The 57671-nt window shown below is 65.4% G+C and carries 48 protein-coding genes and 1 pseudogene (1 of these 49 only partly in view); 20 read left to right on the top strand and 29 right to left on the bottom strand.

Annotation, left to right across the window (positions count from 1 at the left end; all coding sequences use genetic code 11):
- On the bottom strand, positions 1–339 hold the 5' portion of the coding sequence (locus tag ACSBQT_RS06345) for an OsmC family protein (RefSeq protein WP_370034924.1). Its footprint begins 165 nt before the window's first position; only the first 339 of its 504 coding nucleotides appear in the window; it begins with the start codon at positions 337–339; its stop codon lies off the left edge, out of view.
- Positions 340–447: 108 nt separating this feature from the next.
- On the opposite strand from ACSBQT_RS06345, the gene ACSBQT_RS06340 reads away from it, so the two are divergent.
- The 8 genes from ACSBQT_RS06340 to ACSBQT_RS06305 all read left to right on the top strand — a co-directional run bounded on the left by ACSBQT_RS06340 (position 448) and on the right by ACSBQT_RS06305 (position 10316).
- On the top strand, positions 448–2055 hold the full coding sequence (locus tag ACSBQT_RS06340; RefSeq protein WP_410709186.1) for a molybdopterin-dependent oxidoreductase: 1608 nt from the start codon (positions 448–450) through the stop codon (positions 2053–2055).
- 158 nt (positions 2056–2213) lie between these two features.
- The gene (locus ACSBQT_RS06335; protein ID WP_410709187.1) at positions 2214–2906 is read left to right on the top strand and encodes a fasciclin domain-containing protein; all 693 of its coding nucleotides are present in this window, start codon (positions 2214–2216) and stop codon (positions 2904–2906) included.
- Between the two features lie 130 nt (positions 2907–3036).
- The gene (locus tag ACSBQT_RS06330; protein ID WP_410709188.1) at positions 3037–3699 is read left to right on the top strand and encodes a sigma-70 family RNA polymerase sigma factor; all 663 of its coding nucleotides are present in this window, start codon (positions 3037–3039) and stop codon (positions 3697–3699) included.
- Positions 3696–4583 (top strand): anti-sigma factor domain-containing protein, encoded by an 888-nt coding sequence (locus ACSBQT_RS06325; RefSeq protein WP_410709190.1) that lies wholly within the window; start codon positions 3696–3698, stop codon positions 4581–4583. Before ACSBQT_RS06330 ends, ACSBQT_RS06325 begins: the two co-directional genes overlap by 4 nt.
- A 43-nt stretch (positions 4584–4626) precedes the next feature.
- On the top strand, positions 4627–5217 hold the full coding sequence (locus tag ACSBQT_RS06320; RefSeq protein WP_410709191.1) for a class I SAM-dependent methyltransferase: 591 nt from the start codon (positions 4627–4629) through the stop codon (positions 5215–5217).
- Positions 5218–5360: 143 nt separating this feature from the next.
- On the top strand, positions 5361–6794 hold the full coding sequence (locus ACSBQT_RS06315; protein ID WP_435001138.1) for a sensor histidine kinase: 1434 nt from the start codon (positions 5361–5363) through the stop codon (positions 6792–6794).
- A complete protein-coding gene (locus ACSBQT_RS06310) occupies positions 6791–7447 on the top strand; it encodes a response regulator (RefSeq protein ID WP_410709193.1) in 657 nt (218 codons plus the stop codon). The genes ACSBQT_RS06315 and ACSBQT_RS06310 overlap by 4 nt, the downstream gene beginning before the upstream one ends.
- A 190-nt stretch (positions 7448–7637) precedes the next feature.
- The gene (locus tag ACSBQT_RS06305; RefSeq protein ID WP_410709194.1) at positions 7638–10316 is read left to right on the top strand and encodes a helix-turn-helix transcriptional regulator; all 2679 of its coding nucleotides are present in this window, start codon (positions 7638–7640) and stop codon (positions 10314–10316) included.
- Here the strand turns inward: ACSBQT_RS06305 and ACSBQT_RS06300 are convergent.
- The 4 genes and pseudogenes from ACSBQT_RS06300 to ACSBQT_RS06285 form a co-directional block, all read right to left on the bottom strand.
- Positions 10288–11307 (bottom strand): class C sortase, encoded by a 1020-nt coding sequence (locus ACSBQT_RS06300; protein ID WP_410709195.1) that lies wholly within the window; start codon positions 11305–11307, stop codon positions 10288–10290. The two genes, ACSBQT_RS06305 and ACSBQT_RS06300, sit on opposite strands and share 29 nt — an antisense overlap.
- Complete coding sequence (locus ACSBQT_RS06295; protein ID WP_410709196.1) at positions 11304–12686, bottom strand: SpaH/EbpB family LPXTG-anchored major pilin; 1383 nt, start codon at positions 12684–12686, stop codon at positions 11304–11306. The genes ACSBQT_RS06300 and ACSBQT_RS06295 overlap by 4 nt, the downstream gene beginning before the upstream one ends.
- Before the next feature lie 10 nt (positions 12687–12696).
- Positions 12697–13863 (bottom strand): SpaA isopeptide-forming pilin-related protein, encoded by a 1167-nt coding sequence (locus tag ACSBQT_RS06290; protein ID WP_435001176.1) that lies wholly within the window; start codon positions 13861–13863, stop codon positions 12697–12699.
- Positions 13864–14280 (bottom strand): annotated as a pseudogene (locus ACSBQT_RS06285) (hypothetical protein); the annotation flags it as partial.
- Between the two features lie 1170 nt (positions 14281–15450).
- Here ACSBQT_RS06285 and ACSBQT_RS06280 point away from each other — a divergent pair.
- On the top strand, positions 15451–16338 hold the full coding sequence (locus tag ACSBQT_RS06280; protein WP_410709199.1) for an ABC transporter ATP-binding protein: 888 nt from the start codon (positions 15451–15453) through the stop codon (positions 16336–16338).
- The gene (locus tag ACSBQT_RS06275) at positions 16335–17477 is read left to right on the top strand and encodes an ABC transporter permease (protein WP_435001136.1); all 1143 of its coding nucleotides are present in this window, start codon (positions 16335–16337) and stop codon (positions 17475–17477) included. Before ACSBQT_RS06280 ends, ACSBQT_RS06275 begins: the two co-directional genes overlap by 4 nt.
- A gap of 28 nt (positions 17478–17505) precedes the next feature.
- On the opposite strand, the gene ACSBQT_RS06270 is transcribed toward ACSBQT_RS06275, so the two are convergent.
- From ACSBQT_RS06270 to ACSBQT_RS06255, 4 genes are all read right to left on the bottom strand, one after another.
- On the bottom strand, positions 17506–18111 hold the full coding sequence (locus ACSBQT_RS06270) for a response regulator transcription factor (protein ID WP_410709203.1): 606 nt from the start codon (positions 18109–18111) through the stop codon (positions 17506–17508).
- A complete protein-coding gene (locus tag ACSBQT_RS06265; protein ID WP_410709205.1) occupies positions 18089–19399 on the bottom strand; it encodes a sensor histidine kinase in 1311 nt (436 codons plus the stop codon). Before ACSBQT_RS06265 ends, ACSBQT_RS06270 begins: the two co-directional genes overlap by 23 nt.
- A 108-nt stretch (positions 19400–19507) precedes the next feature.
- Complete coding sequence (locus ACSBQT_RS06260; RefSeq protein ID WP_410709206.1) at positions 19508–20353, bottom strand: ABC transporter permease; 846 nt, start codon at positions 20351–20353, stop codon at positions 19508–19510.
- Between the two features lies 1 nt (position 20354).
- A complete protein-coding gene (locus ACSBQT_RS06255; RefSeq protein ID WP_435001135.1) occupies positions 20355–21323 on the bottom strand; it encodes an ABC transporter ATP-binding protein in 969 nt (322 codons plus the stop codon).
- Positions 21324–21495: 172 nt separating this feature from the next.
- Here ACSBQT_RS06255 and ACSBQT_RS06250 point away from each other — a divergent pair, with 172 nt between their 5' ends.
- The 8 genes from ACSBQT_RS06250 to ACSBQT_RS06215 all read left to right on the top strand — a co-directional run bounded on the left by ACSBQT_RS06250 (position 21496) and on the right by ACSBQT_RS06215 (position 29736).
- Positions 21496–22152, top strand: a complete 657-nt coding sequence (locus ACSBQT_RS06250) for a signal peptidase I (protein ID WP_410709209.1) — start codon at positions 21496–21498, stop codon at positions 22150–22152.
- Between the two features lie 179 nt (positions 22153–22331).
- Entirely contained in the window at positions 22332–22922 is a 591-nt protein-coding gene (locus ACSBQT_RS06245; RefSeq protein WP_410709210.1) for an alternate-type signal peptide domain-containing protein, read from the top strand.
- 88 nt (positions 22923–23010) lie between these two features.
- Positions 23011–23655, top strand: a complete 645-nt coding sequence (locus ACSBQT_RS06240; protein WP_410709211.1) for a SipW-dependent-type signal peptide-containing protein — start codon at positions 23011–23013, stop codon at positions 23653–23655.
- Between the two features lie 38 nt (positions 23656–23693).
- Positions 23694–24545: a hypothetical protein gene (locus tag ACSBQT_RS06235; protein WP_410709212.1), complete on the top strand. Its 852-nt coding sequence runs from the start codon at positions 23694–23696 to the stop codon at positions 24543–24545.
- The gene (locus tag ACSBQT_RS06230; protein WP_410709213.1) at positions 24542–25435 is read left to right on the top strand and encodes an LPXTG cell wall anchor domain-containing protein; all 894 of its coding nucleotides are present in this window, start codon (positions 24542–24544) and stop codon (positions 25433–25435) included. The genes ACSBQT_RS06235 and ACSBQT_RS06230 overlap by 4 nt, the downstream gene beginning before the upstream one ends.
- A 173-nt stretch (positions 25436–25608) precedes the next feature.
- Positions 25609–27402: an alkaline phosphatase gene (phoA, locus tag ACSBQT_RS06225; RefSeq protein WP_410709214.1), complete on the top strand. Its 1794-nt coding sequence runs from the start codon at positions 25609–25611 to the stop codon at positions 27400–27402.
- 104 nt (positions 27403–27506) lie between these two features.
- The gene (locus ACSBQT_RS06220) at positions 27507–28082 is read left to right on the top strand and encodes a GNAT family N-acetyltransferase (protein ID WP_410709215.1); all 576 of its coding nucleotides are present in this window, start codon (positions 27507–27509) and stop codon (positions 28080–28082) included.
- 181 nt (positions 28083–28263) lie between these two features.
- Entirely contained in the window at positions 28264–29736 is a 1473-nt protein-coding gene (locus ACSBQT_RS06215; RefSeq protein WP_410709216.1) for an amino acid permease, read from the top strand.
- Positions 29737–29822: 86 nt separating this feature from the next.
- Here ACSBQT_RS06215 and ACSBQT_RS06210 read toward each other — a convergent pair whose 3' ends face one another.
- The 9 genes from ACSBQT_RS06210 to ACSBQT_RS06170 all read right to left on the bottom strand — a co-directional run bounded on the left by ACSBQT_RS06210 (position 29823) and on the right by ACSBQT_RS06170 (position 40766).
- Positions 29823–30014 (bottom strand): hypothetical protein, encoded by a 192-nt coding sequence (locus ACSBQT_RS06210; protein WP_410709218.1) that lies wholly within the window; start codon positions 30012–30014, stop codon positions 29823–29825.
- Positions 30011–31237, bottom strand: coding sequence for an MFS transporter (locus ACSBQT_RS06205; RefSeq protein ID WP_435001132.1), 1227 nt, complete (start codon positions 31235–31237; stop codon positions 30011–30013). Before ACSBQT_RS06205 ends, ACSBQT_RS06210 begins: the two co-directional genes overlap by 4 nt.
- A gap of 70 nt (positions 31238–31307) precedes the next feature.
- Positions 31308–32714, bottom strand: a complete 1407-nt coding sequence (locus ACSBQT_RS06200) for an amidase (RefSeq protein ID WP_410709220.1) — start codon at positions 32712–32714, stop codon at positions 31308–31310.
- Positions 32711–33421: an SRPBCC family protein gene (locus tag ACSBQT_RS06195; protein WP_410709221.1), complete on the bottom strand. Its 711-nt coding sequence runs from the start codon at positions 33419–33421 to the stop codon at positions 32711–32713. The genes ACSBQT_RS06200 and ACSBQT_RS06195 overlap by 4 nt, the downstream gene beginning before the upstream one ends.
- Before the next feature lie 24 nt (positions 33422–33445).
- Entirely contained in the window at positions 33446–35836 is a 2391-nt protein-coding gene (gene cutA, locus ACSBQT_RS06190) for an aerobic carbon-monoxide dehydrogenase large subunit (RefSeq protein ID WP_410709222.1), read from the bottom strand.
- A complete protein-coding gene (locus tag ACSBQT_RS06185; RefSeq protein ID WP_370034890.1) occupies positions 35833–36342 on the bottom strand; it encodes a (2Fe-2S)-binding protein in 510 nt (169 codons plus the stop codon). Before ACSBQT_RS06185 ends, cutA begins: the two co-directional genes overlap by 4 nt.
- The gene (locus ACSBQT_RS06180) at positions 36339–37310 is read right to left on the bottom strand and encodes an FAD binding domain-containing protein (protein WP_410709223.1); all 972 of its coding nucleotides are present in this window, start codon (positions 37308–37310) and stop codon (positions 36339–36341) included. The genes ACSBQT_RS06185 and ACSBQT_RS06180 overlap by 4 nt, the downstream gene beginning before the upstream one ends.
- Before the next feature lie 4 nt (positions 37311–37314).
- Positions 37315–38790 carry a uracil-xanthine permease family protein gene (locus ACSBQT_RS06175; RefSeq protein ID WP_435001128.1) on the bottom strand — a complete coding sequence of 492 codons (1476 nt, stop codon included), beginning with the start codon at positions 38788–38790 and terminating at the stop codon, positions 37315–37317.
- A 206-nt stretch (positions 38791–38996) separates the two neighbouring features.
- Positions 38997–40766 (bottom strand): PucR family transcriptional regulator, encoded by a 1770-nt coding sequence (locus ACSBQT_RS06170; RefSeq protein ID WP_435001126.1) that lies wholly within the window; start codon positions 40764–40766, stop codon positions 38997–38999.
- Between the two features lie 35 nt (positions 40767–40801).
- Between ACSBQT_RS06170 and ACSBQT_RS06165 the strand changes: the two genes are divergently transcribed.
- Both ACSBQT_RS06165 and ACSBQT_RS06160 read left to right on the top strand, forming a co-directional pair.
- On the top strand, positions 40802–42007 hold the full coding sequence (locus tag ACSBQT_RS06165; protein ID WP_410709225.1) for an oxamate carbamoyltransferase subunit AllH family protein: 1206 nt from the start codon (positions 40802–40804) through the stop codon (positions 42005–42007).
- Complete coding sequence (locus tag ACSBQT_RS06160; protein ID WP_410709226.1) at positions 41992–44955, top strand: DUF1116 domain-containing protein; 2964 nt, start codon at positions 41992–41994, stop codon at positions 44953–44955. Before ACSBQT_RS06165 ends, ACSBQT_RS06160 begins: the two co-directional genes overlap by 16 nt.
- Positions 44956–44984: 29 nt before the next feature.
- Here ACSBQT_RS06160 and ACSBQT_RS06155 read toward each other — a convergent pair whose 3' ends face one another.
- The 11 genes from ACSBQT_RS06155 to ACSBQT_RS06105 form a co-directional block, all read right to left on the bottom strand.
- On the bottom strand, positions 44985–46118 hold the full coding sequence (locus ACSBQT_RS06155) for an XdhC family protein (RefSeq protein ID WP_410709227.1): 1134 nt from the start codon (positions 46116–46118) through the stop codon (positions 44985–44987).
- A complete protein-coding gene (locus ACSBQT_RS06150) occupies positions 46115–47314 on the bottom strand; it encodes a VWA domain-containing protein (protein WP_410709228.1) in 1200 nt (399 codons plus the stop codon). The genes ACSBQT_RS06155 and ACSBQT_RS06150 overlap by 4 nt, the downstream gene beginning before the upstream one ends.
- The gene (locus ACSBQT_RS06145) at positions 47311–48228 is read right to left on the bottom strand and encodes an AAA family ATPase (protein ID WP_265418595.1); all 918 of its coding nucleotides are present in this window, start codon (positions 48226–48228) and stop codon (positions 47311–47313) included. The genes ACSBQT_RS06150 and ACSBQT_RS06145 overlap by 4 nt, the downstream gene beginning before the upstream one ends.
- Before the next feature lie 28 nt (positions 48229–48256).
- Positions 48257–49249: a carbamate kinase gene (locus ACSBQT_RS06140; RefSeq protein ID WP_265418596.1), complete on the bottom strand. Its 993-nt coding sequence runs from the start codon at positions 49247–49249 to the stop codon at positions 48257–48259.
- Positions 49246–51303, bottom strand: coding sequence for a hydantoinase B/oxoprolinase family protein (locus tag ACSBQT_RS06135; protein ID WP_410709230.1), 2058 nt, complete (start codon positions 51301–51303; stop codon positions 49246–49248). The genes ACSBQT_RS06140 and ACSBQT_RS06135 overlap by 4 nt, the downstream gene beginning before the upstream one ends.
- On the bottom strand, positions 51300–53429 hold the full coding sequence (locus ACSBQT_RS06130; protein WP_435001121.1) for a hydantoinase/oxoprolinase family protein: 2130 nt from the start codon (positions 53427–53429) through the stop codon (positions 51300–51302). The genes ACSBQT_RS06135 and ACSBQT_RS06130 overlap by 4 nt, the downstream gene beginning before the upstream one ends.
- A gap of 105 nt (positions 53430–53534) precedes the next feature.
- A complete protein-coding gene (locus tag ACSBQT_RS06125; protein ID WP_265418599.1) occupies positions 53535–54389 on the bottom strand; it encodes an SDR family oxidoreductase in 855 nt (284 codons plus the stop codon).
- A complete protein-coding gene (locus ACSBQT_RS06120; RefSeq protein ID WP_435001119.1) occupies positions 54386–55036 on the bottom strand; it encodes a nucleotidyltransferase family protein in 651 nt (216 codons plus the stop codon). The genes ACSBQT_RS06125 and ACSBQT_RS06120 overlap by 4 nt, the downstream gene beginning before the upstream one ends.
- A gap of 227 nt (positions 55037–55263) precedes the next feature.
- The gene (locus ACSBQT_RS06115) at positions 55264–55998 is read right to left on the bottom strand and encodes an ABC transporter permease (protein WP_435001117.1); all 735 of its coding nucleotides are present in this window, start codon (positions 55996–55998) and stop codon (positions 55264–55266) included.
- The gene (locus ACSBQT_RS06110; protein ID WP_435001116.1) at positions 55995–56834 is read right to left on the bottom strand and encodes an ABC transporter ATP-binding protein; all 840 of its coding nucleotides are present in this window, start codon (positions 56832–56834) and stop codon (positions 55995–55997) included. The genes ACSBQT_RS06115 and ACSBQT_RS06110 overlap by 4 nt, the downstream gene beginning before the upstream one ends.
- A 111-nt stretch (positions 56835–56945) precedes the next feature.
- Positions 56946–57581 carry a TetR family transcriptional regulator gene (locus ACSBQT_RS06105; protein WP_435001115.1) on the bottom strand — a complete coding sequence of 212 codons (636 nt, stop codon included), beginning with the start codon at positions 57579–57581 and terminating at the stop codon, positions 56946–56948.
- Positions 57582–57671 lie beyond the last annotated feature (90 nt).

The following is a 57671-nucleotide window of genomic DNA, read 5'->3' as shown; positions in this document are numbered from 1 at the left end:
GGCGAAGTAGAAGCCGTTGCCGGAGGGTTCGTTGTGCAGTTCGACCTCGACGCGCACGCGTGAGAGCGCTTCGATCTCATTGACAGCGAGGACGACCTTGAGCGTTTCACCGAGACAGGTCGACCAGGCCATGGCGAGGAACTGTTCCGGGTTGTTGCCTTCTTCGACCCGTGAGGTCGGGGCAGTGGGCAGGGTCTGGCCGTCTTCGACGCGCACCTCACCCGAGGTGCCGCCGAGGTTCTCGACCTTCGCGGTGTAGATCGGCGCACTCGGGCTCTTCGGCTCATCCGCGTCTCCGGTCGGAGCCTGCGGCTGGGCGTATCCGGGTTTCTCAGTCATTGCACCATGCTACGACAGGCACGCAACAAGGTCACTGGCGTTTCAGTGAATGGTCAGTGACAAAACCCGCAGACCCATCCGCCGCCCCGGCGGCTCCGAATCATCACTATGAATCGGAAAACCCGTGCAGCCCACCGTTTCCGCGGCACGTCGGCAGGCGTCGTCGCCGCAGTCATGATGTTCGGTCTCGCCGACCTCATCGCGCGTGCCTTCACCCCGAGTGCGGCACCGCTGCTCACCCTCGGTCAGGCGATCATCCCACTGGCCCCCCCGGCGGCGATCAAACCCGTCATCGCCCTCTTCGGCGACAACGACAAGCTCGTCCTCGTCGTCTCCACCGGGCTCGGGGCGCTCGTTCTCGCCGGGCTCATCGGAGCCCTGGCCGCCTCCCGCCGGCGTCTGGCCACGACGCTGCTGCTCATCGCCGGGCTCGTCCCCCTCATCGTCATCGTCCTGCGCCCCGAGGCGGGCGCCCTCGACATCATTCCCACGCTCATCGGCATCGCGGGGGGTGTCGCGGTCTTCGTCGTGCTGCTGCGCCTCGGTGTACCTGAAACTCCCGCCGAGGCGGCCGACCGTGCCGATGCCGCGCGCCGCATCGCGCCCGGTTCACGGACGTCGGAACCTTCACGAACTTCGGATCCGCTCAGCCGCCGCCGTTTCTTCGGCCTCGCCGGAGCCGTCGGCGCCATCGGAGCCGTCACCATCGCCGCTGGTCAGACCGTTGTCTCGCTGACTCAGGACGCCGGTGCCGCGATCGCCAAACTGGTTCTGCCTACCCCCGCGAAGAAGGCGGCAGCGATCCCGGCGGCCGCGAGCACCGACGTCGACGGCACAGTCCCCTTCGTCACCGAGGCGAAGGACTTCTACCGCATCGACACGGTGCTCTCACCGCCGGTCATCGACCCTGAACAGTGGTCTCTGCGCATCCACGGCATGGTCGAGAACGAGGTCACCCTGACGATGGACGACCTCCTCGACCTGCCTCTGGAAGAACACCACATCACGCTCACCTGCGTATCCAATCCCGTCGGCGGGGATCTCGTCGGCAATGCGACCTGGCTCGGTTATCCCGTGCGCGAACTCCTCGCCCGAGCCCGCCCGAGCTCGCAAGCCGATATGGTCCTCTCCCATTCCTTCGACGGATTCACCGCCTCGACACCGATCGGTGCACTGACCGATGACCGTGCCGCCCTGTTGGCGGTGGGCATGAACGGCGAACCGCTCACCCCGATCCACGGTTTTCCCGCCCGCCTCGTCGTTCCCGGACTCTACGGTTTCGTCTCCGCGACGAAGTGGGTGACCGAACTCGAGGTCACCCGCTTCGATGAGAAGACCGCCTACTGGACCGACCGGGGGTGGGACGAGAAGGCCCCCATCCTCGTCGCTTCCCGCATCGAGGTCCCCAAGCCGTTGGCCAAGGTCGCTGCCGGGGACCTCCGGGTCGGCGGCACCGCTTGGGCGCAGCGCTCAGGGATCGAGCGCGTCGAGGTCAAACTCGACGACGGCGAATGGACGCGGGCGGATCTGGCCGAGGAGGTCACGATCGACACCTGGCGGCAGTGGCGGGCCGAATTCGCCGAGGTGGCCGCGGGCTCCCATACCCTCACCGTGCGCGCCACGGACAAGGACGGCACGGTACAGACGGGGAAACGAAGGGATTCGATTCCGAACTCGGCCACCGGGCACCATCACATCCAATTCCGCGTCGAATGACGGTCCCCGGGGCCGCCTCGGCGAAGGAATTCTTAAGATTTCTTCCCCATCCACCCATCCGAATCCGACACCACACCGAATACCCAGTACACAGCGAGCAATGGAGACCACTTCACAGCTGTGGGATCATCCGCATCACTGTTTTAAGGAGAAGAACAATGAAGACTCTGCTTCGCACACGCACCGCCACCATCCTCTCGGCCGGAGCCATCGGCCTCCTGGCACTGAGCGGCTGCGGCATGGATTCCGGCTCCGGCGGGGAGGAATCCGGCTCGGATTCGGGCAGCTCCGAATCGCAGCCGGCTGACTCGGCCGAATCCGAGATGCCCGACGAATCCGGTGACTCATCCATGGCCGATACCGATCTCGTCGGCAAGGGTTGCTCGGCTTACGCCGAGGCGAACCCCGACGGGGCTGGATCTGTCGAGGGCATGGGTCAGGATCCTGTCGCCACCGCCGCCTCGAACAACCCGATGCTCACGACCCTGACCAAGGCGGTCTCGGGTGAGCTCAATCCCGATGTCGACCTCGTCGACACTCTCAACGGCGACGAATTCACCGTCATCGCCCCGATCGACGATGCGTTCGCCGATGTGCCGAAGGACGACCTCGACGCCCTGGCCAAGGATTCGGATCAGTTGACGAAGGTGCTGACCTACCACGTCATCCCCGGTCAGCTCTCCCCCGATGAGATCGCCGGTGAGCACGAGACCGTCGAAGGCTCGAAGGTGAAGATCTCCGGTGAGGGCGAGGACATGAAGTTCGACGATGCCGGACTGGTCTGCGGCGGGGTCAAGACCGCCAACGCCACGGTCTACATGGTCGACGCTGTGATGATGCCCGGGAAGTGACGACGACACACCGAATGGTGGTAGCCGGGGAACGATCAATGCAGTCGCGATCGGGCCCCGGCCGCCGTCGTCTTCCCCTGCCCCCTGGACTCGGCACGACGCGCAGTCCGAGGGATGACATGATTGGTCAATGAGTTCAGACGATCCGACGGCGTTTCGGCACGGACCCCCGGGGTCCGATCGGCAGGAGAACCACCCACCGGCCGTTGCCGACGCCGGAATCGCCTCGGCGGTAGCGGCCACCGCATCGGATCCCAGCGGTGAGCTGCTGCTGCGGATCGCTGCAGGCGATCGGTCCGCGTTCGACGAACTCTTCACCACCCAATCGCGCATCCTCATGGCCGTGATCCTCCGGATCGTCAAGAGCCGATCACTCGCCGAGGAGGTCCTGCAGGAATGCTTCACCGAGGTGTGGACGCGGTGTTCGGGCTTCGACCCGGCCCGGGGAACGGGCAGGGCATGGCTGGTCACCCTGTGTCGCAGACGGGCCATCGACTGTGTGCGCAGCGTTCAGTCCCAGCAGGACCGTGACTTCGCCGACGGGCTGCGCACCTCCGCCGAGGCGGCTGAGGGAGTCGAGCAGACCGTGATCGATCGGGCGGAGTCGGACCGCACGGTCTCCGCGTTGAAGATCCTCCCCGAGGAACAGAGCACGCCGATCGTCATGGCCTTCTATCAGGGTCTGACCCACGCTCAGATCTCGGAGGATCTCAAGGTGCCGCTGGGTACCATCAAGTCACGGATCAGAGACGGAATGAAGAAGCTGCGAGACGAGTTGGAGGCGAGTCGATGAGCACCGATCGTGATTATCTGGCCGCCGGCCTGGCCTTGGGCGGGCTGAGCGACTCCGAGCTCGCCGAGGCTCAGGCACTTGCCGAGTCCGATGCCGACTTCCGCGCTGAGGTCGCTTCCTATTCCGACGTCATGGCCGAAGCAGCCGAGTCCGATGAACCAGTCGAGGTCAGCTCCTCGACTCGTGAGACGATTCTGTCGATCCCCGAGAACCACGCCCAGGAGCCGGCACAGGAACCGACTCCGGAGACGTCGTCAGCCGCCGAGGCGAAGGCCCCACCGGCCGGTGAGACCTCGGCTCCGCCCATCGCCGCTGATGCCTCCAACGATCCTCAGCCGGCACCGACGTCGCTGAGCGACCATCGAGAGGCACGCAGGCCCGACCCCCGCGCTGAAGGCGCAGGAGATCCACAGCCTCGCCGCATCTCCTGGTTGCCGTGGGTCGCGGCCGCGGCCGCGATCGTTGTCGCCGCCGGTCTCGGCGGGACCCTCTGGCAGCAGCAACAGCGGCAGAACGCCCTGGAAGAGGAGCTGGCCGCGACTCAGCAGCAGTTGGATGATTCTGCCCGTCTCATGGAGGCCAGTGATCTGCGTACGCACACCGAGAAGCTGCCCGAGGGCGGCTCTGTCACTGTTCTCTCTTCCAAGAGCGAGCAGCTCATCCGCCTCAGCCCCAAAGACATCGGACAGCCACCGGCCGGAAAGTCGATGCAGATGTGGGTCATCGGTGCCGACGGCCCGGAAAACGCCGGCCTGATGGCGGATGAGCCGGTGACCATCACCGGCGAAAAGTTCACCGACGGCAGCGTCTTCGGTATCACCGTCGAACCCGAGGGCGGTTCGAAGCAGCCGACCACGGATCCGATCGTCGCCATCGACCTGTAGGGCCGCGAGGAGTAGGCTTCGTCGCACCGGCGAAGGAGCTGACATGTCCGATTTCGAGTGGGATCCGGAGACCTACCTGGCGCTCATGGCCGAGGAGATCCCCGATTACCCGCGCCTGCAGACCGAGGTGGCAGCTGCGGCGGCCACCGGGGCACCGAGGTCAATCCTCGATCTGGGCGTCGGCAGCGGACTGACAGCACAGCGCGTCCTCGAGGCACTCCCGGAGGCCGAGCTGCTCGGCATCGACGCGAGTTCCGAGATGCTCTCCGCTGCCGAGTCGACCCTTGACCCGGAACGCACCCGGTTGCAGCTGGGCCGCCTCGAAGAATCATTGCCGAAGGGGCCGTTCGACCTGGTCATGTCCACGCTCTCCGTCCATCATCTCGACGGCCCCGGCAAGGCCGACCTCTTCGCCCGCATCGCGGCGGTGCTCGATTCCGGCGGGAGGTTCGTCCTCGGTGACCTCATCGTGCCCGCCGATCCGGCGGACGTCGTCACACCGATCGATTGGGTCGACGACACGCCCAGCTCCCTCGAGGAGCAGCTGACCTGGTTCGCCGAGGCGGAGCTGACCACCCGCGTGCACTGGCAGCACCGGGACCTGGCCGTCGTCGTCGCTGAAAAGCGGGACTGAGAACGTCGGTTCATCTGTTCCACCACCCGTGGGAGTAACGCGTCGCGAAATCCCCACTGCGGCGGATACCGGCAGCACACGGCACTGTCTAAGCTGGAAGGATGACGGAGGAACAGGCGGGAAACCCTCGAACGGCAAGCTCAATGGCAGGTTCGTCGGCCGAGAACCGCAACCCAACGCGGGCCGATCTCTGGATCGTCGCGGCGCTCGCGGCGGGATCGATGATCTTCTCATGCCTCTACTACGCCACCGGGCAATGGCCGTTCAAGGCTCCCCTGTGGGCGGCGTGTTTGGCATCGGCGGCAGTAGCGGTACCTCTGATCTACCGTCGTCGATTCCCCAGCCAGGTCGCATGGATCCAAGCAGCCATCTACGTCGCAGCGCAGGTCCTCAGTGCTTTGGAACCGGCCGTTTCCCAAATCGCACTGTTTATGGGCCTCTATTCGATCGGCGCATGGCAGGCCGATCGCCGCAAGGCCTTCATTTCGCGACTGCTGCTGTGCATTTCGATTTTTGTGTATGCCGTGCTGTCGATGTCCTTCCAGTTCCAGGCGGTCGAGAACATGTCAGTACTCCAGATCGCCGCTGCTGTCGGGGTGAACCTTCTGACGAACGTCGCCTATTTCGGAGGAGGATGGATCTTCGGCAATCGCGCGTGGAGACAACGACGTCTCATGGCTGACCTTCGCGCGGCCAACGCGGAGGTGCGTGAGCAGGAGCAGCAACTGACCCGGCAGGCTCTCGACCTCGAACGCGTACGCATCGCAAGGGAACTCCACGATGGAGTCGCCCACCATATCGCCGGGGTCGGAATCCACGCCGCTGCCGCACGTCGCAGCCTTGAGAAGAACCCCGCCAAAGCCAAGGAATCGCTCCAGGTCATCGAATCCTCGACCCGCGAGACCGTCGACGAACTCCGCGCCCTCGTCTACACACTGCGTGATACGGACTCGGCGACCGACGACACGGCGGCCACGGACAACGCGACCGCTCCGGGAGGCCAGGCGGCGGACCTTCCCGCCGACAATGGGACGGCGGCATCAACGAAGGGCAACCCCAGCCTCGGCGATCTCCCGGAACTCATCGAATCGGCCCGACGATTCGACCAAACGGTCGAGTACGCGACGATCGGGGAGCCTCGCCCACTCACTCCGATCACCGAGATGTCGATCTATCGCGTCATTCAGGAATCCCTGACCAACTGTTCTCGCTACGCGGGCGCCGGTGCCGAGGTGGACGTACGGCTGCGCTACGGTCGCACCGACCTCGAGGTCGAGGTCAGTGATTCTCGCCCGACAGGCGGTGCGGCCACGTCTGTTTCCGCTGGTGCCCGGCCCCAAGCCGAGGGACGAACTCAGAGCGAAGGACTGGGATTGGGCATCGTCGGTATGCGGGAGAGGATGAGCGCCCTCGGCGGCAGCCTCGAAGCCGGCCCGAAGTCACGCGGCGGTTGGCTCGTCCGTGCTCGCATCCCTTACCCGCGCAGCACTGTCTGCCCGGACGACACGGCTTCTTCTGACGATCCAGCTCCGGAGACCCACAACCGCCCCGACAATTCAGCGAAGGCATCCACATGATCCGAGTCCTCCTCGTCGACGACCAATCGATGGTCCGCACTGGCTTCCGTACAATCCTCGAATCCGAAGACGGCATCAAGGTCGTCGGTGAGGCCGAGAACGGGCAGATCGCCATCGACAGGGCACTCGAATTATCTCCCGATGTCATCTGCATGGACGTGCAGATGCCTGTCATGGATGGGCTCGAGGCGACAGAGGAGATCGTTCGCCGCGGTGCTGCCGGAGCCGTCCTCATGCTCACGACCTTCGACCGCGACGACTTTCTGTTTCGGGCTCTGGCCGCTGGTGCCAGCGGGTTCCTTCTCAAAACCGCCGAGGCCGAGCAGCTCATCGACGCAGTGACCGCCTTGGCCGCCGGAGACGGCCTGCTCTCCCCCGAGGTCACGCGCCGGGTCATCGAAAGGTCAGTGTCGACCCCGGAACCGGCGGCACCCAGCGCCCCGGAACTCGAGCACCTCACCGACCGCGAGCTCGAGGTGCTGAGGCTGGTGGCAACGGGGGCCAGCAATTCCGAGATCGCCGGAAATCTCTTCGTCGGTGAGGCGACCGTGAAGACCCACGTGTCGAACCTGCTGTCGAAGCTCGGCATCCGCGATCGCATCCACGCCGTGATCTGGGCCTACGAGCATGGAATCGCGAAGGTCGGGGGCTGAGACCGTAATCCCGGCGTCCCAACAGGCAAGACCATGACAACAACGGGAGTATTATATGGGTCATCGGACAGCCATCCGGTCGTCCGTCACTCCCCCACCTGACCCCACCACTGCGTTCACGGTCGAACCGACGCATCACAGCTAGTCCCCCTTGGCTGTGTCACTGCGACGACCGGAAAGGTAGCATCCGATGCACAGCTCGGACGATTTCGTCCCCGTCGACCCCGCCTACGACCGTCTTGTGCATTTGGCGCCGACGCGCAGCCGAGAATCGAATCAGATCCTCGATCTGCTCCGCTCCGGCCGCTCTGTCATCGTGGTTTGTCTGACCGGCGACGGCGCCCTGGATTTCGGACGATCGCTGGCCGTTGCTCTTGGTCGTACCGATGAGTCCCTGCTGCGGATCAGTGCCCACACCACCGCCGAGGAGGTCGCGGAGTTCGTCGACGCCAGCAGGCTCAGCGGTGGACCGAGGATCATGAGCGGGGCCCACCTGCTCACGGACGACACCGCGTCCGTGATCGACCAGGCTATACACGTCTCTCGAGTACCGGTGGCCTACCTCGTCGATGGTGATCTTCTGCGCACGGTCCATCAGGGCGGCAACAGTGTGCTCAAGCAGATCGCCATGAGCTGGAGCGCCGGTGAAGTCGATCGCATCGATCTGGCGCCGCTCACAGGCAGCGAATCCATGGCACTCGTGGCGGGACTGTCTGCGACGACTCCACTCGATGACCTGCAGCTGCGCACTTTGGCGGCGCTGTGCGGGGGCAGGCCATTGGTCGCGGCCGATCTCGTCGCCTGGGCGGAAGAGGACCCAGATCGAGTTCCCCGCCACTACCCGCACGCCAGCTTCGATACGCCGTTCTTCGGCACCAGGGTGCTGTCGCGACTTGCTCCGCTGTATCCGCGGATGCCTGATTCCACACTCATCGCCGCTCGCCGCCTCGGCGATCTCAGCCCCATGCCCACCCGAACGGCGAAACAGCTCTTCGGGGATTCGGCCGTCTCTCGTCTGATCGACCTGCGTCTGGCCCGAGAGTTCGAGGTCAGCGGTCAGCCGTCCGTGGCGGTCCCGCCCCTGCACATCGATGCCATGGCCAACCAACTCATCGGAGAGGCCGATTCCACGGACGAGGAGAAATTCAACCGTCGGCTCGCGATCCTGTGGAAAGCCGGCTATCCGGTCGGTGAAGCCGCGGAGATCGGTCTGGCTCGTGATGTCATCAGTGCGGGCCGCGAGATCGACCGCTCCGATGCGGTGCTCCTGCTCAAAGCGGCACGCACCCTCAACCGCCTCGGCGATCCCTTGGAGGCGACGATCATGCTCCACCTGGTTGAGGATGTGGCCAGGAACGATGCACCGTGGTTGCTCGAATGGGAGTTGCAGACGATCACGGCCCGACTCTTGAGCGGCGATCGGGTCGGAGCGATCGCCCTCATCAGAACCGGTGTCGAGCACGGACCTCTGGGCTGCGAGCGCGAATCGGTTCTGTTCGAGCTGCTCTTCACGGCCGCTGCGGCGCTTGCGGGTGAACCCGAACTTCCCCAGTGGTGGACCGACCACCTGCGAGACGAAGTCGATCCGGTCATTCCGGGTATCGCGAACCTCGTCACCTCGTTCGCCGGGAGCGGGATGACCCGCCTCGAGGACGCTCGCGCGGTCGCCGATTCGCAGTCAGCGCCACATGCTCTGCGCTTCGCCGCATATGCGGCTCTGTGCCAGTATCACCTCAAGACGGACAACGCAGAGGCACTCATCGCAGCCGCCAAGGAAGGCTACGAATACTACGTCGGACTCACCGGGGCCAACCCCAGGTCACTGTCGGGTTTCACGTACACCATGGCCTGGTATTTCATGGTCGGAGCGACGGTGAACTGTCTGCTGGCCGGGATCGAACCGCAGCGATCGGAACTCATCACCCGCAAACTGTTGGAAGCCGCGAGCGGGGCCTCCACCCACTGCGGCTGGCAGCTGAATGCAACGGCCTCCTGGTGCATCGGCATCCAGCGCCTGCTCGACGGAGAGACCGATCTGGCCGCACGGGACTATGAGGCCGTCGCAGCCACTGTCACCCCGGCACTGCTGGCGGTGGGATGGGGATTGCGCGACACCCTTGGACGGTGGCAGCGCAGCAACGCCCCGTACTATCGCCCGACGTCGGGCGATGTCTCGCTTCCCGCGCAGGGCTATCGCTTCCACGACGGCTTGGCTGCCTTCCTACTGGGACCCGGGGCGACGAATCCGGGACCGATGCCTGCATGGATGCATACCGTGTTCGCTCATGCGCGGTTCCTCGACGGCACCATCACCGCCGCCGAGGCGCTGGCGAGCCTTCCCGACGAATCCGCCGACCTGAATCTGCCCGGACCGCGCGCCGCACGCCGGCACCTCGATGCATCGGCCGATGAGGACGCCGAGGCGCTCCTGACCGCCGGTCTGGAACTGCGGTCCGTCGGCTACCGGGGTGCCGCCCGCCACGCCTTCGCCGAGGCCAGGGCACTGTTCCTCAGTCAGCGGCTCAGTTCCCGTGCACGCGTGGCCGGTGAGGCGCTCGATGCGCTGCGGCAGAGAGCGGTCACGCCTCCGGAAGATCCGCAGCCGCGCGAGGACACCGCGATCTCCGATGCCGCGGCTCCGTCCGTCACTTTGACCGACCGAGAGCTCGAGGTGTGCCGGCTCGTCGCTGAGGGGCTGACGAATGTGCAGATCAGTCAGCGCCTCGTCCTGTCGGTGCGCACGGTCGAATCGCATGTGCTGCAGGCTCGAGCGAAGCTCGGTGCCGAACGGCGCCGCGATATCCCGAAGCAGATGCTCAAGCTCCGCGACACCGGCCGAATCAATGCCGTGAGCCGCGCGAAGGCTTAACCCTCTTCGTACGGGACTGAGCGTCCGCCTCGGCGGGGGTATCGGTCTTCGGTTTCTCGCCCTTCGGGCGGACCGGGCGGCCCGACCACCAGACGTAGAAACCCGCGGCCAGGAAGCCGGCAGCCATAATGACGATCCACCGGGGGAAGCCGGGCAGGTCGGATTCGGCGAGTCCTGATTCCTGGTCGGCCGCAGGCGTCGGATAGACACGTTCGGCGGTGACGAGGATCCGCTGGGAGTTGATGCCCAGCGGCGTGCACGTCACGAGAGTGACGAGGTCACGATCGGAGATCGTGCCCAGTGATTCGGTCTCGTCAGGGTCGACGACCTGAGTACGCACGACCTGGTAGCTGAGCACCTGGCCGAAGGTCGTGAGTGTGAAGCGATCGCCCTTGCCCACCTTGTCGAGGTTCGTGAACATCGTCGCATCGGCGAGTCCTCGGTGTCCGGTGATGACCGAATGGGTGCCGTCCCCTCCGACGGGCAGACTGGTCCCTTCGAGATGGCCGAGACCTTTGAGCAGGGTCGCGTCGTCGGTGCCGTGGTAGACGGGCAGGTCCACATCGATGGAGGGGATCCGCAGACGGGTCATCACACCGGGTCCACCGTCGTCGAGCACATCCTCGTACGCCGGAGCACCGGCTGCCGAGGTGCCTTTCCCCGAAGGCAGACGGTGGTTCGACTCCAGCTGCGCACCGGACTCGAGGGCCTGGTTGTACTTGTGGGCGAGCGCGATCTGACGTGCGTTCTCGGCCTTGTCGCCTTCGGTCACCCCCGCTGAGTTGTCGATGATCTTCGACTGGTCGAGCTGAGAGAACCACGCCGCCGCACTCGGGTACGTCCAGATGCCCAAACCGGTCAGGGCGATGAGCGCGATGACGAGGGAGAGGATGGGCACGCGCCAGCGGCGCCCGTCGGTGGACGGACGCCGCGTGGACGTGCCCGGCACGGCAGTCTTGGTGGAATGCCTGCCCTCAGGTGAGTGGGTCACACCTGGTTCTTACGGCGGTTGGCTGCGACGATGCCTGCACCGCCGGCGATGAGCATGAGGCCGATTCCGGCGATCATCGCGAGCAGCTTGCCGTCAGCACCGGTCAGCGGCAGCTCGGGGTGGCCCTGCTGAGTGTTGGCGAACTCGTACTTGACAGCCGCAGTGGTGGCGCCGGCCTTCACGGTCGCCTCGTTGAGTGAGTCGTCGAGGATGTAGCCGGTCGGAGCCTTCGTCTCCTTGACCCAGTACTTCTTCTCAGTGACGTCGTTGTTGCCGACCCACAGGGTGATCGAAACGGTGCCGTCAGCTGCAGTCTTGACCGAGGCGACCTTGTTCTGGCCGTCCTTGTCGGAGAAGATGTCGAACTCGGCTCCGGCGAGGGTGTGTGCCTTGTCGCCGGCGACATGCTTGATGATCTGCAGCGAGCCCCAGTTCGTGCTCACGGCCGGGGTCTCGACGGTCGAATCGTTGGTGTTGACGAGCGCGGTGTTCTCGATGGAGCCGTCACCCTGAGAGGTGACCTTCGTGGTGATCGTGGCGACGACCTTCTGCCCGGACGTGAGCTTGCCGAGGCCGACCTTGGTGAAGTTGATAGTGATCTTCTGACCACTTTCATCGATCGTGTAGTCGGTGCCTGCGGTGAAACCGGCGACCTTGGCCGAGACATATTCCAGGCGCGAGTCGACCTGGTCGACGATCGAGAACTTCTTGAATCCGTTGTTCGCTTCGGGAATCGGTGCGGTGATCTTCCAGTCAACGGTCGAACCGATGACGGGTGCCGAGGGGTTCGAGACCTCTTTCGTTGGCTGCGTCTTGTTCACCGAGTTCTTCGGGTAGACGTTGACGTCATAGAGCCATTTGCCGCTCGACTGCGACAGCGGCAGCGTGACGAGAAACGGATCCGTGGTCGAGGTCGCGTTCGTCGGAGCCTTGGTCTCTTCCACGAGGTAGAGGCCGAGGGGCAGACCTTCGAAGGTCGCGAGTCCGCCGTTTGCGGTGGTCTTCGCGACGCCGTTGCCCAGCGAGAATCCACCGGCCTTGACCTCGGAGGCCTTGAGCCCGCTGATGAGGTCCCAGCCTTCAGGGGTCTTCAGGTCGATGGCCTGGCCACCCTTGGCCGTGACCTGCTTGACCGTGAACTCGGCGCCGTCGAGCGGGGTGCCGAGGTTCGAGGTGTCGGTCTTCACCGAGCCGTCACCACCGTCGGTACCGTAGGCACCGTCGTACTTGTGGACGATGATCGAGCCGGAGCGTCCGGTGTCGATGTTGCCCACATTGCTATCGGCCTGCGCCGTGCCGGCCATGCCGAGCACGCTCAGCGAGGCGATCGCGGCCACCGCGGTCAGACGCCGCAGAAGACCCAGTTTCCTGTTTTTCATTGTTTCCCTTTCAGTGCTTCCGGTTCCTGCGGCGCAGGCCCTTGAGAAGTGCGATGGCACCGGCGGCTGCGAGCAGAGCTGCTCCACCGATGAGGTAGATCTGGCTTCCGGTTCCGCCCGTGAGCGGCAGCGCCACCTGGGGCTTCTGCTCGTTGGTGTACGACCCGAGCGACTTGTCGAGCTCGGATCCGGAGACCGTGAACGTGTGTGGTGTGTCGTCGAGGATGTATCCGGCCGGGGCCTTCTTCTCCGTCAGCTTGTAGTCGCCCCATTTGAGGCCGGTGACCGAGAATTTCCCTGCTGCTGGGTCTTTGTCCTGTCCGGTGCATTCGCTCGCCGAGGCGGCTGCGCAGTCCTCGATTGTGAGTTCGGCTCCGTCGGGTCCGGTGAGAGTCCACACCGATCCCTTGAGGTCGTTGCCTGATTCGTTGGTCTTGCCCCAGGTCACGGCGCCGGTCTTTGCGGTGTTCGTGATGGTGCAGGTGACGTCGTCGCCGGACTTCAGGGTCACGGAGCTCTTGTCAGAGGTGACGACTCCGGAACCAGAGGTCGGTTTGCACACCCAGTCGGAGGCTTCGTAGCCCTTCGGGGTTCCGGTTTCGGAGAGGGCGTACTTGCCCGCCTTGACCTTGGCCTTCGTGACTTCGGACGATCCGGTTTTGCCTTCGATCGTCTTATTGCCCGCGGCTACGTCACCGGCGGCCTTGAGCGTCCAGTCGGTGTCCTTGGCAGTGCCGGCGGCGGCCTTGTTGTCGACCTTCTTCACCAGGGTCAGTGCGGTGTCGCTGACCTTGTTGACGTAGGTGCAGTCGACGGTGTCGCCCGGTTTGATTCCGGTGAGGTCGGTGCTCTTGTCGCTGGTGAGCTTCTTCGTGTCCTTCGACCCGTCGATATGGGTGATGCTGCACGAGCCCTCTTTGAACTCGAATCCGTCCTGCTGCGTTTCGGAGATCGCGACTGTGGCCCGACCAGTGGTCTTCGAGAACTTCAATCCCCACTTCGCGTCGCCGTTGGAATCAGTCTTCTTCGTGGCGGCCGTGGGATTTGCGGTCACCGAGTCGGTCGTGGCTGTCGCTTTCGCGCCAACTGTCCAGTCCTTGCCCGGCTTCTTGTTCTCACCGTTCTCGTCGACGACGTCCTTGTGGATCGAGACATTTGCGGTCAGAGGCGAGTTCATGATGGTACAGACGACCTCTTTGCCTTTGGCGTTCGTGGGAATGGTGACCGTTCCCGAGCTTGCACTCGCCTTCGCGAAAGTCGCAGAGCCCTTGACCGCACACGAATAGCTGCTTTCGTAGTCATGCAGGTCCGTCGCACCCGTTCCAGATTCTGACAGCGTCAGCTCCTCACCGACCCCGGTCGGCAATGGTCCGACAATCTCTTCTTGAAGACCAAGCTTGGTGCCCTCTGTCACTGCCTTGCCAAGCTCCGCACCCTCCTGTTCAAGCCGAAGCTCGAACTGATCGTCAGCTTTTGCCCGTGCTCCCACGACATCCTTTTGAAGGGTGATCGTCGTCGGCGCAGAACAAGATGCGAGGTCAGTGCTGCCCCAACTGCCACTGGCGAACGTTCCTTCACTGTTCCACCCCGGCATGGCATATTTGACGATGTCCGTCTGAGTACCGAGATAGGCCTTTCCATCCGCGTCAAACGCCACTCCGTTAACGTTTGAGTTCGTGCGCTTTCGCGTCGACATTGCTGAGGGAATTTTTCCCCCTGCGGCTCCTGCGAGATTGGCTTGCGTCACCGAGAACACGGTCGTGTAATCGGTGGTCCCTCGGACAACGAGAAGATTGCCGCTCGAGTCAAATGCCATGTCTCCATTAGCAGAATCCTGCGAATAGGCATTCGTATCGATCCATCCGACATAGTTCACTGAAGAAGAGGACTCGTTGAAACGGAATATCTTGAACTGGGTACGGGTACTTGTAAAGCCTCCGAAATAGTAAGTTCCGCTCTTCAGATCAACCGCTCCTGCGACCAAATTGGTTCCAGTGTCCCCGATTGATGCGTTCGTGGAAGACCACGCGCCAGTGCCAACATTGAGCACATACACTCTTGCGCCAATGTTGTAACCGCTGCTAGAGGTACGTTCGACTGCGAACACCGAATTGCCATCTACACCGACTCCAATGCCGAGGCCGTTGAAGTTGTTGACGCCGGAGGCCGGGGAGCCAACTGGAGACGAAGAACCGCTGACGATCTTCCGTAGCTGTCCCGTCCGAGACACCGAATAGACGACGCCCGGCTCACAGCTGAGATTGTGGGATGCTGCCTGGGCCTTCGCCGTCGGAGTGGACTGCTGAGCACCAAGTGGAGCCGCCTGGACCGGAGCAGTCGGCAGCACGATGGCACCGCCGGCGGCAACCATGAGCACAGCAGTGAGTGCAGCCCACCAGTCGCGCACGCGCAGACCTAACCGGGTCATACATTCCTCATTTCGAAGTCGAGCAAGGTGTTTCAGCTCGCTTCGGGTCCCTGAGCGCGCACGACGAAGTGCGATCGATTTCGGGGATGGGAGAGAGGAGCTGGTCGAACTCCTCCAAGCTATGGAATCGCAGGCTCAACTTCATTGCTCAGACCCTGCCCTTCAGCAGTATTCGAGTAGTCCGCGACCATCTGAGTAGTTTCGGTTTCGACTACTCAGTAGTTTGCTTTTCAACTACAAAGACGCCGGCCCACCGCCGGCCTCCCCCGCAGGTAGAAGCTCGAATTCACCCTCAAGGCTGATCCGCTCACGCCGGTCTCCACATAGCGTTGAGACATGATCACCTTGGAGAACATCAACCGCAGCTTCGGCGACAAGCAGGTGCTGCACGACCTCAGCTTCGACATCGGCGACGGCCGGATGACCGGCTTCGTCGGCTCGAACGGGTCCGGCAAGACCACGACCATGCGGATCCTCCTCGGGGTGCTGGCCGCAGACTCCGGGCGCGTCCTCGTCGACGGCGACCCCATCACCGCCGACCACCGCGGCGCGATCGGCTATATGCCCGAGGAACGCGGCCTCTACCCGAAGATGCCGATCATCGATCAGCTCGTCTACCTCGCCCGCTTCCACGGCCTCACACGTCAGGCAGCGAAGAAGCGCGGCCTCGACCTCCTCGAACAGCTCGAACTCAAGGGGGAACCCACCGACACCCTCGAATCGGTCAGCCTCGGCAACCAGCAGAAGGTCCAGATCGCCGCGGCTCTCATCCACGGCCCGCAGGCGCTCGTCCTCGACGAACCGTTCTCCGGACTCGACCCCGCAGCCGTCGAACGCACCCTGGGCGTCCTCACCGACTTTGCCTCCTCCGGCGCCCCGGTCCTCTTTTCCAGTCATCAGCTCGACCTCGTCGAACGCCTCGTCGACGACCTCGTCATCATCAATGACGGCTGCCTCGTCGCCGCCGGCACCACCACGGAGCTGCGCCGCCAACGCAGCCTGCCCGAGTGGACGCTGCAGACCGATGCGGACCTCGGCTGGGTACGCGGCCTGCCCGACATCTCCGTCGTCGAACTCGACGGCAATTGGGCCCGGTTCACCGCCCCGAATGCCGATGCCGCCGAGGCGGTCCTGCGCCAAGCGCTGACCGTGTCCTCGGTGAGGTCGTTCGGCCCACACGACGTTGCCCTCAACCGTCTCTTCCAGGAGGTCACACAGTCATGAGCACCACCGACACGACCACCACGACCGACAGCACCCGCCAGGCCCGAGTCGGCACGAACCGAGCCGGATTCACCACCGCGATCGGGCTCGTCATCGAACGCGAGATCATGGTGCGACTCAAGTCGAAGGCTTTCATGGTTTCGACGATCCTGAGCATCGTCCTCTTCGGCGTCCTCGTCGGGGTCTCCGGAGCGCTGCCCTCACTGTTCTCCTCCACGGACAAGGTGGCGGTCACCTCGGCGGGGGCGAAAGCCGTCGAGGGAATCGACGATATCGAGACCGTCCAAGTCGCCGATGTCGACGAGGCAAAAGCCCTGATCACCTCCGAGGAGGTCGAATCCGCCGTCGTCGAATCCGAGGATTCGCCGACCGGGGTCGCGGTGCTGTCCCTGCGCTCGGCACCGGAATCTCTCATTGGGGCACTCAGCCTCACCCCCGAGGTCGAACTCCTCGACCCTGACGCCCCGGACCCAGCACTCACCTACTTCATCGGGCTCGGCCTCGGCCTGGTGTTCTTCATGGCGGCGATGACGTTCGGGAACACGATCGCTTCGTCCGTGGTGGAGGAGAAGCAGTCGCGGATCGTGGAGATCCTGCTCGCGTCCACCTCGGCGCGGGTGCTCATGTTCGGCAAGGTCATCGCGTGTACGATCCTTGCTTTCGCACAGATCGGACTCACCGCAATTGCAGTCCTGGCGGGCGCCGCCATCAGCGGAAACGACCTGGTTCTGGGCAAGGTCGCCGAACCGATCGCTTGGTTCGTTCCGCTCTTCATCGTCGGATTCGTCATGGTCGCCGCCCTCTACGCGGCCGCGGCATCGATGGTCTCGCGCACCGGGGACCTGCCGTCGACGAGCACGCCGATCATGATGCTCATCTTCCTGCCGTATATGGGCGTCATCATCTTCTCGTCGAACGAGACGGTCATGGCTGTGCTGTCCTACATTCCGTTCTCCGCGGCGGTGGCTGTGCCGATGCGAGTCTTCCTCGGAACCATCGCCTGGTGGGAGCCGCTGGTCTCCCTGCTCATTCTCGCTGTCACCACTCTGTTGGCACTGCTGCTGGCGACGCGGATCTTCGAGAGCTCGATCCTCAAGTCGGGACCGAAGCTGACGTGGGGTCAGGCACTCAAGAAGTGACCGTTCGAGTGCTGCAGCCTGCTGAGGCCTACAGCCACCCGTTCTCCGCGGCGATCCGTGCGGCATCGGCGCGGTTGCGGGCGTTCGTCTTCCCGATCGCCGAGGACAGTCGATTCCGCACGGTTCCGGCCGACAGATAGAGCTGAGCGGCCACTTCGTCGACGCTCGCCCCGTCGGCGGCCGCGCGCAGAACATCGGTCTCCCGCGCGGTCAGCGGTGACGCCCCGTGCATCGTCGATTCGACGACGAGTTCGGGGTCGATGACCGACATCCCGGCCATGACCCGGCGGATCCCCTCGGCGAGGTGATCGACCGGAGCGTCCTTGACCATGAACCCGCTGACCCCGGCGTCCAGGGCACGTTTGACCCAACCGGGCCGCCCGTAGGTCGTGACGATGATGACTTTGACCTCGGGAAACTCGTCTCTCAATGTGGCTGCGACGGTGAGTCCGTCGGGTTCGGGCATATCCACGTCGAGCAGTGCCACATCGGGCCGCGCCGCGGTGATCGCCGGCACGACCTCGGAACCGCGGGCGCACTGGGCGACGACCTCGAAGTCGGTTTCCATGCCGAGCAGGGCGGCGAGCGCCTCACGGACCATGGTCTGGTCGTCAGCGATGAGCAGCGTCGTCACCGATCTCACCTCTCTCAACGTTGAGATCGGCATCGCCCGCGTCGAGTTCGCCGCCACCTGCGTCCTCGCGAGGACGCGCGAGGTCCGCATCCGGACCTACGACGATGAGTTCGAAACCAGCGTCGGTCTGCTGCGTTCGCAGACTCCCACCGAGTGCGCGTGCCCGACTCCGCAGACCCTGCAGTCCCGAACCAGCACCCACCTCGCCGAGGTTGAGTTCCGTGACCGGGTGCGCGGGGTCATCGCGGCGACCGTTGTCATTGCTCATCGTCAGCCGTTCCCTCTCAAGCGTGATCGTGACTCGGCGGGCACGGGCATGCCGAAGGATGTTCGTACTCCCCTCCCGCAGACTCCACGCGAAGAGCTCCCGCAGCCGCGGATCCACGGTGTCCACCGAGGTCGGGGCTTCGACGAGGATGTCGGCGGCCCGCAGCGCCCGGGTCGCCTCGACGAGCTCTTCGGCCAGAGAGATCGTCCGCGTGCCCTGCACCGTGGTGCGGACGTCGGCGAGCGCTCCACGGGCGAGTTCTTCGATCTCGGCGATATGCCGAGCCGCCTCCGGGGATCCGGCCGCCTCGAGCTTCGCCGCCAGCTGGGCTTTGAGCGCGATGACCGTGAGCGAATGCCCCAAAACGTCGTGGACGACTTGGGACACGCGCAGCCGTTCGGCCTCCCGCTCGAGCCTCCGATTCTCCTCCTCGGCCGCCCTAGCGGCACGGGTCCGGTCGCCGGCCATGAGCGCCATGACCATGGCGAACCCGGAGATCGAGATCCCGAAGGTGGAGGACCAATCGTGAGTCCACCCAGGTACGAGACGTTGGGCCACCTCGGCGACGATGAGCGTCGACGCCGCGATGATGAGCCCGGGCACGACCTTCTGCACGGAGACGACGGAGAGGACGGAGATGTAGGCGAGGAACGCCAGCGCGTTTTCACCGACGATCGGGACGGCCGCGACGGTGATGACGATGAGGCCCACGATGGAGGCGTTGACGACGATGAGAGCCTGCCGGGTGCGGCGGGCATGGGGGTTGCGCTTCGTGCGGGCGAAGGTGCCCAGGCCGATGCCGCCGGCGATCATGCCGGTGTAGAACACGGCCGCGAAGAGGACCGTGAGGCTCACGCCCCAGATCCGCTGCGACCCGTCCTGCTGGATCGACCCGGCGAGCGGGTAGACGAGGAAGACGAGCCAGAAGAGCGGGAAGAACCAGCTCATGAAGTTCAGCGGACGCAGGCCGAGAGACGAGGACTCCGCCCTCGCCTCGTCGGTCGTATCATCGACGGTCACTGTGCTCCTTCGCTGGTCACTGTGTATTTCTCGGTCAGTGTGCGGTCGGTGCCCCGACCGCGGTCGGCGCCTCAACCGCGGCCGTGGCCGGGGGCAGGAACCCGAGCCTCACACCCGTTTGGTGTCGCGACGCAGGGCCCAGGCCGAACCTGCCACGAAGATCCCCAGCCACACGATCACGCTGACGATCGCCCAATGATCGTAACCCCCGCCCAGTGGTGCGCGGGCGATTTCGCCGACTCCGTACGCCGGGGTGAAGCGGGCGATGGTCTGCAGGGTGTCGGGCCAGATCTCGAGCGGAACGAAGAGTCCGCCGATGAGCGAGAGGATGCCGAGGACCATGCTCGCGACCTGGATCGCGTTCTCGGCCGGCAGCAGATAGCCGAGCATGACGCCGAAGGCCGCGAAGACCCCGGAGGTGAGGACGACGAGGAGGCCGGAGGCGATGAGGGTGCCCAGCGGAGCGTGGACGCCGGTGACGGCGGCGAGGACGAAGACGACGATGACGGACACCGCGCCGAGCGCCATGGACACGATCACCTTGATGAGGATGTAGGCCGCCGGGTGCAAGGGGGTCAGCGCCAACTGACGGCTCCAGCCCAGTGCCCGTTCGATGGCGACCTGGGCACCGCCGGTGGTCGTGGCAATCATCGCCCCGTACGTGGCCAGGGACACCGAGATGTAGAGCGCGGCGTCCGTGCTCCCGAGCATCTCGCCTTTGTTCGTCAGCCCGAAGATGAGGTAGAAGACCGCGGGCATGATCATCGTGAAGATCATGGTGCGCCGATTGCGCAGCTTTCGCAGCAGTTCGAGGCGCAGGAGGGTGGCAGAGAATCCGCCGAGGCGGGGCACCCGTCGGTTCTCCAATGACGTGAGGAACGTCGCCGAGGCGGCCGTGCGGGATTCGGTGTCAGTGCCGGTTCCGGTGTGCTGGGTTTCGGTGTGGACGGACATGTCAGGCTCCTTTCGAGGTGAGGCTGATGAAGGCGTCTTCAAGGGAATGGGAGGTGATCTCGAGGTCGGTGCACGCGTTGTCGAAGAGCATCTTCGCGGCTGCATCCGAGTCTGTGGTGCGCATCTTCAGACGTCTGGCAGCGACGTCGATGGATTCGACACCGGCCAGTCCGCCGAGGAGGTCGAGGAGTTCGCTGACGCCCACCTCGGCGGTGGTGTCGTCGGTCATCGGCAAGGTTGCGCTCACGGTCTTCGCGGCGGTCATGCCGCGGATCTCGTGGGCGGGTCCGTCGGCGACGATCCGTCCGTCCGCGACGAGGACGACGCGGTCGGCGAATTCATCGGCCTCTTCGAGGTAGTGGGTGGCGAAGAGGATCGTCTTGCCCGTCAGAGCGTCGGCGCGCATCTGGTGCCAGAAATCGCGGCGTCCGGTGACGTCCATTCCTGTTGTCGGTTCATCGAGGACGATGAGCGCGGGGTCCGGCAGCAGAGCCATGGCGAAGCGCAGCCGCTGCTTCTGCCCGCCCGAGCATTTCTTCACCACGGAGTCGGCGATGTCGGTGATTCCGGCGCGCTCGAGGACGAGGTCCGTGCTGAGGGAGGAGGCGAAGATCGCCGAGGTGTAGTCGACGGTTTCGCGGACGGTGAGGTCATCGAGCAGACCGCCGGTCTGCATCACGGAGCTGACGAGCCCGAGGGCGACCGCTCGCCGAGGCGGCATTCCGAAGATCTCGACCGATCCCTCATCGGGTCGGCTGAGGCCGAGGAGCATGTCGATCGTCGTTGTCTTGCCGGCCCCGTTGGGTCCGAGGAAGGCGACGACTTCACCGGCGCGAATGTCGAGGTCGAGGCCGTCGACGGCTGTCAGATCGCCGAAGCTCTTGGTCAGGTGGTTCAGGCTGACCGCTGCGGGGGTCGCGGCGGTCGTCCGGGTCGGAGGGGATGTGTGAGTCGTTGTCTGTGAAGTCATAGCCACAGACTAGAAATCAGCGGACGTGTGAGCAGATGCCATTTGTCACCGAGGCGGGGGTGCCATTTGTCATCAGTTGGCCACCGACAAGACGCTGCAAATGACTCGGCAGAGAATTGCCCAATCAATAATCCTGACAACAACGGCTGTCACAAAATGGCAGACTGGAAGCATGTCCGAGAATTCTTCTGAAGACACCCGGTCGCCGGAGGTCGATCCGCCGCCGGTCAGCCGTCGGCAGCGCCGTGAAGAAGAATCCACGAATTCCCGCTCCCCTTGGATGCGCCGATTGGGCATCGCCCTTCAGGTGATCGCCTGGACACTGGCCGGCATCTTCGCGCTCATCATCGTGCTCACGGTTGTGGTGCCGAGAGTCATCGGAGCAGAGCCGTTCACGGTGATCTCCGGATCGATGGAGCCGACCATTCCGACCGGCTCGATCGTCGTGTCCAAACATGTCGAAGCCGGCGAGGTCACATTCGGCGATGTCGTGACCTATCAGCTGAAGTCCGGAGAGCCTCTGACGGTGACGCACCGCGTCGTGGCGGTGGATGTCGTCGAGGGCAAGACTCGCTATCGGACCCAGGGAGATGCGAACAACGCCGAGGATCCCCTCCCTGTTCGCCCCGAGCAGATCCGCGGAGTTGTCGCTTACCACATTCCCCTTGTCGGGTACCTCGGACAGCTGGTGCCGATGGGCAACAGACAGACGATCGCAACGATCGTCGGCATCGGCCTCATCGGCTACGCGGTCATCATGCTGGTCCGCAGCTTCGCCGAGCACCGGCGGAAGAAGCGACATTCAGCTGAATCCTCTATCAAAAAATGAACCCTGCGGTCAAGATCACTTCCCTTTTGCGCAATTTACATTGCCTGTTGTAAATTTCGCAGTTACCATAATTCACGGATGCGGATTATCTGCATCGTGACGCGGGTGAAGTTCGGTAAGTGACTATTTGATGACTTCACGCGTCGACAACCACCCCTCCCGTACACACAGGATCACACGTGAAGAAATCAACGAAGGCACTCATCGCAGGCGGCATCGGCGTCGCTCTCCTCGTCGGCGGAGCCAGCACCGTCTCATTCTGGACTGACGAAGCAGACGGCGGCGACGGAGTCATCTCCTCCGGAACTCTCGACCTCGGCACACCCGCCGGTAGCGGTTGGGAAATCAGCCACGCGGGCGACGGCAACGGAGACGCAACCGCACCGGTCGAATTCGACCCAGCCGAAGACCAGATCGTCCCCGGCGACATTCTCACTTACACACAGTCGATTCCCGTCACCCTCGAAGGCGAGAACATCAAGGCTGAGTTCAACGGCAATCTTGATGTGACGCCTTCTGGCGCCGCTGATGCTGACGCGGCACTTGCCGAAGCCATCACGGCCCAGGATCTCGCGGCCAGCGGCCTGACTGATGCGACCGGAGGCCTCACCCTCGACGGCGAGACGCTCACCGGTGAAGGTGACGGCACCGTTCAGGTGACGACCACGGTGACCTTCCCTTGGGGCGCTGAGGGCGACTACAACGATGCCAAGCTCGGCAACCTCAATTTTGCTGTGGATTACACCCTCACCCAGGTCCCCGGCAACTGATCCATATCGGCTCCAGGGTGGGTTCGGCTGCTTCGGACCCACCCTTCAGCTCGTCCTCAATCCCCGTCTCTACCTGAGGAGTACGCACATGTCTCTTCGTCGCGCAGTGTTATCTGCCGCAGCCGCCGCTGCGGCAGGCGCGCTGCTCATCGGCGGCGGAGCGACGTACGCGGCATGGTCGGATTCGACGGAGTCGGAATCCACGACGATCACTGCCGGTGATCTCAAGGCCGAGATCTCGCAGGTGGGCCCCTCAGACGTGACGTACGGTTCGAATCCGAGTATCTACCCCAGCAAAGACAGCCAGGGAATCATCCCCGGAGTCCAGTCTCAACAGTGGACGTACACGGTCACGAATACCAAAGAGTCCGCGGTTCCAGCGACTGGGACTCTTGAGATCACCGGTTCACCCTCTAACGCAGACGACTACACAGCCATGCGCCCGTACCTCCGCGCGTCAACCACCATCGACGGCACGAAGAAAGACATTCCGACTTCCGCTTTCACTTCCGGTGGGTTCTCCCATTCAGTGGATTTGGGCAAGACTCTCAAACCCAGTGACTCCGTGAAGATCACACTTGATCTATCAATGCCGGCAACGGTCACCGACGGAACCGGCAAGAAGATCGACGTTGCCGTCGAGCTCATCAACCGTCGCAGCGCGAATCTTGACGTGCAATCGATCTTCACCATGAAGAACTCGGTTCGACTCAAACAGGCGGATGCACGGTGACGGAGCGACTCTCTAAGGTCTCGACGCGTCGAGCATGGATGGTCACCGCTATCATCGCTGCGCTGTTCATGCTCATACCGCTCGGAGCGACGACCGCCTACCTGACAGCCAAGGACTCTGCCGACGAAACCACGGGCGGCGTGGGCCGCTGGTGTTCTGTCCCGAACCCGGCCGACCACCCGAACGTATATCGACTGAAGGACTTTCCCACCTATTCATCAAGCAGTTCGTCGATGATCATCGTCCCCGTTGTCCGCAATGGCGAATTCGGGGCTGGTGGTGGCGACGGACGCCTCGGAGTCAGGGCGTGGGCATGCGACTCCAGCAGCCTGACAACTGGCTCCACAATCAAGGTCACGTCTTGGCGGAACACTTCCTCGTCCCCGACACTTGACTGGCTCGCTCCTGTCGGCGGAAATGGCCTGGCCTCTCGTCGACTCAACCCAGACAGCGGTCTCGGAAAAGAAGTCACGAAACTCCATCGACACGGATCAACTGCTCTCGGCGATGCCGAAGTCATTCTGAATGACCGTCAGCGTTACTCGTGGATAATGTCCTCGAATCGCAACAAGAACAGCCGCGACGCTTCACCGCCGTGTTCGCTCAGCCTTTGCACCGTCAGCATCGAAAAGCCACCGACATTCGCCGACGGCTTCACAGGAGATGCAACAGGCACTCGTGAGCCGAAAAACAGCGTCGAATACCTCGCATCGGGATACTGGGTTAATGGTGGTGATTTCGACAAATCGGCACCTCACCCTGTCAATCTCACACAGTACGGAAACGACATCGCCAGCACCGACGGGCGTCAGGTCCAATGGGTCGTCATGGAGTGGTGGGGCTCGACTACTCCTACTAAAGACATGGTCCTCGAGGTATTCGTGCAATGACTCGCGCCAACGCACATCTCGCCATCATCTCGACGGTTGCCTTCGTCCTTGGCCTGATCTTCACTATGACGACTCCCGCCTCGGCGGGCGCCGATGGTCAGATCGTCGTCACCCGGCCCGACGGGAGCGCGCCCGGCAAGCTGTTCACCGATCTCACCTTCGTGCCCGGCGAAGAGAAGACGGAGAAGCTCGTCGTCTCGCAGACCACCGAAGCGGACGTCACGACCGGCATCCGCTTGGAATCCACCTCACCGCACGGCCCTCTCCATGATTCCGCCGAGGTCACGATCAGCGGTTTCGGCGACACTGTATCCGCACCTCTCGGCGAAGCACTAGATACCGAATCCCCGTACTGGCTCGGCACGCTCTCCCCGAGCGACAAGAAGTCGATTACGATCTCCGTCCGTCTCCCCGAAACTGCGGGGAACGACACCAAGCGAGAACAAGCGCGGTTCCGCGTCGTCGTCACCGCTCAGGGCGATGGTGTCGGTCCCACTCCCCCGCCGACCGATCCGCCCAAGGATTCGACGGCCGATTCCGACGACAGTGCATCGAGCGATGCAGATGCCTCTTCCTCAGATCACGATGACGATTCGTCTGCAGACGGCGGCAGCGAAGCCACTGCCGCTTCAGATTCCACGTCGAATGGCGACGAGAGCACCGCAGCCGACGGCGGCTCAGGTTCAGATTCCGATGCCGACGACGCGAAGTACGGCAAGTCGGACTCAACCACGGACACAAACGCAGACTCAGACTCGGACGCCGATAGGTCGCTGCCGCGGACAGGACTCGGGTCACTGTCGATGCTGTTCTTGGGCGCTGGCCTGTTGCTTCTCGGCACCATTGTGACCGCCATTGTTCGGAGGCGCAGAGGCCGAACTGCGAGTTAACTCAGGCTTCACGTTCCCTCCACTCGCCTTGTGTGAATGCTGAGTAGGTTGGAGGCCGTCTGCTCGCACACGACGCTCACGCACTCGTCCGAGCCCTGCCTCCGGCACCGCTCGAATCATTACGACGCCTCCTCTTCGGTGAGCGCCTGTGCACCTCAACGAAAGGACTGCACATGGCCAGGACAACCCTGCGTCTCGCCGCGGCAACCGGCGCTCTCAGCCTCGCACTCTTCGGATTCGCAAGCCCCGCCTCGGCGGCAGGAATCGACGAGCCCGGCGGCGCCCGCCAACTCGACGGCGACAACACCGACGCCATCCGCGACGCGGTCGAGGACTCCGGCGCGAAGAACGTCATCCTCCTCATCGGCGACGGCATGGGGGACTCCGAGATCACCGCCGCACGCAACTACGCAAAAGGTGCCCACGGACGCTTTGACGGCCTCGACGAACTGCCGCTGACCGGACAGTACACGACCTACGCAGTGGACAAGGACTCCGGCAAGCCGGACTACGTCACCGACTCCGCGGCGAGCGCCACCGGCTGGTCCTCGGGAACGAAGACCTACAACGGCGCACTCGGCATCGACCGGACAGGCAAACCGCACAAGACTCTCATCGAGATGGCCCGCGCCAAGGGCATGAAGACCGGCGACGTCTCGACCGCGGAGATCCAGGACGCGACTCCGGCCGCGCAACTCGCCCACATCAGCCAGCGCGGCTGCTACGGACCCGAGGAGACTGCCAAGGACTGCGCAGACGAGACCCTGGAGAACGGCGGACTCGGCTCGATCAGCGAGCAGATCCTCAATGCTCGCGCCGATGTCACCCTCGGCGGCGGTTCGGCATCCTTCGAACAGAAGGCCACCGCCGGCGACTGGAAGGACAAGACGCTGCGTGAGCAGGCGGAGGAACGCGGTTACCAGCTCGTCGATGATTCCAAGTCACTCGACAACGTCACCGAGGCGAACCAGGATGCACCAGTGCTCGGTCTCTTCACAGAGGGCAATTTCCCCGTTCGCTGGGAGGGACCGAAGGCCACGCACGGAGGCGGCACCGAACCGGCCGTGAAGTGCAAGAACAATCCGGAGCGCACCTCGGACGTGCCGAAGCTCGATCAACTGACGAACAAGGCCGTCGATCTGCTCGACAATGACAAGGGCTTTTTCCTCCAGGTCGAGGGGGCGAGCATCGACAAGCAGGATCACGCGGCCAACCCGTGCGGTCAGATCGGTGAGACCGTCGACCTCGACGAGGCGGTCAAAGCTGCCCTCGACTTTGCGAAGGAAGACGGCGAAACCCTCGTCATCACCACCGCTGATCACGCTCACACGAGCCAGATCGTCGCCACCGGTTCGGACACCCCGGGTCTCACCCGCACCCTGACCACGGCCGACGGCACCGACATGACGATGAACTACGCGACTGCTGACGAAGAGGCGTCGCAGGGCCACACTGGCACGCAGCTGCGCATCGCGGCCTACGGACCCGGTGCGGCCAATGTCGTGGGACTGATCGATCAGACCGACGCGCACTATACGATCGCCGATGGTCTGGGACTCGACCCCGACGCCGAGGTGCCCGGTGACCCGGGTGACGACGCGAACGGCAATGACGACTCGGCCGGTTCCGACGATGCGAACGGTTCCGACGATGCCGCGGGCTCGTCCGATGCCGGTGGCAACGACGGCACGACAGGCACCGAGGACTCGAACGCATCCGACGCTGCCGACGGCTCCTCCGATTCCGCTGGCGGCGGCGCCGGTGCCAACGGCGGCTCCGAAGGCGGCGAAGGCAATGCCTCGACCGGCGGAGGAGACCAAGGTCCCGGTCTAGCCGGCGGTGGAGGCGGAACCCTGCCGCGCACCGGAGTCGAGATCGGTGCCGCGATCTTCTTCGGCGTGGCCGCGATCATCGGCGGATCGGCCCTGATCCGCATGGCCAAGCGCCGCGGAATCCTCCCCGCCTGACACCAGCCCGACCACAGCCCGACTGCGAACGGTGCCGGACGCTTCCCAGCGAAGCGTCCGGCATCGTTCGTCGTCTCCACAGGTCGACCTGGCAGAGTAGGCCCATGGAACCCATCGAACTTCCGCTGACCACCGACCGACTGCGGTTGCGCACCTATGTCGAATCCGACGTCGACGAGCAGCTGCGGATATTCTCCCGCGAGGACGTCTCCCGGTTCCTCCTCGAAGATCCCTGGACCGCCGAGGTGGCCCGGACCAAGGTCTCAGAACGCATGCAGCGCACGGGGCTCGAGACCGAATCCCGTGCCCTGGCCCTGGTCATCGAGACGGCCGACGGTCTCGATTCTCTTGAAGGTTCGCACGTCATCGGCGACATCGCTATCTGGCTCGACAACGACAGTGAGCAGAAGGCCGAGATCGGCTGGATCCTCGATCCGGCCGCCAGCGGCCACGGCTTCGCCACCGAGGCGGCCATCGCGGTCCTCAACGTCGCCTTCGACCACTACGGCCTCCACCGGGTCTTCGCGCAGATGGATTCCCGGAACACCGCCTCGGCGAATCTGGCGCGCAGGATCGGCATGCGGGAGGAAGCGCACCTGCGCAAGGACTGGTGGTCGAAGGGCGAATGGACCGACACCCTCATCTTCGGGATGCTGTCCAGCGATCGGCAGACAGCCTGACTGCTCCGTTCCAGACGCCGGTCCGACCCGAATTTCTGAGATCTCGGACTCTTTGTGCCAGCTTCCGTATTCGCCCGCCCCGTCGATGTGAGAATCTGAGGTGGCCGTGGAGCCGGGTCCGTCGATCGCATCGGGGCCAAGGCGCCCGCGGGCAGTCGAGAGAAGAGGACAGCAGAAACCGATGGCTCCAGCCGACAAGGACCGCAACGAGGCGCTCCCCATCGACGAAAACGCCGACGAACATGAAGAGAACGCCGGCCTGAAAAGGGGCCTGACCGCCCGACACATCCGCTTCATAGCCCTCGGGTCCGCCATCGGCACCGGCCTCTTCATGGGCTCCTCGGAGTCGATCCAAGCCGCAGGACCGGCGGTGCTGCTCGCCTACATCATCGGCGGCGCCGCCGTCTTCATGGTCATGCGCGCCCTCGGCGAACTCGTCGTCCGCCACCCCGTCTCCGGGTCCTTCGGCCAATATGCCTCCCGCTACATCCACCCCTTCGCCGGCTTCCTCGTCGGCTGGACCTTCGCCTTCGAGATGGTCCTCGTCGCCGTCTTCGACGCCACCGCGATCGGCGTGTACATGGGATTCTGGTTCCCGGGAGTCCCCCGCTGGATCTGGGTGCTCGCCGTCGTCTTCTTCATCGCCGCGATCAACATGATCGGCGTCAAGGTCTTCGGTGAGCTCGAATTCTGGTTCGCTCTCATCAAGATCGTTGCGATCATCGCCCTCATCGCAGCCGGGGTGGCCATCATCATCTTCGGCTTCGGCATCGCCGACCACGATCAGATGGGCCCGCCGGCTCTTTTCGACCACGGCGGCTTCTTCCCCAACGGGTTCTGGGGTCTGCTCTCATCGTTCACCATCGTGATGTTCGCCTTCGGCGGCATCGAGATCATCGGCGTCACCGCGGGAGAGGCCCAGAATCCGAAGCAGGTGCTGCCGGCCGCCATCAACTCGGTGCCGGTGCGCATTCTCCTCTTCTACGTCCTCACTCTCGGCGTGATCATGTGCATCCTGCCGTGGAACCAGATCACCTCCGAGATCAGCCCCTTCGTCGCGATCTTCGACTCCGTCGGCTTCAATGCGGCGGCCGCCATCCTCCAGGTCGTCCTCATCACGGCGGCCCTGTCGGCCATCAACGCCGACATCTTCGGCGCCGGCAGAATGCTCCACGGCCTCGCCGAACAAGGGCAGGCTCCGCGGTCCTTCGCGCGCACCTCGCCGGGCGGCGTGCCCGTGATGACCGTGGTGACGATGATCGTCGCGCTGCTGGCAGGCGTCGTCCTCAACTACCTCTACCCCGATCAGGCCCTGTTCCTCCTCGGAGCGCTGGCCACCTTCGCCACGGTGCTCGTCTGGCTGATCATCCTCGCTTCCCATATCCGGATGAAGAAGGTGATCGCCGAGGAGGCTCGCCTTCCCAGCGAATTCCCCATGCCGCTGTGGCCGGTGGGATCGTGGATCACCGTCGCGTTCATCGTCTTCGTCGTCGTCATGGTCGGCATCGTTCCCGACTCACGGCCGGCTCTGTGGGTCGGTCTGCTGTGGGTCGTCGCGCTGTGGCTGTGCTATTTCGCCTTCGTCCGCGGTCAGGGCCGCCGGCCCTACGCGCTCACCGACCGCACTGAGCCCATCGCGTCCGGAAGGAACTGACAACCAGTTCCGACGTGTCCGGAGTTCACCAGGCCGCGACCGCATGAGGACACCGGCGAAGCACGACGGCGTCCGGTGACACCGGCCTACGGCGTCCGGCGACGCAGGGTGAGCGAACCGACGATGACGGCGCCGACGATCCAGCAGGCGATGAAGAGCACCCTCAGCCAGATATAGGCGTCATCCTCGCTGACGGTCGACACGGCGTCCAGCGCGTCGATCGCGTGAGAGAGCGGCAGCCAGTCGCCGATCACCTCGAACACGTCGGTTGGTTTCACCCGTCGACGCCGCGACGCTGACTGCTCCACCTCCCGAGCCCGAGAAGACTGAGACCGACGACCAAGACTGTCACAACGGCGAAAGTGATCGTCGAGGTGACGAGCCCTGTCACGAGTGTGAGTGCGCCGACGCCGATGATAGGCGCGGACATGGCCAGGTAGGCGAGGATGAAGTATGAGGTAGTCACGGCCGTCCTGTTCGACACTTCGGTGACGGCTGTGACGGCGCGCATGCCCGTAGTGAAGAGGAAGCCCTGCCCGGCTCCACCGAGGATCGCCGAGGCGACGAGCAACAGCGGCGAGTCTGCCAGGAGCGCAATCGACAGAGATGCCATGCAGGCGATCTGAATGATTCCTCCGCACAGGACAAGAGTCCGATCCGCCAGCCCCTGGAACACCAGCTGGCACGCAGCCGAGGCCCCGAAGAGCGCGAAGACGACCGCGCCGATGACGGCCGCGGAGCCGATGCCAAGGGTCTGCTGCATGAAGCTCGGAGCCACGGCCGAATAAAGTCCGGCGATCGCGAAGCTCGCGACGGCACCTGGCACCGCACGGAGGAAGACCAGCCGTGACTCGGGCGGGATGGCGGGCAGCTGCAGTCGCAGGGAATGGGAACGCGAGAGCGAAGTCTCTCTGACGCCCAGCAGCGCCGCTCCTGCGAGTAGAAGGAGGACGGCGTGGATGAGGAAGGGCGTGAACAGAGGGCGCGGCAAAGCCTCGGCGACCGTTCCCGACATGAGATTGCCCAATCCGAGGCCACCGATGTTCGCCGCTGTGGCCAGTGACGTCGCGAGCCTGCGCCTGCCGGGCGGAGCGTTCTCGAGCACTGCAACAGTCCCGGTGGCTGTGAAGATGCCGGCTGCGATCCCGGACAACACCCTTCCGATGTAGAGCAGACCGAGATGTTCACCGCCCATAAACAGCCCCGCCGAGGCGAGGGAGACGAGGACGCCTGCGGCCAGCAGCGGTTTCCGGCCCCAGGCCTCCGAGAGCCTGCCGAAGAAGACGAGCGCGGCGATGACGGCTCCGGCGTAAATCGAGAAGAGCAGCGTGGTCTGTGTGCTGCCGAATCCAAACTCGAACTGATAGCGCGGGTAGAGCGGCGTCGGCAGAGTGGTGCCGATCATGACAACCGCGAACACATAGGTAGCTGCGGCCAGCGTCCAGCCGGTGCCCGACCGCTCGCCGACCGTAGCACGGTCAGCACCTGTGCTGCGCTTCATCTCTGTCTCCCCAATCGGACCGTCCGCTTCTTCTCATCCGCCTGGCTTCCCGGCTTGTGTTTCCCAATCCTCACAGGTCAGGACGGCGCCGCGCATGTCCGGTGGCTGCCTCGAAGCTGCGGGCGACGCGGAGCACTGTGGCATCACCACCGACCGGTCCGATGATCTGCATTCCGATCGGCAGACCGGTGGAGCTGAAGCCGGCGGGCACGCTCAGTGCCGGACAGCCCGTAGCGGAGATGAGAGTCGTCGAGTCGACCCACGCCATATAGTCCTCGATCGGTCGAGAGTTGATCCGAGTGGGATATTCGTCCTCCGCGGAGAACGGGAGGACCTGCGAGGTCACCGTGACGAGGACGTCGTGAGTGGAGAAGTAATCGTTCATCGCCGACCACAGCCGCGCGCGTGCCCGATCGAAGTCGAAGAGATCGTGGGCGGTGAGTGCGAGGCCTGCATCGACATCGGCCTGCAGGGAGGCTTTCAGCCGCCCCGGAAGGGCCGCATCCACCTCCCGCAGGTTCGCCGCGAACTCATAGGCCCTGGCCGTGCGAAACACACCGCGGGACGCACGGAGGTCGGGCACGGAATCGCTCAGTCGGGCGCCGAGGTCGACGAACACTGAAGCGGCTCCGGCGACCACGTCGCGGGCTTCCGTCTCGAGTTCGAGCAGACCATCGAGGTCAGGGGAGAACCCCGCGGTGATTCCGCTGAGATCAGTCGCCTCCCCGCGCCATGGCCCGAAAAGGGTCGAGGCGGGCCCAGGGCCGGTCCCGCTGCACAGCTCCATGAGCCAGGCGACGTCGTCGACGGTGCGCGCCATGAAGCCCGGCTGGCTCAGCCATTGCCAGGGGTCTTCGGGGAAGGTCCGGGGAATCCACCCATGCGAGGGCCGCAGCCCAACGATGTTGTTGAACGAGGCGGGCAGGCGCAGTGAGCCGCCGGTGTCGGAACCGTCCCCGGCAGCCTGGACTCCACAGGCGATGGCCGCGGCCGCGCCTCCCGAGGATCCGGCGGCCGACCGGGTGGCGTCGTAGGGGTTTTTCGTCGTCCCGAAGACGCGGTTGGTCGTGTGCGCCCCGGCCGCGAATTCGGGCACGTTCGACTTGCCCGTGGAGATCACGCCTGCTGCCTGCAGCCGAGCGATGACGCTGCTGGTCCGCTGCGGCACATGGTCGGCGAAGAGCTCGCTGCCGTAGGTCGTGCGCATACCTGCGGTGTCATGCGTGTCCTTGTGGGTCATGGGCACACCGCAGAGTGGCGGCAGCCCCTCTTCACCGGCAGCACGCCGCTGGTCCGCCTCCCACGCCGCGGCGAGCGCGCGTTCGGGTTCGAGGGTGACGATCGCATTCGTCGTCGGGTTGATCTCGGTAATGCGGTCGAAGTGCGCGGTCATGAGCTCGACGCTGCTGATCTCGCGACTGTCGAGGGCGGCCGCCTGCTCGGCCAGAGACAGCCAGGTCGGGGAATCCGTCGTCACCGACGACCGGCCAGGAGACCGAGACAGACGCCGAGCAGCGCTGCGCCCGCACCGACGGCAGCGCCGATAACGAAGCCGTCGCCGCAGGATCGATGGCTGCCAACCGTCCTGGCGGCGGGAGCCGCAGCATCTACCGATTCGGACGAAACTGCGGGTGCGCCCGCAGCGTCTGTGCCCGATGCGACAGGAGCGGCAGCACCGGAACCGGGGAGCCCGGCCGCCTCGGCGCCGGTCGAAGCACCTGCGGGCGCACCCTTCTCCGGCACACCGTCGCGGATGGCCGCGTCGATGTCGGCGAAGAACTTCTTCGCGATGCGTTTGGCGACTCCGCCGAGCATCCTCTGTCCGACTCCCCCGATCGGTCCGCCGAGCACGGCATCGGCTTGCCATGTGATGTCGCTGCCGCCCTCGGCTCCGGATGCCAGTGCCACCGAGATGTCCGCGCCGATGGTGCCGGGTCCGCCCGCGCCCTTGGCGCTGAGGACGAACGACGCGCCCTCGACCTCCTCGGAGAAGACGACGGTGCCCTTGTATGTGCCCTTGATGGCGGCGACGCCCATTGTAAGGACGACGTCGAAGCTGCCCTCACCGGTCCGGGTGAAGCTCTCGACTCCCGGAATGGTCGCGGCGAGGATCGACTCGTCGTGGAATGCGGCATAGGCCGTCGCCGGATCGGCGATCATCGTGGCTTTGGAGGAGATGAGCATGGTTTGGATGTCCTTCAGTCGGATTCAGTGGGAGCGGTTGAGCTCGCCCGCAGCATGGTTGGTTCTCATATGCCACAGGGTCGAGGGGTCCAGCGGCATCGAGCGGATGGGGATCCGCTCGGCGTCCTCGATCGCCGAAGCGATGGCAGTGGCGGCGGGGATCGTTCCGGCCTCGCCAGCCCCCTTGATACCGAGCGGATTGAGCGGACTCGGAGTCTCGAGGTGGTCGGTCTCGACGTGAGGAACCTCGGACGCGAAGGGCATGAGGAAGTCCATGAAGGAGGCGTTGAGCAGCTGCCCGTCGGCGTCATAGGCCATCTTCTCGTACAGCGCCCCGCCGACTCCTTGGGCCACACCTCCGTGGACCTGCCCTTCGACGACGAGCGGGTTGACCATCGGTCCGCAGTCGTGGACGACGCAGTAGCGGAGGATTCTGATGTCCGCGGTGTCCGGATCGGTCTCGACGATCGCGGCATGCATGCCGTTGGCTACAGTTGAGCGAAGCGGCGAGAAGAACTCCTGCTCCTCGAGCCCCGGCTGCTCTCCCTGCCCGATCGAGGGCTCGTCCTCGGCGGAGTCCTTGGCGAATTGCGTGGCCGCCCGTGCACTCTCGTCGAAGGCGTAGCGCAGCGGGTTCGACAGCACCGATACCGCCGCCAGCGGCATCGACGCGCTGGGATCGCCCTTGACCTGGATCATGCCCTCGTCGATCTCGAGGTCTTCGGGATCGGCTTCCAGGGACTCACCGGCGATCCGCAGAGCCTTCTGCTTTACTTTCTTTGCGGTGAGGTGGAGTGCGTTGCCGGCCATGACCGCTCCGCGCGAACCCCATGTGCCCACGGAATAGGGCAGCTTGCGCGTATCGCCGGTCTTGACATGGACTGTCTCCAGCGGGACTCCCAGCTCATCGGCGACGATCTGGGCGAAGACTGTCGCATGGGCCTGCCCGTGGGTCGTCAGGCCGGTCCAGACGTTCACCCGTCCGGAGGACTCCACCTCGATGTGTCCGCCTTCGTAGGGCCCCGCACCGGTGCTCTCGATGTAGCAGGCTAGACCGATGCCCACCCGACGGCCCTCGCTACGTGCCTGCTCACGGTAGGTTTCGAACTCGTCCCAGCCGACGATCGACTTGAGTTTGTCCATCGAAGTGACGAAGTCACCCGAGTCGATCCAGCCCTCGGCTCCGTCCTGCATCCGCAGACCCATGGGATGCGGGAAGTCGCGGACGAAGTTGCGCAAACGTACCACTGTGCGGTCGAGGTCGAGTTCGGCGGCGATCGCGTCCATCGTCCTCTCCATCATGAACACCGCATGGGCGCGACCGGCACCACGATACGGAGTGACCATGACGGTGTTCGTGTACAGCGACCAGTACTCGACCCGGAACGCCGGGATCACGTACGGGCCCATGATGTGGGTGGAGGTGTTGAGCGGGACGATCACGCCGTAGGGCAGGTAGGCGCCGTTGTCATGCCAGAACTTCACGTCGAGTCCGAGTATCCGTCCCTCGTCGTCGAAGCCAACCTTGACCCATTGGGTCTGCGCTCTCTCGTGGGCGGAGGAGATGAAGTGCTCGCGACGGTCCTCGGTCCATTTGACAGTGGTCTCGAGCGCACGCGCGGCGCAGGCCACGGCGAGCTCCTCCGGCCAGGGGTGGTTGATCTTCACACCGAAGGCTCCGCCGACGTCGGGGGTGATGACCTCGACCCGGGTCAGTGGGATCTCGAGCTTGGCTGCGAGAACGGCCCGCAGACCCGTGCTCGTCTGCGTCGAGGAGTGGACCTCCAGGCTCTCCTCCCCGGGATCCCACCGTGCCACGACGCCCTTGCCCTCCATCGGCATGCAGGCGCTGCGCTCGAATTCGAGGTCGAGTTCGAGGACATGGGGCGCGCCATCGAGCCCCGCATCGACATCGCCGACGTCCTGCACGATGTGAGCGGCGACGTTGTCTTCCATCCCCTCATGGACGATTCGCGTTCCCTCGCGGGACGCTTCGACGCCGACGACGGCCTCGCGGAAGCTGTACTCGACCTCGATGCGGTTCGCGGCGTCCTCTGCGATGTAGCGGTTCTTGGCGATAACCATGACGATGGGCTCGCCGACGAAGTTCACATGGTCCTTGGCCAGGGCGTAACCGGTGTGCGGCGCGACGATGGAGGGATGCGGAATGAGCATCGGCAGCCGTTCCGCGGCCTGTCCGGGCAGGTCTTCGTGCGTCCACACGGCGATGACGCCGGCGACGTCGAGGGCGCCGGTCACGTCGATGTCGAGGATGTCGGCATGGGCGTGGGGGCTGCGCACGAATGCGGCGGCGATCGCCGTTCCCGAGACGTCGTCGACATACCGGCCGTGGCCGGTGAGCAGGCGCGGGTCTTCGCGGCGAGTGATCTTCTGGCCGAAGAGGCGAGTGGTCATTGCGAGGCCCCCTCTGCGCGCAGTTCGGCGGCTCGACACACTGCGGAGACGATGTTCTGGTAGCCGGTGCAGCGGCAGAGGTTGCCGGACACGGCCTCGCGCGCCTCCTCCTCGGTGGGGTTCGGATTCTCGTCGATGTAGGCGTCGATGGTCGTGACGAAGCCCGGGGTGCAGAACCCGCACTGGAGACCGTGGCAGTCGATGAAGGCTTGTTGGACGTCGGACGGGTTCTCGGGATCGTCGCCGATGCCCTCGACCGTTGTTATCTCATGTCCCTGAGCCGTGACGGCGAACATCAGGCAGGAACGCACGGGCTCACCGTCGAGCTGGACCGTGCAGGCCCCGCAGACTCCGTGTTCGCAGCCTACATGGGTGCCCGTCAGCTCCAGGTCCTGCCGGAGCACGTCCGAGAGCAGCTTCCGGTCGGGAACCTCGAGCTCGTAGAGGGTGCCGTTGACCGCGAGTCGGATGCTCGAGGTCGGTTCTGTGCCGATATCTTCGGTCATGCTCGCCTTCTCTCAGTGTCGTCACCGGTCGCCCCGACCAGGCTGTCCTCGCCGCGACCGCTTGCGCCGCGTGCATCTCCGCGACCGCTCGAGCCGTCGCTGCGGCACAGACGCCGGAACAAGCGGGAGGCGATCACTCCGGCAAGGTGTCTCCGGTAGTCCGCCGAGGCGTGGATGTCCCCGCCCGGGTCGATGAAGTCACGCACCGCCTCGGCGACCATTGCAGCGACCGTGGAGGCATCGCCGAGCTCGGCACCTGATACGGCTTCGCCGAGGTCGAGGATGTCGGGAACGTCGGTGACGGAGACGAATCCGCAGCGCAGCCCCGTCACAGTCTCGCCGTCGACGTCGAGGATCATCCCCACTCCCGCAAGCGCGTAGTCCCCGCTGCGCCGGGCGAGTTCGTCAAAGCCTGTGCGCGAACCCGCGGGCAGCGCTGGGAAGATCGCACGGGTGATGAGCTCATCGGATTCCAGCGAGGTCTCCAACGGCCCGATGTTGAGTTCCTCGGCGCCCAATGTCCTCTCACCGCGTCGGCTGCGCGCCTCGATGCGACCGCCGGTGAGCGCGAGGACCATCGGCATCTCGCCGTTGGGGTCGGCATGGGCGATCGATCCGACGGTCGTGCCCCGATTGCGCACCGCGGGGTGCGCAACGAAGCGCAGAGCCTCGCCGAGGAGGGGGTTGGCCCTGGTGACGTCCGCGCTGCGTTCGACCCGTCGATGTGTGACGCTCGCACCAACGCAGATCTCGTCCGAACCGTCGGCGCCCGAGACCTCGAGATCGTCGATTCCAGCCACAGAGGTGATGTCGATGAGATCGCTGGGAGCGGCCAGGCGCATGTTGAGGACGGGAACGAGGCTCTGGCCTCCGGCGAGGATCTTTCCGGTGGCACCTCGGGCGGCAAGGAGGTCGAGAGTCTCGTCGACTGTCGTCGGTCGATGGATTCGCAGGGGTGATGGCTTCATCGTCTCATTCACTCGATTCCTGACCGCGTCGGCCGCGGTCGCTTTCCGCACCATCGACAACACGTCCTTGGTGCCCTTCCCGCCCGACAGAGAGACCAGCCCCACCGGCACCGCCGTCGGAGTCGGAAAGCATGTCAGCAGGTGCCAACCGGCGGGCAACATGGTACATGACCAGCATCGATATCGTTCCCAAGGCAATTCCCGAGAGGACGAAATCCTCGCTGAAGTTCAGGCTCACATCGCCGATCGCAATGATCAGGCCCGCCGAGACTGGCACGATGTTGAGCGGGTTAGCGAAATTCACGCGGTTCTCGATCCAGATCTTCGCGCCCAGCATGCCGATCATGCCGTAGAGGACGACGGTGATGCCTCCTAGAACACCTCCGGGCACCGCTGAGATGAGGGCGCCGAACTTCGGTGAGAGGCCGAACGAGATCGCCACCAGAGCGGCAACCCAGTAGGCAGCTGTCGAATAGACCCGAGTCGCAGCCATGACTCCGATGTTTTCCGCGTAAGTCGTCGTCGGAGAACCGCCCACGGAAGTGGCGACGACAGTGGCGACGCCATCGCCGATGACGGCGCGCCCCATATACTTGTCGAGGGGGGCTCCCGTCATCTCTTCCACGGCTTTGACGTGACCAGCATTCTCGGCGACGAGGGCGATGATGCCAGGAAGCATGACGACGATAGCCGCGGCGTTGAAAACAGGCAGATGGACACCGACGACTCCGGCCGCGGTGTCGGTCATGGGCGGAAATCCGATCCAGGGCGCCGCAGCGACACCAGAGAAGTCGACACGGAAGTGGGTCGTCACCTCACCGGCGGTAGCACTGAAAGAGGTGATCTGGCCGAACACCTGGTCGAAGATCCAGGACAGCACATAGCCGAGCACAAGGCCGAGGAAGACCGCGATGCGACCGAGGAAGCCGCGCACCCATACTGATACGAAGACGATGAAGACCATGACGATGACGGCGATCCACTGGTCCTGAGGCCAATAGGTGTTCGCAACCACCGGTGCGAGATTGAAGCCGATCAGCATGACGACGCCACCGGTGACGACGGGCGGAAGGACTTTCATCAGAGCCGCAGAGCCGATGTAGTGGATGAACGTACCGACGAGCGCAAGGATGACGCCCGAAACCATGATCGCACCGGTGACCTCTGCGGGAGTGCCTCCCTGAGCGGTGACAGCTGTGACGCCTCCGACGAAGGCGGCCGAGGTACCGACATAGCTGGGCACCTTGCCCTTGACGATGAGCAGGAAGATGATTGTGCCGACTCCGGACATCATGACTGCCAGCTGCGGGTTGAGCCCCATGATGATCGGGAATACGAAGGTCGCTCCGAACATCGCAACGACGTGCTGGATGCCGAGCCCTACGGTCCTGCCCCACGACAGGCGCTCGTCCGGTGCAACAGCCCGCCCAGGCGCTATGGTCTTTCCATCGCCGTGGAGCTTCCAGGAAAACATCGACATGTGCTTCTCCTCGTCCATTTGCATCAGGTCGAACGATCCTGACTCAAGGCGGCACGGCCACTTGAACCGACGATCGGACGTCTTTGGATGATCCGGGTTAGGTTCAGACTCTATTTTGCCGATGAGGCCCGTATCACGTCATTATCTGCCAAATAGTCACTCTCTCCTTAGGCACTCTTCGCCAACACCTTAGGTTGAGCTCGTCCTCAGGGCAGCTTGACGATCTGCAGAGCGAGAGCAAGTGAGAGCCGCAGATCGGGATCCTCGGTGAAGGGCCCGACCATCTGCTCGAGTTTGCCGATTCGGTAGCGCAGAGTGTTGTAGTGGAAGAACAGGGCTCGCGCGGTCTCGGCGACGTTGAGATGATGGTCAAGTAGCGCCTGCAGGGTCTCACGCAGGCCTGCGTACTCCTCCTTGGCATCCGTCGCCAATGGTCCGAGGACCTCTTCGGCGAACTTGCGCAGCTCGGTCTGCTCCCCGACCTGGAGCAGCAGCCGGTAGACGCCGAGAGAGTCATAGTGACGCAGACCCTGACCGCGGTCGAGCTGCCGACCGACCTCGAGCGCGCGCATCGCCTCCTGATAGGCCGGCGCCAGACGCGAGACGCCCTCGGCAGGGCGTGAGATACCGACAGAGAACCGTCGCCTGCCCCCTCCCCCGTGTCCCCTCACCGAGGAGACGAACTCCTCCAAACGACGAACGATCCGCTCTCGCGGCTCTGCCGCCAGGAGCACGATCACCTGATCGCCCGAGCCGACGACCGCCGCACGGGGATCGAACTGGGAGACGACCTTCGTCCAGGCGTTGGCGAACAGCGCCTGCATCGTCCGCTTATTGCTCGCATCCGTGGAGTCGGATTCGGAATCGACTTCGGCGACAGCGATGCTGATGGGCCGGTCGAGGTCCCAACCAAGCGAATACGCGTGGGAAAGAACCCGGTCAGTCGAGGCGATGTGACCACGCAGAACCTCGAGGACGAAATCGGTGCGGTATTTGCTCTCGACAGCAGTGATGGCCTGTTCACGGGTGATGACGAGTGCTGCCGCAGCCGCCGCCTGTTCCAGCAGACGGAAGTCACCTGCCCGCAGCGTACGGGTGCCGAAGGCGACGATCCGGCCGAGGTTCTGAGCGGGCAGAGTCTCGGCCGCCGGTCTCCTGCCTCCCTCGATGACAACGTTTCCCCAATTCAGTACCGCGCTCATGGTGCCGTCGCCTTCTCGGTGCTCAGGACCTCGGGGATTCGCGTGGCGGCTGATGCCAGCAGGTTCGTCCTCGACACGGAAGCGGCCCGAACGATCGAAGCACTCGAGACCGGAGACCTCGGCAGACGTGGCCTCCGCATCGGCCGTGCGCAGACATCTCACACGGCCGTCAAGCGTCGTCACCGCTGCAGCCACACCCGTCCACTGAGCGAGCATGCGGCACACGTCTGCGAGGTCCCCGCCACCGACCACTACATCGACGAGCTCGCGCATGGACGCCTCAGTGCGGGCAATGACCTGAGCCCGCCGGTCGAGATTGCCGGTGAGCACCTCCTGCATGATCTCGTCGAAACCGACGTCCTCGCCGAGGTGGATGAGCGGCAGGCCGAGAGCATCCGCGGCCTTCACGGCAGCCTCGGGGATCTGCTCGAGATAGCGCCCGGATTTGAGACCGATCGCCGCCAACCCATGCTGATCGAAGGTTTCGAGCAGCCCCTCAAGATCCTCGGGACGATCACGGATCGGATACGCGGTTGTGAGCATCAGCTCCCCGGGCTTGACCCAGGGCAGGATGTCCGGGACCTCCATGACGTTCGAAAGCTCGACGACTCTGTCGAGACCAGCGGCACCGCCGATGAGTCGGGCCCCACGCATGCTCGGCAGTCTGAGCACATCCGCCACGGAGAGGGATTCGGCGGAGAAACCGTGTCCTTCTCCCCCGTCGAATGTCAATTCCTGCTGACCGCATCCCGAATCCTTGGCATCATTTGACATGCATTGACGATAACAGGGCGGGATACTCTGTCGAAATGAGGTCTCGGTCCGTGGTTCTTCCCGCCACCGCTTCCCTCCTGCCGGTCCCCCGGATCGACGCGGCGCGGGTCGGCGGCGCTGACCATTCCCCGATCGACCGCACCTCCGCCGACGTCTACCCGGCCCTCGCCGGGGTCAGTGCTGCTCCTGCCGGGAATGGCGCTGCCCGCGCCGAGGTGGTCCATGTGTTCAGCGCGGGATTCTACCTCGCAGTCGACGACCCCTATGACCCCCGAGGTCCCGGCAGACGCCTGTTGCCCATCTTGGGGCCTGCCGCCCTCCTGCTGCCCTTCGGACTCAGAGTTCCGCAGCTCGGTCGTGAGCACCTCGCGACGCTGCGGCCGGGGACCCCTGCACGGGTGATCCCCGCCGCCTCAGCGCTGCGACGCGGTTCTCATCCGCCGATCGTCGAAGACCATGCCCCCTCACCTCGGAGGATCGAATTATCTGACTTCGCGCTCGACATCGTCCGGACTCACCGGCCGCTGCGTGTGAAGGCGCGGTCGTGGAAGGGCCTCGACCCGGCAACGCTGGCTGCCCTGGCCGGCCATCTGCGTCCCGGGCTGTCGAATCTGGGCTCCCGTGCCGGAGACCTCGCCTCCGCCCTCCTCGACGAGGACGTCGCCGACTCCGAGGCTGGGGTGCGAGCTCTCATCGGCGCCGGGCCCGGCAGCACCCCCAGCGGTGACGACGCTCTGTCCGGCATCGCCCTCGCGCTCCGATCCACAGGCAGGAACCCTCCGCTCGATCTGCTTTCGCGCACAGTCGAACCCATCGACCTCGCCCATGCGACTCCTGCACTGTCGGCAGCGCTCATCCGTGCGGCCGTAGCCGGTCACTGCGTACCCGAGGTCGCGGCGGCGATCGAGGCCGCCCACAGGCTGCTGACGGCGCACAGGACGGAACCGCCGCCTCGGTCGGCCGCCTCCGAAACCTCGGCTGCGGGCTTCCTCGCCGTGCTCTCTCCGCTCGACCGGATCGGCCACAGTTCCGGCCACGACCTGTTCACGGGATTCCACGCCGTCCTCACAGCTCTGACCTGTAGCCGCCCTTCGCGCCCGAAGTCGAGCCCCTTGTTGCCACCACCCCGACCTCCGTCCGCGGCGATGATCCGCATCCGCGTCAGCGACGGCCCGCGAGAGTCGGCCTGCATTCCGACCCAGCACTCTTCGAAAGGTACTCATCCATGCCACGTTCACTGACCGTCCGCCGCGGCGTCTACGTCGACTCGGTCGCACTCATGCAGGTCTCGACCGAGGTCAAGACCACTCCCGGGGTCGACGACGCCCTCATTGGGATGGCCTCGGAGCTCAACCTCGGCCTTATCCGTGGAGCCGGTTTCGACATCGGTGAAGAGGTCACCCCGAACGATCTCATCATTGCTATCCGCGCCCAGTCGGAGGCGGCCCTGTCAGAAGGCAGCAATGCCGTTGACGTCGCCTTCGACAGGCTCACCGCCGCCGCCCGCGAGTCCACTGGCCCAGGCGGCTCCGTGCAGCCGGCCCTCACCGTCGAATCCGCGCTCGCCGGGTCCGACGCCGGGCTCACTCTCGTCTCGGTGCCCGGCGAGAGCGCCGGAGTCGAGACCCTCGCGGCCCTCGATTCCGGGTCCTCGGTGCTCCTCTTCAGCGACAATGTCGACGTCTCGACCGAGGTCGAACTCAAGTCTCGTGCCGCCGAGAACGGGCTCATCGTCATGGGCCCAGACTGCGGTACTGCGATCATCTCCGGGGTCGGGCTGGGATTCGCCAATCAAGTGCGGCGCGGTAGCTTCGGCATCATTGCGGCCTCGGGCACGGGCGCTCAGCAAGTCTCGGTGCTCCTCGATGCTGCCGGGGCCGGGGTCAGCCATCTCATCGGCACGGGCGGGCGCGATCTCTCGCGCGACGTCGGCGGCCTCAGCGCACGACAGGCCCTGCAGGCGCTCGCCGTCGACGCCGAGACCGAGCACATCATCGTGGTCTCGAAGCCCGCCGATGCCGAGGTGGTCGCTGAGATCGAAGACCGCGCTGCCGAACTCGGTGTACGGGTGAGCTGGGCGATCCTCGGTCCCGATTCCCCGAGTCTCTCAGCCGGGGTCGAGTCCGCCCTCAGCGCGGCCGGATTCACTGTGCCAGAATGGCCAAGCTGGGGAATCTCCGAGTCCGTCGAGGTGCAGACCGGTTCGCTCATCGGCCTGTTCTGCGGTGGGACCATGGCCGATGAGGCGATGCTCATCGCGCGGTCCGCGCTCGGCCCGATCTCTTCGAACATCCCCCTCGCCGGTGCTGAGCTGGTGAGCGGAATGACCATCAGCGCCGATACGCACACCGTGCTCGACTTCGGTGCCGACGAGATGACCCAGGGCCGCGCCCACCCGATGATCGACCCCTCGCTGCGTCTGCAGGCGATCAGGAACCTCGGCCCCCGAGCCGGTGTGCTGCTGCTCGACCTCGTGCTCGGCCACGGCGCCCACGCGGATCCCGCCGATGAGCTGGCCGCAGCGATCACCGATGCCAAGTCGACGGCTGCCGAAGAAGGCCGGGTCCTGCCCGTCGTCGTCAGCCTCATCGGCACGAGCGCCGATCCGCAGGACTTCTCTGCCGCCGTCCGCGCGCTCGTCGCCGCCGACGCCGAGGTATTCCTCTCGAACGCCGAGGCGTGCTGCCGTGCACTCGCCCACCTCGGCTGCGAGGCACAGATGAGCACGGTCATCGAATCCTCAGTGCCACCGGAGCGCATCCCCGCCGCACTGTCATCGCACTCAACCGGCGCCCAGAGCCTCTCGGGCCTGCTCGAAACCGCGCCCTCCGTGGTCTCCGTGGGCCTGAGCCTCTTCGCCGAGGAGCTGCGTGCCCAGGCGGTGCCTGTGACGGAGGTTCAGTGGAAGCCCGCCCTCGGCGATCCCGCCGCGCTCTATCAGGTGATGGCGGACCCCCGTCGCCGGGAGGCGAACGCACAAGCGCTCGAGCGCATGCTTTCTGCCGGAGCCGAGGTCGTGGGACTGCGACCGGCTCGCGAATGCCTCGGACTGCGCGAGGACGAGTTCCTCCACTCGGGCCCTCCGCTCGAGTGGGACCGAGCCTCTGGCCCGATGCGTGGGGCTCTGGCCGGCGCCGTCGTTTTCGAAGGACTCGCCGAGACTCTGGAGGCAGCGGAGGCCGGTCTCGCCGATGGCCGTTTCTCTTTCGCCCCCTGCCATTCCCGTGACGCGGTCGGACCGATGGCCGGCGTGGTCAGCCCCTCGATGTGGATGTTCGAGCTCGTCGACCCGGTCCACGGCAATCGCGCCTACTGCTCTCTCAACGAGGGCCTCGGCAAGGTGCTGCGCTACGGAGCGAACAACGAGGAGGTGCTCACTCGCCTGAACTGGATGCGCGACGTGCTCGGCCCCGTGCTCGCCGCGGCCGTGGCCGCCACCGGGCCGCTGGACACGAAGAACTACGTCACGCAGATGCTCCAGTCCGGGGACGAGGGGCACAACCGCAATCGGACGGCGACCCTGCTCTTCCTCCGTGACATCATGCCGAAGCTCTTCACCCTCGACTTCCCCGCTGACGACCTCGCCGAGGTCGCGCGCTTCCTCGGGGCTAACGACTACTTCGCGCTCAACCTCGTCATGCCGACGTGCAAGCTCGCCATGGCGGCGGCGAAGGGGGTGCCCGGCTCGACTCTCGTCGTCACCATGGCCCGCAACGGCACGGACTTCGGCATTCAGCTCGCCGGCACCGGTGAGCAGTGGTATTCGGGCCCGGCGCAGATCGCCGACGGTCTCTACCTCGGCTCCTACGGCGTCGAGGACGCCAATCCCGACATCGGCGACTCCGCGATCACGGAGACCGCGGGCATCGGCGGCCTCGCGATGGCCGCAGCTCCCGCGGTCGTGCGTCTCGTCGGTGGGGACGTCTCCTTCGCGGTCGACACCACCCGCCGGATGTATGAGATCACCCTCGGCGAGCATCCCCAGCACCAGATCCCCGTCCTCGAGTTCCGCGGGGTGCCGAGCGGAATCGACCTCGCGAAGGTGCTCCGTACCCACGTCCTACCGCAGATCAACACCGGGATGGCCGGAAAGGTCGCCGGGGTGGGCCAGGTGGGCGCGGGACTCGTCACGCCACCGGCCGATTGCTTCACCTCGGCGGTCGAGGGCCTGAGCGCACAGCGGCGCTGATGCCCTGCGCCCACCGGGGCAGACCGCCGTCAGCGGTGGATCGCTCCGGTGGTCACGCTCAGGGACACCCCGGTGCCCTGCGACCTCTCGGCGAGCACTTCGGCGAGGATCGAGAGCGCGGTCGCCTCTGGAGAGCGTGCGCCGAGGTCGAGGCCGATGGGACCGTGAATCCGCGCGATCTCCTCCTCGCTCGCCCCGGCCTCGAGAAGAGCCTCGGTGCGCTGGGCGTGGGTGCGTCGGCTCCCCAGCGCACCGACATAGTCGGCCGCAGACCGGACGGCCTCGAGGAGTACCGGGACGTCGAACTTGAGGTCGTGGGTGAGCACGGCAACCACGGTCGAGGCATCGATGCGACCAGCTGCGGCCTCGGCGGCGAAGTAGCGGTGAGGCCAACTGACGACGACCTCATGGGCCGCGGGGAAGCGCTCTGTGGTGGTGAACACCTGCCGGGCATCGCAGACCGTGACTCGGTAGCCGAGGAACCGGCCGAGTTCTGCCAGGGCCGCGGCATAGTCGATGGCACCGAAGATGAGCAGGCGCGGCGGAGGCGTCGAGGTGGTGACGAAAACGCGAGTGCCCGAGCCGAGGCGACGTCCCGTCTCATCGTATTCGAGGATCCCGGCGGCGCCGTCGGCGATCATCGCTCGGGCGTCGGTGGAGATGTGTTCGGTGAGGCGATCATGAGCGAAGTCACCGTGCGCTCTCCCCTCTGCGTCGAGGGCGAGAATGCGGCTCGGTCCGTCAAGTTCTGCGCCATCCTCCTCGGTGGCTCCCGGCAGCTCGAGAGCCAGTGCTGCCGCACGGGATCCGGAGACCGCCTCGAGGTAGATCCGCAGCCGGGAGACAGTGGCGGGCTCGAGGACGGGGGTGACGAGGACGTCGATCTCTCCTCCACAGGCCAGCCCGACTGCGAAAGCCTCCGCATCGCTCGTTCCGTAGTGGGCCGAGGCCGCACGACCGGTGCTGAGGACCTCGAGTGCGAGTTCGTGCACGGCGGATTCGACGCACCCGCCCGAGAGGCTGCCGATGACCTGTCCGTCCGCAGCGACGGCCATCATCGCGCCCGCCGGTCGCGGCGCCGATGACCAGGTCTTCGTCACAACGGCGAGCGCTAAGTTCCGACCTGCGTCGAGCCAGGCGAGGATCGCGTCGGCTTCGTTCATGCGCGCGCCTCCTGACCAGTCGCTGTCGGCACTGTGGCCACAGTCGCGGGTACGGCGGTCACAGGCCCACCGACAGCTCGCGGAAGCGCGAAGGCGCCAACGACGCCGGCGCCGTGCGCCGATGCCCGTGCCGCCATGAAGTCGGCAACCCTCTGCCACTGGGCGACGGTGGTCGCCGGAAGCACGGCCTCAGCATGTGCCGCGGCGACGGCCAGGCCCCGAGTGCGCGCTTCGAATCCTGCGCGTCCGGCGCGGGGATTGACCCAGAGGAACCGATGGCTGAGTCGGGCCAGCCGCGCGCAGGCGATGTCGAGCTCCGTACAGTCCCCGTGTTCCCAGCCGTCGCTGATGACGACGAGGGTGCTGCCGCGTACCAGGTCCTTCATCCGCCCACTGAGGAGTTCGGTCAGAGAATCGCCGAGGCGCGTCCCGGCTCCCGCGTCGAGGACCTCATCCAACGCCGAAGCGACACCGCTGCCTCCTCGCCCGTGTCCGGCCGCAGCTCGTGGGCCCAGGTCGACTCTGGTCAGGCGGGTCCCCGCCGTGAAACAACGGGCTCCCAGCACTGCAGAGCCGCGAGCCAGGAAACGCAGCGCGGGCTCCCGCCACACCGTCATCGAGGCGGACACGTCGGCGACGAGGGTGACGGGGCGCCGGCGATAGAGACTGCGCCTCCGCGGGATGGTTGAGATCTCCTCGTTGCGGATGAGCCGACGCAGGATCCGAGGGGCATCGATGATGCCGGTGTGACCCGAGCGAGTCCGATGTGCAAGGCCGCGCGGTGGTCGGAAGACGAGGCCGTCGATGAGCGCGGCAGCTTCGCTGCCGTGTTCGAACCCGAGATCGACATGGCGCAGATGTTCGGTCCGGGCAGCTTCGGTGATCTCGCTCGCCTCCCCGCCTGCGCCCTCTGTGCTCATCTCGGGCCGGGGATATTCGACGTCGATGCTCGGCTCCTCCGCATCCTGTCTGCCTGCCAGTCCGAAGACGGCGTCGAAGATCGCATCGTGGAGGCGCAGATGTTCGGGTCGGGTGCAGGTCAGCGCCCGAGACGCGGCTCGAACCTGTTGCGGATCGAGCGGGTCGAGGCAGGCCGCGGCCGTGATAAGCGACCGCACCGCGTCCGGGTCTGCAGGCAGTCCCGCGGCCCGCAACCGGATGCCAAGGGTCAGGAAGGTGTCCGTCAGGGTCCTCACGTTCCATCCCCTCCGAATGGGCTGAGAACTGTGCGGGCGGGGGCGAGGTCGTCGGCGTCCTTGAGGACGGCGGAGATCGTCGCCGCGATCGCTGGGTCGTCGAGTTCGCCGAGGCCGAGGGCGTGCAGGGCGCGCAGCCAGTCGATGGCCTCGGCGGTGCCGGGAGGTTTGAGCAGATCGGCGCTGCGGAGTCGGTTGGCCGCAGCGATGACGGCCCGGCGCAGGGACTCGTCGGCCTCGGGGACGTGCAGGGAGAGGATCCGTGATTCAGCCTCGGCGCCGGGCTGGTCGAACCACTGGTAGAGGCAGCGCCTGCGCAGGGCGTCGTGGAGGTCGCGGGTGCGGTTCGAGGTGAGGATGACCAGCGGCGGAGTCTGCGTCGAGATCGTGCCGAGTTCGGGCACGGTGACCGACCAGTCGGCGAGCGCCTCGAGCAACAGAGCGTCGAATTCGTCGCCGGCGCGGTCGATCTCGTCGATAAGCAGCACCGGTCGCGCCTCGTCGGGCCCGAGTCCCCGCGAGTCCTCGATCGCGCGCAGGATCGGACGGGCGAGCAAGAAGGCCCGGTCGTGGAGCTCATCGTCGAGGCAGATCGCGTCGATGCGCTCCCCCGCCGAGCTGGACGCCGCCTCGATCGTGCGCACGTGGAGGATCTGCTTCGCGAAATCCCAGTCGTAGAGCGCTTGGCTGGCCTCGAGCCCGTCGTGGCACTGCAGCCGAATGAAAGAGCCGCCGGAGGCGCGGGCGAGCGCTCGAGCCAGACTCGTCTTGCCCACGCCCGGGGAGCCCTCGCACAGCAGAGGTTTGCCGAGGCGGTGGGCGAGCACACAGGTGGTCGCAAGTTCGGGTGCGACGATGTGCCCCACGCGCTCCAGCTCCTGTGCCAAAAAACGGGGATCGTCGAAGATCGTCATGGCTGCGTCGCCTCCTCCCGAGTCGAGTCTACTGATCGTCTCTGCTCTCTCGAACGTCCGCTGCCACCCGATCATCCGAGTGCGCCTGACCGTGCGAACTCACGGCGGTGCCGACTCTCCCGGTTACTGCCGAGGCGAGCTGCGAGAGCTCGGCGATGACGGCTCGTGATCCACCGTTGTCGACGAAGTCGAGCAGCGCGTCGACCTTCGGCCCCATCGAACCGGAGGCGAAGGTGCCGGTGGCACGCAGGGCTTTGAGCTCGGCTGCGGTGACGGCACCGACATCGCTCGCGTCCGGAGTGCCGAAGCCGGCGACCGCACAGGGCACATCGGTGGCGATGATGAGCAGATCCGCATCCACCGAGGCGGCGAGCTTCGCAGCGCTGAGGTCCTTGTCGATGACCGCGGATACCCCGGCACAGCCCCGGTCCGCGGGTAGGACGGGAATGCCGCCCCCGCCAGCGGCGACGACGATCCAGCCGGAGTCCGCAAGGAAGGAGATCATCGGAGTCTCGAGGATCTCGACGGGGTCCGGAGAGGCCACAACGCGACGCCACCCCTTGTCGCCGAAGTCCTTCCAGGTCTGGCCATGAGCGGTCATCTCCGCGGCGAAATCCGCATCCTGATAGGACCCGATCGGCTTGACCGGATCGGCGAACGCTGGGTCGTCGGGGTCGACGACGGTGCGGGTGACCACGGCGGCGACCCTGTTCCCCAGCCCGCGGGCTGCGAGTTCGAGTTCGAGGGCGCTGACGATCGTGAAGCCGATGGTGCCCTGGGTCTGTGCTCCGCACCAGTCGAGGCTCACAGGCGGCAGCTCGTGAGCGGAGAGTTCGTTCTTGCGCAGGATGTTGCCGACCTGCGGCCCGTTGCCGTGGGTGATGACGAGTTCGTGTCCGGCTGCGGCGAGATCGGCCAGATGCACGGCCGCGGCGGAGATCGCGCGCTGCTGGGCCGACGGAGACGGATCTCCGTCGGGCCCGGTCATCGCATTGCCGCCGAGGGCGACGAGGACCCTCACAGCCAGTCGACCGCCGCAGCTGAGGCTCCGTCGACGGTCAGCTGGGCATAGCCGGGTCCACGATCGAAGAAGGGCTCGTTCGCATCCCGGGTGGCCCGCATCTGCTCGCGCAGCTCGGTCGTGGCCGCCTCGTCGGCCTCGGCACCGTCGACTCCGGCGGCATCGGCGCCGACGGATGCGCTCGGATCGGCGGTGACGACGACTCCGTAGGACTCACGAGCGCCGGCGATGCTCACCTTGCCCCAGCTGACGTCGCGGACCACCTCGGCGATCGGACGGTCGAGGGGGTCGCCCCAGCCTCCACCGCCCGTGGTGCGGATCCGAACGACCTCACCGGCTCTGATGACCTCAGCATCGGCGAGCGCATCGATCTGACGTTCGTTCGGACCTCCCGGATCGATGGTCACTTCGAACGGCCTGCCCGCTTTTCCGCCCTTGACCCCCCAGCATGCGAGGATCGAACGGTCGGCGATCGACATGAAGTGCCCGTCGCGCAGCATCCGAATGTGCTTCTCGTAGCCGAGGCCTCCGCGGTAACGACCGGCACCGCCTGAGTCGACGGCCAGACCGAGGCGTTCGACGCGGAACGGGAACCGGGACTCGGTGAATTCGGTGGGCAGGTTCCGGGAGTCGGGGACGACGTGGATCGTGTCCTCGCCGTCGGAGTAGTAGCGTCCGCCGGAGCCTCCGCCGAGGACCTCGCGCATGAGGTAGTCCTTGCCATCGCGGTCCTTGCCGTAGACCCCGGTGTAGCGGATCGTCTCCTGGTCCGCGGGCATGCGGCCGTCCACGGCCTTCGCGACTACGCCGGCGAGGACGCCGAGGAGGCGGAGAATCACGAACGTGCGTGCGTTCGTCGGTCCGGGGAACTCGGGGGTGAGCAGGGTACCCTTCTCCGGGAAGCGCATCTCGATGAGCGGCACAATGCCCTCGTTGACGTCGAGTTCGCCCATCCGCTCGGGGGTGTCGGCGAGGTTGCGCAGGATCGGGGCGAGCCACTTCTTGAGGAAGTTTCCGCCCACATAGTCACCGCAGTGGTTGATCGGTCCCGCGGCCTGGGCGGCGGTGCCCGTGAAGTCGACGATAAGTCGCGGTCCGTCGTCCGGTCCCCCGGTCGACGTCTTCGTCAACGTGATGCGCTGGGTGTGGAGCATGGGGTCCGAGACGCCGTCGTGCTCGGCATAGTCCTCCCAGACGTACTGGCCGTCGGGGATCTTCGACAGGATCTCACGGCGGTAGATCTCAGTGGAGTTCTGCAGTATCGCGTCGAAGGCCGTTTCGACGGTCTCGACTCCGTAGCGGGTGAAGAGTTCCGAGAGACGACGAGCACCCATCAGGCAGGCCGAGCACTCGGCGTCGAGATCGGCCGACAGCGAATCCGGCATCCTGGAGTTGCGCGACATGATCCGCAGTGCGGACCTGTTCGGAACCCCTTCGGACCACAACTTGATCGGCGGGATCATGAGGCCCTCTTCGAAGACGCTCGTCGCCCCTGAGGGCATCGAACCGGGGCACGCCCCGCCGATGTCGTCGTGGTGGCCGAAGGCCTGGACGAAGCACACGACCCGTCCCTCGGCGAAGACGGGAACGGTCACGCACATGTCCGGCAGGTGGCCGATGCCGCCTTCGGATTCGTAGACGTCGTTGTGGAAGAAGACATCGCCTTCACGCATCTCCTCGATGGGGAAGTCCCGGACGACTGGGTGGACGAGTGCGGAGTACGAACGGCCGGTGAGCTTGCGCAGCTGTCGGTCGTGGATACCGGCGCGGAAGTCATGGGCATCGCGGATCATCGGGGAGCGTGAGGTGCGCGAGATCGAGGTCTCAACCTCCATCTCCACACTGGCCAGGGTGCCTTCGACGATCTCGACGATGATCGGGTCGACGCTCGACCCTTCCGCGGTGAGGCGGTTGCCGTGCTCGTAGGCAGTCGGCAGACCGGCCGAGTTGATCGGCGAGGCGGCGATGTAGTCGGCGAGCTCCTGGCCGGTCAGGGGTTCGGTGCGCAGCATCGAACCCGAATCGACGGCGCTCGTGTCGGCTGTGGTAGTCACTTGCTGTCCTCCTGACCGGTGGTGCGGGTGATGATGATGTTGGCCGCGCGATCGATGCGCGCGCTGAACTCGGGGTGCAGAGGCACCGTCGAACCGAACTCCTCGATGATCGCGGGCCCCGCGATCTCGTCACCGGCCAGCAGCTCCTCGCGCCAGTAGACCGGGGTGTCGACGAAGCCGTCGGCGGCGGCGAAGCAGACGGGGCGGTGACCGGTCTTCGCCCTCTTGTCGAGGGCGGGCGCACCGTCGGCCGAGGCGATGCTGCGAGTCTCCGGACGTGTGATCGGTCCGATGCCGGACACACGGAGGTTGACCCATTCGACGAACTGGTCGTCGGCGGCGGCGAAGTCGTAGCCGTAGAGCTTGCGGTGCTCCGCGTGGAAGGCTCGGGTCACCTCATCGGCCCATTCTCTCGTGATCGCGCCCGCCGGTGCCGGGACGCGGACCTCGAAGGCCTGGCCGAAGTAGCGCAGGTCGACCGAACGGTCGAACTGGTGCGCCGAGGCGGGGAAGCCCTCACCGTCGAGTGCGGCGGCGGCCCGGGCTGTGAGTCCCGTGAAGAGATCGGCCACCTCGGCGATGTCGAGGCGGTCGTCGCGGCAGACGTTGGTCTGCACGTAGTCGTTCTTCACGTCGACGGTGAGCAGACCGTACGCCGAGACGTTGCCTGGGTCGTGGGGGACGACAACGCCGGCGAGGTCGAGGACGTCGACGAGGGTGCAGGCGAGCAGGGAGCCGGAGCCGCCGAAGGTCGCGAGCATGAAGTCACGGACGTCGAGTCCGCGTTGGACGGAGATCTGGCGCAAGGCATTGGCCTGATTCCAGGCGGAGATCTCGAGGATGCCGGTCGCCGCCTTCTCCGCGCTCAGCTCGAGGCGTTCGGCAATCCGGGCGATGCCGGACTTCGCCGCGTCGACGTCGAGCGGTATCTCCCCACCGAGGAGGTGGGGCGGGATCCGCCCGAGGAAGACGTGGGCGTCGGTGATCGTCGGCTCGGTGCCGCCGTTGCCGTAGCAGATGGGGCCGGGATCGGCTCCCGCGGACTGGGGGCCGACCTTGAGCTGGCCCTCCGGTGTGGTCCAGGCGATGGAGCCGCCGCCGGCGCCGACGGTGACGACGTCGATCATCGGGATCTTCGAGGGGTAAGCGCCGACGGTGCCCTCGGTGGTCAGGGCCGGTTCTCCGTCGATGACGACGGTGACGTCGGTCGAGGTGCCGCCGCCGTCACAGGTGAGCACCTGGTCGAAGCCCGCTTCCCGGGCGATGAGCCCGGCGCCGAGCGCACCGGCGGCCGGCCCTGAGAGCACGGTGGTGATGGGCTGGTGGACGACCTCTTCGGCGGAGAGGACCCCGCCGTTGGACTTCATGATGTAGAAGGGCAGAGCGGAGTCCTCGCCGGCGCCGGTGTAGGCGTCGAGGCGTTCGTGGATGTTGTGCACGTACTTCGAGACCTTCGGTTTGACGGCCGCGTCGACGAGGGTGGTCATCGAACGCTCGTACTCGCGGTATTCGCGCAGCACCTCGGAGCTCAGCGAGACCGTAGCCTCGGGGTGGATCTCGGTGAGGATCTCCCGCATCCTCTGCTCATGGACTGGGTTGGCGTAGGCGTGGAGGAAGTTCACGCCCAGCGTCATCACGCCCTGATCTTTGAACCACTGGGCGACCTCGCGGGCCTGCGCCTCATCAAAGGGACGGACCTCGCCGCCTTCGAAGTCGAGGCGACCCGACACGGTCTTGACGAGGTCGGCGGGGACGATGCGATCGGGCTTGACCCAGAAATAGGAGTTGCCGTAGCCGTCGGGCACTGCCTGACGGGCGATCTCGAGGACGAACTCATAGCCTTCGGTGGTGATGAAGCCGAGACGGTCGAGCTTGCCCTCGAGCAGCTGGTTCGTCGCGACGGTCGTGCCGTGGCTGACGGCACTGATGTGCTCCGCTGAGACCGAGTCGCCGAGCATGCCCAGCACCTTATCGATGCCGTTGATGAACCCGTCGGCTGGGTTCGACGGCGTCGACGGAGTCTTCGTCGTCGTCAGTGTGCCGGTGGATTCGTCGAATGCGACGATGTCCGTGAATGTTCCGCCGGTGTCAATGCCGATGCGGATCCGTGGAGCGTGGGGCGACATCTTCGTCCTTCCAGGTCGCGTGGGATTTGTCACCATCTTTCCCGGTGCCCACGCTGACTGAACCGGCAAGAGCTGACAAACGCGAGTACGTCTGTTGGCGAGAGTTCACAACCGGCTCTCGCCGAGGCTGGTGTGCAGCTCCTCGGCGAGCACCTCATCGAGGCTGCGGGCCTCGCGCCCGAGGATCGCCGGGATCCCGGCACTGCCACAGGGCAGTCCGTAGCGGTCGTAGTAGTCGAACATCGCCGTCAGCCATGCGCGTTCACGGGCGTCAATGCCGGAATCGGCGCGGGCCTCCTGCGCCGCGGACCAGGCCGCTGGATTCGTCACCTCGATGCCCACCATCGCGCCGAGGACCTGTCCTGCGGCCCGAGCCACGTCCCCGACGCTGACGAGCTCCGGTCCGCCGAGCTCAAGGGTCGCGCCGAGGTGGTCCTCGGTCGTGAGCAGCCGCGCGGCCGCCTCACCGACATCGCGCAGACCGATGAGCCCGAAGGGAGTGTCGGCGCTGTAGGCGACACTGATGGCGGGTGGAGTCTCGCGCAGTCCGGGCAGGAGGTTCTCAATGTATGCGCAGGGTTGGACGATCGTGAAAGGCAGAGAGCTTCTGCGCACTCGGTCCTCGGCCTCGGCCTTCGCGAGGTGGTGCGGCATTGAGGGTGCGTAGGGAGCAGCTACCGAGTGATAGACGATGCGCTCGATACCTGCTCTGTGTGAGGAATCGAGGAGCATCTCGATTAGCCCGAGTTCGTCGCTGTGCAGGTTAGGGGCCATGAGGTAGGCGGCGTGACAGCCGCGCAGAGCGGCAGTGGGATCGGTCAGGTCCCTCCGCCCGAGAGGGACCGGCACATGGCCTGCGGCACTTACTGCGTCTGCGATCGCGCGCCCGGTCTTCCCGGTGCCGGAGACGATGGCAACTCTCTGTGCGTCGGGTGTTTTGGTCGAAGCGATCTGTGTCATGAGCGTGTTCCTTCCAAATGCAGTCCGAATCGGGCTGCGGTTTCCGGGGTGTCGACATCGGCTAGCCCGTCGTGGCCCGGCGGCAGCAGGTCCGCGCACTCGACGCTGGTGACGTCGCTGCTGCCCGAGTGACGCTTGAGCATGGTCCGCAGTCCCTTGTCCCCGGCCGCGACCGCGAGCGCTTCGGCGATGTGTTCGCGACCGAGGGCGACGGGGTGGCCGGGGACCGAGTTCCAGTGCGCGCGGGCGAGATTTGCGGGGGCAGTCGCATCGAGCAGGCGCCCGTATGCCTCAGCTGGGACGTCGGGCAGGTCGAGCAGTGAGATGACGACACCGGCGGCCCTGTTCGGCACCGCATTCAGCCCTGCGATCAAGGAGGTGCTCAGGCCCTGAAGGTGGTCCGAGTATTCGACGATCCGTGCGCTGCGGGGCACCAGAAGGGACGCCTGCGCCGACATCGGGCCGAGCACGACGATGACGTCCGAGGCGAGTCCTCGTGCGGTTGCCGCCGTCAGCATCTTCTCGACCTGCGCGGTCAGCAGCGCTGTGCCGTCCGCGTACCGCAGCAGTGCCTTCGGCCCGCCCATCCGAGTACCGCTGCCGGCAGCCAGCAGAAGAAGACTCGGCGCCTGGTTTACCTGATCCATGTGCCTAGGGTGGCACCACTACCGCCGATGTGCCACTGCATATCTCACCAAAGACGGTCCCAGCCCATCGTCAGATCTCGTGGTATCGGAAGGGCGTCGCCGGGCATATTGCTTCCGGCTTAGCGGGCCGTGGCTCCATGGGCCTTCAGATGAGGTCTGGCCAGCAGACTGGCGAGCAAATAGGACGAGCTGCCTGAAGACTTAGATGACTAAAGTGCCGCCGCACCTCACGGCCTCCGGCGGCGCAGGGTGAGCGAACCGACGATGACGGCGCCGACGATCCAGCAGGCGATGAAGAGCACTCTCAGCCAGATATAGGCGGTGTCCTCGTCACCGGTCGACACCGCGTCCAGTGCATCGATCGCGTGCGAGAGCGGCAGCCAGTCGCCGATCACCTCGAGCACGTCGGGCAGCTGATCACGCGGGAGGAAGATCCCGCCGAGCAGGATCTGCGGGAACACGAAGACGGGCATGAACTGCACGACCTGGAACTCGGTACGTGCAAAAGCGCTGGCCAGCAGGCCCAAAGCCGTACCAAGCAGCGCATCGGCGATCGCCACGACGAATAGCAGCCAGACCGGCCCTTCGATCTCCAGACCGCACACCAGGGTCGCGTAGCCGACGGCCACGGCCGTCTGCACGACGGCAAGCAGTCCGAACGCCAAGGTGTAGCCGAGGATGAAGTCACCGCGCCCCAACGGCATCGACAGCAGCCTCTCGAGCGTTCCGCTGCGGCGTTCGCGCAGGGTCGCGATGCTGGTGACGAGGAACATGACGATGAACGGGAAGAGCGCAAGCATCGCCGGCCCGATATCGGCGAACACCTCGGTCTCATCGAAGATCCACGCCACCAGGCCGATCAGGAGGCTCGGGACGATGAGCAGCAGGGCGATCGTGCGCGGGTCATTGCGGATCTGGGTGAGCACACGCCCCGTCGTGGCCAGGGTGCGCATCGGGTTCATCGCCGACCTCCCTTCTTCGTCCCGCGGCCCCGCCGATCGTGGCTTGGTCGACCGGTGCCGTTCGCGTTCCGGGAGAGCAGATGGGTCCCCGGCCGGCGTCCGTGCCCGGCATGTCCTTCACCGGCCGTGTCCTTCTCGATGATGTCGAGGAACGCCTCCTCCGCCGAGGCGGCCCCCGTGCCTGCGAGCAGATCGTCCGGTGTCGTATCGGCGATGATCGCGCCCTCCCGCATGAGCAGCAGCCGGTCACAGCGTGTGGCCTCATCCATGACGTGGCTCGACACAATCAGCGTGGTCCCCTCCTCGGCGAGCCCGCGGAAGAGATCCCACAGATCATTGCGCAGGACTGGGTCGAGTCCCACCGTCGGCTCGTCAAGAACGAGCAGATCCGGGGAACCGAGCATCGCCGCGGCCAAGGACACCCGGTTGGCCTGACCGCCTGAGAGCGTCCGGGCCAGCTGATCTGCCTGCCCGGTGAGGTCCGTGCGTTCGAGCACACGGTCGACATCGGCCTTCGGGGCTCCCTGCACCCGTGCGAAGTAGCGCAGATTCGCCCGCACGCTGAGGTCCTCGTAGATGCTCGCCGACTGGGTCATATAGCCGACCCGATGCCGCAGGGCCGCCGATCCGGCAGGCCGTCCGAGCACCTGCACACGTCCGCCCGCGACGATCTGCACACCGACGACGGCCCGCATGAGCGTCGTCTTCCCGCTGCCGCTGGGACCCAGCAGTCCGACGATCGCACCCCTGGGCACATCAAGATCCAGTGAGTCGATGACTGTCCGACGACCCCTCCGGATCGTCAGTCCTCGTGCTTCCACCGACTTATTCATCATGTGCTGAATATGACATTCTAGAGTGCTCCGGTCAAGGGTTCTCACGGGACGATTTCTTGACCGCAGCCCCTTCGCCGATGCGCGGTGTGTCCACACAGGCGTCGTTCGGGCTCACATCGCGTCGCCGACTCCATCGAGATGCCCCTGCACGGCCGGTGCCAAGCGTGCGGTGAGATCGTCGACCGGCATCGATGTCAGCGGTTCGAGTTCGAGGACGTGACGGAACATGAGCGCACCCGCCATCTGCGTGAGAACGAGCGTGGCCCGCAGATCGGCCTCGGCGCGGTCGACGCCGCTGTCCGCGATCCTTCCCGCCAATGCTCCTTTGAGCTCGCGCAGGAGAAATTGTCTGATCAGACGGCCGGCCGCCGAATCGCTCACAGCAGAACGCAGAACGGTCACCCCGATCGACTTCACGCTTGTCTGCTCCCAGGCACCCAGCACCGTGTGCACGAGAGACTCGCCGAGGCGGTCGTCCGGGACGCCCAAAGCCGAGCGGATGATGCGGTCCGGCCGCACGGGAAGCTTGACCACCTCGGCGAAGAGGCCGGCCTTGGACTCGAAATAGTGATGGACGAGTGCGGAGTCGACCTGCGCGCGGCGGGCGATGCCGCGGATCGACGCCTTGTCATAGCCCTTCTCGGCGAACTCGGCCGAAGCGGCATCGGTGATCGCTGCCCGTGCGTCACTGCCGCTTTCCTTACGCGGGCGCCCCCTCCGGCGGGGCCCCGGCTTCACATCCGCCATGCTCCCCAGAGTATCGTGAGGCCCGGTTGCAAAAGGTCTGCACAACGGTCCTCCGAACCGAGCAAAGGTCTGGGAAACGGGCCTCTGTTT

Source organism: Brevibacterium sp. H602, assembly GCF_051172395.1.
Lineage (GTDB): Bacteria > Actinomycetota > Actinomycetes > Actinomycetales > Brevibacteriaceae > Brevibacterium.
The sequence above is the reverse complement of the archived record's forward strand: the minus strand, read 5'-3'. Positions and strand labels throughout refer to the sequence as shown.

Excerpts from the sequence above, each read along its gene's own strand:
- ACSBQT_RS06230 (WP_410709213.1), top strand. The coding sequence starts at position 24,542 with ATGACTCGCGCCAACGCACATCTCGCCATCATCTCGACGGTTGCCTTC.
- ACSBQT_RS06260 (WP_410709206.1), bottom strand. The coding sequence starts at position 20,353 with ATGTCCGTCCACACCGAAACCCAGCACACCGGAACCGGCACTGACACC.
- ACSBQT_RS06175 (WP_435001128.1), bottom strand. The coding sequence starts at position 38,790 with ATGTCGATGTTTTCCTGGAAGCTCCACGGCGATGGAAAGACCATAGCG.
- ACSBQT_RS06105 (WP_435001115.1), bottom strand. The coding sequence starts at position 57,581 with ATGGCGGATGTGAAGCCGGGGCCCCGCCGGAGGGGGCGCCCGCGTAAG.
- ACSBQT_RS06310 (WP_410709193.1), top strand. The coding sequence starts at position 6,791 with ATGATCCGAGTCCTCCTCGTCGACGACCAATCGATGGTCCGCACTGGC.
- ACSBQT_RS06295 (WP_410709196.1), bottom strand. The coding sequence starts at position 12,686 with ATGAAAAACAGGAAACTGGGTCTTCTGCGGCGTCTGACCGCGGTGGCC.
- ACSBQT_RS06145 (WP_265418595.1), bottom strand. The coding sequence starts at position 48,228 with ATGACGATCTTCGACGATCCCCGTTTTTTGGCACAGGAGCTGGAGCGC.
- ACSBQT_RS06340 (WP_410709186.1), top strand. The coding sequence starts at position 448 with ATGAATCGGAAAACCCGTGCAGCCCACCGTTTCCGCGGCACGTCGGCA.
- ACSBQT_RS06110 (WP_435001116.1), bottom strand. The coding sequence starts at position 56,834 with ATGATGAATAAGTCGGTGGAAGCACGAGGACTGACGATCCGGAGGGGT.
- ACSBQT_RS06130 (WP_435001121.1), bottom strand. The coding sequence starts at position 53,429 with ATGTCGCCCCACGCTCCACGGATCCGCATCGGCATTGACACCGGCGGA.
- ACSBQT_RS06255 (WP_435001135.1), bottom strand. The coding sequence starts at position 21,323 with ATGACTTCACAGACAACGACTCACACATCCCCTCCGACCCGGACGACC.
- ACSBQT_RS06170 (WP_435001126.1), bottom strand. The coding sequence starts at position 40,766 with ATGTCAAATGATGCCAAGGATTCGGGATGCGGTCAGCAGGAATTGACA.
- ACSBQT_RS06185 (WP_370034890.1), bottom strand. The coding sequence starts at position 36,342 with ATGACCGAAGATATCGGCACAGAACCGACCTCGAGCATCCGACTCGCG.
- ACSBQT_RS06180 (WP_410709223.1), bottom strand. The coding sequence starts at position 37,310 with ATGAAGCCATCACCCCTGCGAATCCATCGACCGACGACAGTCGACGAG.
- ACSBQT_RS06235 (WP_410709212.1), top strand. The coding sequence starts at position 23,694 with ATGGTCACCGCTATCATCGCTGCGCTGTTCATGCTCATACCGCTCGGA.
- ACSBQT_RS06160 (WP_410709226.1), top strand. The coding sequence starts at position 41,992 with ATGCCACGTTCACTGACCGTCCGCCGCGGCGTCTACGTCGACTCGGTC.
- ACSBQT_RS06320 (WP_410709191.1), top strand. The coding sequence starts at position 4,627 with ATGTCCGATTTCGAGTGGGATCCGGAGACCTACCTGGCGCTCATGGCC.
- phoA (WP_410709214.1), top strand. The coding sequence starts at position 25,609 with ATGGCCAGGACAACCCTGCGTCTCGCCGCGGCAACCGGCGCTCTCAGC.
- ACSBQT_RS06115 (WP_435001117.1), bottom strand. The coding sequence starts at position 55,998 with ATGAACCCGATGCGCACCCTGGCCACGACGGGGCGTGTGCTCACCCAG.
- ACSBQT_RS06125 (WP_265418599.1), bottom strand. The coding sequence starts at position 54,389 with ATGACACAGATCGCTTCGACCAAAACACCCGACGCACAGAGAGTTGCC.
- ACSBQT_RS06315 (WP_435001138.1), top strand. The coding sequence starts at position 5,361 with ATGGCAGGTTCGTCGGCCGAGAACCGCAACCCAACGCGGGCCGATCTC.
- ACSBQT_RS06305 (WP_410709194.1), top strand. The coding sequence starts at position 7,638 with ATGCACAGCTCGGACGATTTCGTCCCCGTCGACCCCGCCTACGACCGT.
- ACSBQT_RS06250 (WP_410709209.1), top strand. The coding sequence starts at position 21,496 with ATGTCCGAGAATTCTTCTGAAGACACCCGGTCGCCGGAGGTCGATCCG.
- ACSBQT_RS06275 (WP_435001136.1), top strand. The coding sequence starts at position 16,335 with ATGAGCACCACCGACACGACCACCACGACCGACAGCACCCGCCAGGCC.
- ACSBQT_RS06215 (WP_410709216.1), top strand. The coding sequence starts at position 28,264 with ATGGCTCCAGCCGACAAGGACCGCAACGAGGCGCTCCCCATCGACGAA.
- ACSBQT_RS06240 (WP_410709211.1), top strand. The coding sequence starts at position 23,011 with ATGTCTCTTCGTCGCGCAGTGTTATCTGCCGCAGCCGCCGCTGCGGCA.
- cutA (WP_410709222.1), bottom strand. The coding sequence starts at position 35,836 with ATGACCACTCGCCTCTTCGGCCAGAAGATCACTCGCCGCGAAGACCCG.
- ACSBQT_RS06155 (WP_410709227.1), bottom strand. The coding sequence starts at position 46,118 with ATGAACGAAGCCGACGCGATCCTCGCCTGGCTCGACGCAGGTCGGAAC.
- ACSBQT_RS06290 (WP_435001176.1), bottom strand. The coding sequence starts at position 13,863 with ATGAACTCGCCTCTGACCGCAAATGTCTCGATCCACAAGGACGTCGTC.
- ACSBQT_RS06280 (WP_410709199.1), top strand. The coding sequence starts at position 15,451 with ATGATCACCTTGGAGAACATCAACCGCAGCTTCGGCGACAAGCAGGTG.
- ACSBQT_RS06120 (WP_435001119.1), bottom strand. The coding sequence starts at position 55,036 with ATGGATCAGGTAAACCAGGCGCCGAGTCTTCTTCTGCTGGCTGCCGGC.
- ACSBQT_RS06330 (WP_410709188.1), top strand. The coding sequence starts at position 3,037 with ATGAGTTCAGACGATCCGACGGCGTTTCGGCACGGACCCCCGGGGTCC.
- ACSBQT_RS06335 (WP_410709187.1), top strand. The coding sequence starts at position 2,214 with ATGAAGACTCTGCTTCGCACACGCACCGCCACCATCCTCTCGGCCGGA.
- ACSBQT_RS06165 (WP_410709225.1), top strand. The coding sequence starts at position 40,802 with ATGAGGTCTCGGTCCGTGGTTCTTCCCGCCACCGCTTCCCTCCTGCCG.
- ACSBQT_RS06205 (WP_435001132.1), bottom strand. The coding sequence starts at position 31,237 with ATGAAGCGCAGCACAGGTGCTGACCGTGCTACGGTCGGCGAGCGGTCG.
- ACSBQT_RS06195 (WP_410709221.1), bottom strand. The coding sequence starts at position 33,421 with ATGCTCATCTCCTCCAAAGCCACGATGATCGCCGATCCGGCGACGGCC.
- ACSBQT_RS06220 (WP_410709215.1), top strand. The coding sequence starts at position 27,507 with ATGGAACCCATCGAACTTCCGCTGACCACCGACCGACTGCGGTTGCGC.
- ACSBQT_RS06325 (WP_410709190.1), top strand. The coding sequence starts at position 3,696 with ATGAGCACCGATCGTGATTATCTGGCCGCCGGCCTGGCCTTGGGCGGG.